52 protein-coding genes, 5 tRNA genes, 1 other RNA gene and 1 pseudogene (2 of these 59 running past the window's edge) are annotated in these 56262 nt (G+C 71.9%); 27 read left to right on the forward strand and 32 right to left on the reverse strand.

What is annotated here, in order from left to right:
- Positions 1–842, reverse strand: partial view of an MFS transporter gene (locus AQI88_RS19445; RefSeq protein WP_067000644.1) — the 5' portion only. 367 nt of this gene lie to the left of the window's left edge; 842 of the gene's 1209 nt are visible here — the first part of the coding sequence; its start codon is at positions 840–842; its stop codon lies off the left edge, out of view.
- 125 nt (positions 843–967) lie between these two features.
- Between AQI88_RS19445 and AQI88_RS19450 the strand changes: the two genes are divergently transcribed.
- On the forward strand, positions 968–1549 hold the full coding sequence (locus AQI88_RS19450; protein WP_067000647.1) for a TetR/AcrR family transcriptional regulator: 582 nt from the start codon (positions 968–970) through the stop codon (positions 1547–1549).
- On the opposite strand, the gene AQI88_RS19455 is transcribed toward AQI88_RS19450, so the two are convergent.
- Together AQI88_RS19455 and AQI88_RS19460 are read right to left on the reverse strand one after the other, a co-directional pair.
- A complete protein-coding gene (locus tag AQI88_RS19455; protein ID WP_079057665.1) occupies positions 1546–5958 on the reverse strand; it encodes a hybrid sensor histidine kinase/response regulator in 4413 nt (1470 codons plus the stop codon). The genes AQI88_RS19450 and AQI88_RS19455 overlap by 4 nt on opposite strands.
- A 259-nt stretch (positions 5959–6217) precedes the next feature.
- Positions 6218–6703, reverse strand: a complete 486-nt coding sequence (locus AQI88_RS19460) for an SSI family serine proteinase inhibitor (protein ID WP_067000653.1) — start codon at positions 6701–6703, stop codon at positions 6218–6220.
- Positions 6704–6897: 194 nt separating this feature from the next.
- Here AQI88_RS19460 and AQI88_RS19465 point away from each other — a divergent pair.
- The 3 genes from AQI88_RS19465 to AQI88_RS19475 all read left to right on the forward strand — a co-directional run bounded on the left by AQI88_RS19465 (position 6898) and on the right by AQI88_RS19475 (position 9071).
- A tRNA-Ser gene (locus AQI88_RS19465) sits at positions 6898–6988 on the forward strand.
- A 207-nt stretch (positions 6989–7195) separates the two neighbouring features.
- Positions 7196–7268 (forward strand) — tRNA-Arg (locus AQI88_RS19470).
- A gap of 273 nt (positions 7269–7541) precedes the next feature.
- A complete protein-coding gene (locus tag AQI88_RS19475) occupies positions 7542–9071 on the forward strand; it encodes a hypothetical protein (protein ID WP_067000656.1) in 1530 nt (509 codons plus the stop codon).
- A 146-nt stretch (positions 9072–9217) separates the two neighbouring features.
- On the opposite strand, the gene AQI88_RS19480 is transcribed toward AQI88_RS19475, so the two are convergent.
- From AQI88_RS19480 to AQI88_RS19495, 4 genes are all read right to left on the reverse strand, one after another.
- Complete coding sequence (locus AQI88_RS19480; RefSeq protein ID WP_208615832.1) at positions 9218–9601, reverse strand: hypothetical protein; 384 nt, start codon at positions 9599–9601, stop codon at positions 9218–9220.
- 683 nt (positions 9602–10284) lie between these two features.
- The gene (locus tag AQI88_RS19485) at positions 10285–10506 is read right to left on the reverse strand and encodes a DUF397 domain-containing protein (RefSeq protein WP_067000661.1); all 222 of its coding nucleotides are present in this window, start codon (positions 10504–10506) and stop codon (positions 10285–10287) included.
- A gap of 105 nt (positions 10507–10611) precedes the next feature.
- A complete protein-coding gene (locus AQI88_RS19490; RefSeq protein ID WP_067000664.1) occupies positions 10612–12198 on the reverse strand; it encodes an oxidoreductase in 1587 nt (528 codons plus the stop codon).
- Between the two features lie 190 nt (positions 12199–12388).
- On the reverse strand, positions 12389–12880 hold the full coding sequence (locus tag AQI88_RS19495) for a MarR family transcriptional regulator (RefSeq protein ID WP_067000668.1): 492 nt from the start codon (positions 12878–12880) through the stop codon (positions 12389–12391).
- A gap of 90 nt (positions 12881–12970) precedes the next feature.
- Here AQI88_RS19495 and AQI88_RS19500 point away from each other — a divergent pair, with 90 nt between their 5' ends.
- The 9 genes from AQI88_RS19500 (at position 12971) to AQI88_RS19540 (ending at position 23257) form a co-directional block, all read left to right on the forward strand.
- Positions 12971–13345 carry an HGxxPAAW family protein gene (locus tag AQI88_RS19500; protein WP_067000670.1) on the forward strand — a complete coding sequence of 125 codons (375 nt, stop codon included), beginning with the start codon at positions 12971–12973 and terminating at the stop codon, positions 13343–13345.
- A 50-nt stretch (positions 13346–13395) separates the two neighbouring features.
- Positions 13396–14280: a DUF2797 domain-containing protein gene (locus AQI88_RS19505; protein WP_067000673.1), complete on the forward strand. Its 885-nt coding sequence runs from the start codon at positions 13396–13398 to the stop codon at positions 14278–14280.
- A 195-nt stretch (positions 14281–14475) separates the two neighbouring features.
- Complete coding sequence (locus tag AQI88_RS19510) at positions 14476–14766, forward strand: antibiotic biosynthesis monooxygenase family protein (protein ID WP_341849520.1); 291 nt, start codon at positions 14476–14478, stop codon at positions 14764–14766.
- 100 nt (positions 14767–14866) lie between these two features.
- Positions 14867–15607: a response regulator transcription factor gene (locus AQI88_RS19515; RefSeq protein WP_244184222.1), complete on the forward strand. Its 741-nt coding sequence runs from the start codon at positions 14867–14869 to the stop codon at positions 15605–15607.
- A complete protein-coding gene (locus AQI88_RS19520; protein WP_079057666.1) occupies positions 15604–17223 on the forward strand; it encodes a sensor histidine kinase in 1620 nt (539 codons plus the stop codon). The genes AQI88_RS19515 and AQI88_RS19520 overlap by 4 nt, the downstream gene beginning before the upstream one ends.
- A gap of 13 nt (positions 17224–17236) precedes the next feature.
- Positions 17237–18715, forward strand: coding sequence for a bifunctional glycosyltransferase family 2/GtrA family protein (locus AQI88_RS19525; RefSeq protein ID WP_067000683.1), 1479 nt, complete (start codon positions 17237–17239; stop codon positions 18713–18715).
- Complete coding sequence (locus tag AQI88_RS19530) at positions 18712–20901, forward strand: glycosyltransferase family 39 protein (RefSeq protein ID WP_067000685.1); 2190 nt, start codon at positions 18712–18714, stop codon at positions 20899–20901. Before AQI88_RS19525 ends, AQI88_RS19530 begins: the two co-directional genes overlap by 4 nt.
- A 62-nt stretch (positions 20902–20963) precedes the next feature.
- Positions 20964–22352 (forward strand): MFS transporter, encoded by a 1389-nt coding sequence (locus tag AQI88_RS19535; protein ID WP_208615833.1) that lies wholly within the window; start codon positions 20964–20966, stop codon positions 22350–22352.
- 146 nt (positions 22353–22498) lie between these two features.
- Positions 22499–23257, forward strand: coding sequence for a TetR/AcrR family transcriptional regulator (locus tag AQI88_RS19540; protein WP_067000690.1), 759 nt, complete (start codon positions 22499–22501; stop codon positions 23255–23257).
- Here the strand turns inward: AQI88_RS19540 and AQI88_RS43260 are convergent.
- The 5 genes and pseudogenes from AQI88_RS43260 to AQI88_RS19560 all read right to left on the reverse strand — a co-directional run.
- A pseudogene (locus AQI88_RS43260) lies at positions 23258–23365 on the reverse strand (PPOX class F420-dependent oxidoreductase); the annotation flags it as partial. It abuts the gene before it with no gap.
- 93 nt (positions 23366–23458) lie between these two features.
- On the reverse strand, positions 23459–23929 hold the full coding sequence (locus AQI88_RS19545) for a PPOX class F420-dependent oxidoreductase (protein WP_067000693.1): 471 nt from the start codon (positions 23927–23929) through the stop codon (positions 23459–23461).
- 60 nt (positions 23930–23989) lie between these two features.
- On the reverse strand, positions 23990–24811 hold the full coding sequence (locus AQI88_RS19550; RefSeq protein ID WP_067000696.1) for a YceI family protein: 822 nt from the start codon (positions 24809–24811) through the stop codon (positions 23990–23992).
- 97 nt (positions 24812–24908) lie between these two features.
- The gene (locus tag AQI88_RS19555; RefSeq protein WP_067000934.1) at positions 24909–27398 is read right to left on the reverse strand and encodes an MFS transporter; all 2490 of its coding nucleotides are present in this window, start codon (positions 27396–27398) and stop codon (positions 24909–24911) included.
- 81 nt (positions 27399–27479) lie between these two features.
- A complete protein-coding gene (locus AQI88_RS19560) occupies positions 27480–27974 on the reverse strand; it encodes a MarR family winged helix-turn-helix transcriptional regulator (protein ID WP_067000699.1) in 495 nt (164 codons plus the stop codon).
- Between the two features lie 206 nt (positions 27975–28180).
- Here AQI88_RS19560 and AQI88_RS19565 point away from each other — a divergent pair, with 206 nt between their 5' ends.
- Entirely contained in the window at positions 28181–28378 is a 198-nt protein-coding gene (locus AQI88_RS19565) for a hypothetical protein (RefSeq protein WP_067000702.1), read from the forward strand.
- Between the two features lie 20 nt (positions 28379–28398).
- On the opposite strand, the gene AQI88_RS48830 is transcribed toward AQI88_RS19565, so the two are convergent.
- The 9 genes from AQI88_RS48830 to AQI88_RS19610 form a co-directional block, all read right to left on the reverse strand.
- Complete coding sequence (locus AQI88_RS48830; protein ID WP_317933872.1) at positions 28399–28644, reverse strand: hypothetical protein; 246 nt, start codon at positions 28642–28644, stop codon at positions 28399–28401.
- A 509-nt stretch (positions 28645–29153) separates the two neighbouring features.
- Positions 29154–30080: an RNA polymerase sigma factor SigF gene (locus AQI88_RS19575; RefSeq protein WP_067000721.1), complete on the reverse strand. Its 927-nt coding sequence runs from the start codon at positions 30078–30080 to the stop codon at positions 29154–29156.
- Between the two features lie 311 nt (positions 30081–30391).
- Positions 30392–31249, reverse strand: coding sequence for an RNA polymerase sigma factor SigF (locus tag AQI88_RS19580; protein ID WP_067000937.1), 858 nt, complete (start codon positions 31247–31249; stop codon positions 30392–30394).
- A gap of 173 nt (positions 31250–31422) precedes the next feature.
- A complete protein-coding gene (locus AQI88_RS19585; protein WP_067000725.1) occupies positions 31423–31716 on the reverse strand; it encodes a Dabb family protein in 294 nt (97 codons plus the stop codon).
- Between the two features lie 10 nt (positions 31717–31726).
- Positions 31727–31906, reverse strand: a complete 180-nt coding sequence (locus tag AQI88_RS19590) for a hypothetical protein (protein WP_067000728.1) — start codon at positions 31904–31906, stop codon at positions 31727–31729.
- 174 nt (positions 31907–32080) lie between these two features.
- Positions 32081–32165: transfer RNA gene (locus AQI88_RS19595), tRNA-Ser, on the reverse strand.
- 81 nt (positions 32166–32246) lie between these two features.
- Positions 32247–32678 (reverse strand): tRNA adenosine(34) deaminase TadA, encoded by a 432-nt coding sequence (gene tadA, locus AQI88_RS19600; RefSeq protein WP_067000731.1) that lies wholly within the window; start codon positions 32676–32678, stop codon positions 32247–32249.
- A gap of 83 nt (positions 32679–32761) precedes the next feature.
- Positions 32762–33295: a tRNA adenosine deaminase-associated protein gene (locus AQI88_RS19605; protein WP_067000734.1), complete on the reverse strand. Its 534-nt coding sequence runs from the start codon at positions 33293–33295 to the stop codon at positions 32762–32764.
- Between the two features lie 330 nt (positions 33296–33625).
- Complete coding sequence (locus AQI88_RS19610; protein ID WP_107118606.1) at positions 33626–33838, reverse strand: hypothetical protein; 213 nt, start codon at positions 33836–33838, stop codon at positions 33626–33628.
- 96 nt (positions 33839–33934) lie between these two features.
- Here AQI88_RS19610 and upp point away from each other — a divergent pair, with 96 nt between their 5' ends.
- Positions 33935–34570: a uracil phosphoribosyltransferase gene (gene upp, locus AQI88_RS19615; protein ID WP_067000943.1), complete on the forward strand. Its 636-nt coding sequence runs from the start codon at positions 33935–33937 to the stop codon at positions 34568–34570.
- Between the two features lie 108 nt (positions 34571–34678).
- Here the strand turns inward: upp and AQI88_RS19620 are convergent, their stop codons facing one another.
- The 6 genes from AQI88_RS19620 to AQI88_RS19645 all read right to left on the reverse strand — a co-directional run bounded on the left by AQI88_RS19620 (position 34679) and on the right by AQI88_RS19645 (position 38754).
- A complete protein-coding gene (locus tag AQI88_RS19620; RefSeq protein WP_244184223.1) occupies positions 34679–35314 on the reverse strand; it encodes a LytR C-terminal domain-containing protein in 636 nt (211 codons plus the stop codon).
- Between the two features lie 99 nt (positions 35315–35413).
- Positions 35414–35710, reverse strand: coding sequence for a type II toxin-antitoxin system VapB family antitoxin (locus AQI88_RS19625; protein ID WP_003999914.1), 297 nt, complete (start codon positions 35708–35710; stop codon positions 35414–35416).
- 531 nt (positions 35711–36241) lie between these two features.
- A complete protein-coding gene (locus tag AQI88_RS19630) occupies positions 36242–36574 on the reverse strand; it encodes a hypothetical protein (protein ID WP_067000739.1) in 333 nt (110 codons plus the stop codon).
- Between the two features lie 97 nt (positions 36575–36671).
- Entirely contained in the window at positions 36672–37340 is a 669-nt protein-coding gene (locus AQI88_RS19635) for an HdeD family acid-resistance protein (protein ID WP_067000742.1), read from the reverse strand.
- Positions 37341–37413: 73 nt separating this feature from the next.
- Positions 37414–38007: an HhH-GPD-type base excision DNA repair protein gene (locus AQI88_RS19640; protein WP_067000745.1), complete on the reverse strand. Its 594-nt coding sequence runs from the start codon at positions 38005–38007 to the stop codon at positions 37414–37416.
- 24 nt (positions 38008–38031) lie between these two features.
- Positions 38032–38754: a siderophore-interacting protein gene (locus AQI88_RS19645; protein WP_067000748.1), complete on the reverse strand. Its 723-nt coding sequence runs from the start codon at positions 38752–38754 to the stop codon at positions 38032–38034.
- A gap of 78 nt (positions 38755–38832) precedes the next feature.
- Here AQI88_RS19645 and AQI88_RS47790 point away from each other — a divergent pair, with 78 nt between their 5' ends.
- From AQI88_RS47790 to AQI88_RS19680, 6 genes are read left to right on the forward strand one after another with little or no spacing between them, the layout of a single operon-like run.
- Entirely contained in the window at positions 38833–41691 is a 2859-nt protein-coding gene (locus tag AQI88_RS47790; protein WP_244184225.1) for a penicillin acylase family protein, read from the forward strand.
- Complete coding sequence (locus AQI88_RS19660; protein WP_067000751.1) at positions 41684–42280, forward strand: GNAT family N-acetyltransferase; 597 nt, start codon at positions 41684–41686, stop codon at positions 42278–42280. Before AQI88_RS47790 ends, AQI88_RS19660 begins: the two co-directional genes overlap by 8 nt.
- Complete coding sequence (locus AQI88_RS19665) at positions 42267–42743, forward strand: cupin domain-containing protein (RefSeq protein WP_067000754.1); 477 nt, start codon at positions 42267–42269, stop codon at positions 42741–42743. Before AQI88_RS19660 ends, AQI88_RS19665 begins: the two co-directional genes overlap by 14 nt.
- Positions 42740–43501: an SDR family NAD(P)-dependent oxidoreductase gene (locus tag AQI88_RS19670; RefSeq protein ID WP_067000946.1), complete on the forward strand. Its 762-nt coding sequence runs from the start codon at positions 42740–42742 to the stop codon at positions 43499–43501. The genes AQI88_RS19665 and AQI88_RS19670 overlap by 4 nt, the downstream gene beginning before the upstream one ends.
- A 58-nt stretch (positions 43502–43559) precedes the next feature.
- Positions 43560–45347, forward strand: coding sequence for a copper resistance CopC family protein (locus tag AQI88_RS19675; RefSeq protein ID WP_079057668.1), 1788 nt, complete (start codon positions 43560–43562; stop codon positions 45345–45347).
- A gap of 5 nt (positions 45348–45352) precedes the next feature.
- The gene (locus AQI88_RS19680; protein WP_159050364.1) at positions 45353–45937 is read left to right on the forward strand and encodes a poly-gamma-glutamate hydrolase family protein; all 585 of its coding nucleotides are present in this window, start codon (positions 45353–45355) and stop codon (positions 45935–45937) included.
- Positions 45938–46316: 379 nt separating this feature from the next.
- Here the strand turns inward: AQI88_RS19680 and AQI88_RS19685 are convergent, their stop codons facing one another.
- Positions 46317–46538 carry a CarD family transcriptional regulator gene (locus AQI88_RS19685; protein WP_067000760.1) on the reverse strand — a complete coding sequence of 74 codons (222 nt, stop codon included), beginning with the start codon at positions 46536–46538 and terminating at the stop codon, positions 46317–46319.
- Between the two features lie 137 nt (positions 46539–46675).
- Positions 46676–46763, reverse strand: a tRNA-Ser gene (locus tag AQI88_RS19690).
- Positions 46764–46836: 73 nt separating this feature from the next.
- Between AQI88_RS19690 and ffs the strand changes: the two genes are divergently transcribed.
- From ffs to AQI88_RS19720, 6 genes are all read left to right on the forward strand, one after another.
- Positions 46837–46935: signal recognition particle sRNA small type (gene ffs / locus AQI88_RS19695), an RNA gene on the forward strand.
- Between the two features lie 82 nt (positions 46936–47017).
- Positions 47018–49330, forward strand: a complete 2313-nt coding sequence (locus AQI88_RS19700) for a DNA polymerase III subunit gamma and tau (protein ID WP_067000762.1) — start codon at positions 47018–47020, stop codon at positions 49328–49330.
- An 81-nt stretch (positions 49331–49411) separates the two neighbouring features.
- Positions 49412–50662: a phosphoribosylamine--glycine ligase gene (gene purD / locus AQI88_RS19705; protein WP_067000764.1), complete on the forward strand. Its 1251-nt coding sequence runs from the start codon at positions 49412–49414 to the stop codon at positions 50660–50662.
- A 300-nt stretch (positions 50663–50962) separates the two neighbouring features.
- Positions 50963–52786: a M48 family metalloprotease gene (locus AQI88_RS19710; protein ID WP_067000765.1), complete on the forward strand. Its 1824-nt coding sequence runs from the start codon at positions 50963–50965 to the stop codon at positions 52784–52786.
- Between the two features lie 214 nt (positions 52787–53000).
- Positions 53001–54497 carry a N,N-dimethylformamidase beta subunit family domain-containing protein gene (locus AQI88_RS19715; RefSeq protein ID WP_067000767.1) on the forward strand — a complete coding sequence of 499 codons (1497 nt, stop codon included), beginning with the start codon at positions 53001–53003 and terminating at the stop codon, positions 54495–54497.
- A gap of 70 nt (positions 54498–54567) precedes the next feature.
- Positions 54568–55467, forward strand: coding sequence for a phosphoribosylaminoimidazolesuccinocarboxamide synthase (locus AQI88_RS19720; RefSeq protein WP_067000769.1), 900 nt, complete (start codon positions 54568–54570; stop codon positions 55465–55467).
- Positions 55468–55508: 41 nt separating this feature from the next.
- Here the strand turns inward: AQI88_RS19720 and AQI88_RS19725 are convergent.
- The 3 genes from AQI88_RS19725 to AQI88_RS19735 all read right to left on the reverse strand — a co-directional run.
- Positions 55509–55584 (reverse strand) — tRNA-Gly (locus tag AQI88_RS19725).
- A 23-nt stretch (positions 55585–55607) separates the two neighbouring features.
- Positions 55608–56222 carry a response regulator transcription factor gene (locus tag AQI88_RS19730; protein WP_067000771.1) on the reverse strand — a complete coding sequence of 205 codons (615 nt, stop codon included), beginning with the start codon at positions 56220–56222 and terminating at the stop codon, positions 55608–55610.
- Positions 56219–56262, reverse strand: the final stretch of a protein-coding gene (locus AQI88_RS19735; RefSeq protein WP_067000773.1) for a sensor histidine kinase. The gene runs 1201 nt beyond the window's last position; the window shows 44 of its 1245 coding nt (coding positions 1202–1245); its start codon lies off the right edge, out of view — the gene reads right to left on this strand; its stop codon occupies positions 56219–56221. Before AQI88_RS19735 ends, AQI88_RS19730 begins: the two co-directional genes overlap by 4 nt.

Below are 56262 nucleotides of genomic sequence, written 5' to 3' on the forward strand. Positions count from 1 at the left end.
GGGGCCACCGCGCTGGCCGTGAGGCCGAAGAGCCCGAACAGACCGGCGGTCGCGGTGGACAGGCCGTACGCCGGGCCGGTCAGCAGCAGGGCCAGCGAGGTCCACAGGGCGCTCCAGGCGCCGAACATCCCGGCCTGCCTGACGCACGCCCGCCACAGGTCCGGCGAGCGGCGGACGAGTCCGGGCAGCGCGGCCAGGCCGGCGAACAGCGGACCGGTACGGCGGCGGTGCTCCCTGGGCAGGGCGCGGGCGGTGGCCAGGCCGAGGATGAGGGTCAGCACGCCGGACCCGGCGAACACCCACCGCCAGCCGAAGGCCTGCCCGGCGAGTCCGCCGACGACCCGGGCCGCGACGATGCCCATGAACAGACCGGCGATGACGGCCGCGACATGGCGGGCGCGCTGGTGGGCGGGGGCGCGCTCGGCGACCAGCGGGACCAGCAGCTGCGGGATGACGGTCGCCGCGGCGGCCACGAAGACGGCGGCGGCGAGGGCGGCGGTGCCGGGCGCGGCCGCGCCGAGCCCCAGGGCGGCCGCCGTGGCCAGGGAGAGCAGGGCGACCAGCGGGCGCTGGTTGACGCGGTCGCCGAGCGGGGCGAAGAAGAGCAGGCCGGCCGCGTAGCCGAACTGGGCGACCGAGGCGATCCAGGTCACGGCCGAGGGGGTGGTGCCGAAGTCGTGGGCGATCAGCGGGAGCAGCGGGGCCGCGAGGTAGATGTTGGCGGCCGTGACGGCGGTGCAGACGGCTATGAGCAGGAGGAAGAACCGGCCGGAGGCGGCGGCCGGCTCCCGGGCGGGGACCCGGACGTCCGGTGTCTGGTGGGTGGTGGTCGCTGACGGCATGAGCGGGAGCACTCCTTGGGGCCGACTCTTGCAACTAACTGGTTGGTTGGGTGTGCCAACAGACTGCACCGCCGCCGAATTCCCTGTCAACCAAATAGTTGGTTACAAGGCGGTACCCTGACCGCATGGCAGCAGTCAGGGACCCCGAGGCCACCAAGGCCCGCATCTTCGACGCGGCGGTCGCCGAGTTCGCCCGGCACGGCATCGCGGGCGCCCGCATCGACCGCATCGCGAGCGAGGCCAAGGCCAACAAGCAGCTGATCTACGCCTACTTCGGCAACAAGGCGGAGCTGTTCACACAGGTCCTGGGCCGGTGCATGGTCGACCTGGCCGCCGCCGTCCCCGTCGACCCGGACGACATCGACGGCTGGGTCGACCGCCTCCTCGACTACCACGCCGCCCACCCCGAACTGCTGCGCCTCCTGTACTGGGAGGGCATCGCCTACGGCAGCGCCGAGCTGCCCGACGAGGCGGCCCGCCAGGACCACTACGCCAGCAAGATCGCCGCGATCGCGGACGGTCAGGCCCGGGGCGTCATCACCGACGCGTTTCCGCCCGGCGACCTGCTGATCCTGCTGGTGGCGCTGACCAACTGGTCCACCGTCGTCCCGCAGATGCGGCGCATCCTCGCGGGTGACGAGGACACCGACCGCGACCGCCTGCGGGCCTCGATCAAGGAGGCGGCCCGCAGGCTGGTCGCCTGCTAGTTGGTCCCGATCCGGGCGAGCAGGTCCACGATCCGGCTCTGCACCTCGCCGCTGGTGGACCGCTCCGCGAGGAACAGCACCGTCTCGCCCGAGGCCAGCCGCGGCAGGTCGGCCTGATCGACGGCGGCGGTGTAGACGACGAGCGGGGTGCGCGTGAGCTGCCCGTTCGCCCGCAGCCAGTCGATGATCCCGGTGAACCCGGCCTGCCGCCGGTGCACCTGCATCAGGTCCATCACCACGAGGTTCGGCCGCAGCTGGCCCGCCAGCGTCACCGCGTCGTCGTCACTGGCGGCCCGCGCCACCTGCATCCCGCGCCGCTCCAGTGTCGCGGTCAGCGCCAGCGCGATCTCCGCGTGCTCCTCGATCAGCAGCACCCGCGGCGGATGCTGCTCGCTGTCGCGCGGCGCCAGCGCCTTCAGGAGTACGGCGGGATCGGCGCCGTACGCCGCCTCCCGCGTCGCCTGCCCGAGCCCCGCCGTGACCAGCACCGGCACCTCGGCCGCGACCGCCGCCTGGCGCAGCGACTGGAGCGCGGTACGGGTGATCGGCCCGGTCAGCGGGTCCACGAACAGCGCGGCGGGGAACGCCGCGATCTGCGCGTCGACCTCCTCGCGGGAGTGCACGATCACCGGCCGGTAGCCGCGGTCGCTCAGCGCCTGCTGGGTCGTCACGTCCGGCGCGGGCCACACCAGCAGCCGCCGCGGGTTGTCCAGCGGCTCCGGGGGCAGCTCGTCGTCCAGCGGCTGCGGCCGCGGGGTGTCCGCGACCTCGACGGCCCCGCCGGGACCGTCCAGCGGCTCGGGTCCCTCGGCCGCGTTCGCGTCCGGGGCGCCTATGGCGTACGAGCGTCCGGCGCCCTCGGTGACCGGGGCGAGCCGCGACTGCCCCGCGAGCGAGGGCTGCGCGGGCGGCTGTTCGGCCGGCGGATGCGGCAGGGCCGCCTGCTCCGGCTGCGACTGCGGCTCCGGGCGCGCGGCCGGGGTGCCCAGCTTGCGCCGGCGGCCGGAACCGCCCGGCGAGTGCGGGGGCGGGGTCGCCGTCGGCTGCTGCACCTGTGCGGCCTGCCGCGAGAACGGCACGCCCTGCCCGAGCGTCCGCACGCTTATGGCCCGCCCCTGAGTGGAGTTCGGGTCGGCCGCGGCCTCGGCGGGCAGGGGCTGAGCCGCCCTCGGCGGCTGGACACCGGGGTGCTCCGGGGGGAGCGGGGTGCCGTTGGCCGGAGTGGCCGGACCGGGCTGCGGTGCCTGCGGCGCAGGGGCCGCCTGAGGGCCGGGGACGCCGGCGCCGGAGGTGCCGTCGGCGTCGGGCCACTGCGGCGGGACCGTCGCCACGGGTGTCCCGGCGGCTGGGACAGGAACGGCCTGCCCTGCCGGCACCTGGCCGGGAGTCTCCTCGGCCGGAAGCGGCTGGGCGGGCTGGGTGGGCTGGGCGGGCTGCGCCGCCGTCGGGGTACCGGCCGCAGGAGTGGTCTGCGCCGCCGCGGTGGGCACGGGCTGTCCGGGAACCGCCTGCGCCGGAACAGGCCGGCCGGGCGGTACCGGTACGCCCTGACCGGCGGTGCCCTGCGCGGGCACGGCGGCGTTGGCCACGGCTGCCTGCTGACCGGGGACGGCCTGAGCCGCGACACCGGGCCGGCCTGCCGGACCCGCCGGTACGGCCACCTGGCCCGGGACCTGAGCCTGCGCGGCCACCGGTGCTGGTGCCAGTGCCGGTGAGGCCTGCGCAGCCTGCGGAACCTGGCCGGGCTGCCCAGGATGTCCGGGAGCGGCCGGTACCGGAGCCGTCTGCGCCCCCTGTGTGCCTTGCGCGCCCTGCGCCGTGTCCGCGGGCTGGGCCACGGCCCGTCGACGGCGACCGGTCGGTGCGTTCGTGGGGTGCGGATGGGGCGGGGTGTGGTCCTCGGCCTGGTCCAGCGGTACGGCGTCGTGCTGACCCTCGTCACCGGGAACCCGCTCGACAGGCACGGCGGCCTGACCGGGCACGGGCACGGGCACCTGACCAGGGCCTTGCGCACCCGGAGCCGTACCGCCCGGAGCCGTGGCGCCCGGCCCCATTTCCACGTCCACGTCCACACCCACGCCCGTCGCCGCTTCCGCGGAGTCGGGCGAACGGTCGGCCTCGGCCGGGGGCAGGGCGAAGACCGTGCGGGCCCCCGCCTCCTGCTGCGCGGCACGCTCCGCCGCGGCGGCCAGTGCACGCCGACGCCGTCCGGTCGGCTGCGCACCCTCGGCCGGAACGGGCTGTGCCGACCCGGTACCGGCCGGGGGCAGCGCGGGCGGCAGGGCGGCCTGCGGCTCGCCGGAGCCGTGCCGGGCGCGGCGTCCCGCGGGCGCGGGGACACCCTGCGGCGGCACGGTGCCGCCGAGCCCGTTGCCCGCGGCGGCGGTCCCCGCGGCGTGCTCGGCCGCGGTCACCACGGCACCCTCGGCTACATCGTCACCGTCACCGGCGTCGCCTTCGGCGGGCCGTCCGCGCCGCCGCCCGGACCCGCCGGACGCGTCCTCCGCGCTCTCGTCCGGGACCGGAGCCGCCTCGACGGCGGCCGCGGCACGCCTGCGGCGCCGGCCGGTCGGCGCGGGCGCCTCCGCCTCACCGTCACCGGACTCGCCGGGAACGTCACTCTCCAGGAAGGCGTCCGTGGAGGGCCGCCGGGCCCGCCGCCGCCCGCCGCCGGGGCCCTGCTCGGCAGGATCGGCGCCGTCGGCGGAGGCGTCCTCGGTGTCCGGCGCCCGGTCGGCGACCGCCCCGGCTCCGCCGCCGAGCGGCACTTCGAGCACGTACGCGCTGCCGCTCATGCCCGGCACGTCGTGCGTCTGCAGCACACCGCCGTGCGCCCGGACGATCCCGCGCACGATCGGCTCGTGGACCGGGTCTCCCCCGGCGTACGGCCCGCGCACCTCGATCCGCGCGACCTCACCGCGCTGCGCGGCCGCGACCACGACGGTGTTGTCCAGGTAACCGCCCGCGGAGACGGGCGCGTTGCCGGTGGCGTCCACGCCCGCCACGTCCGCCACGAGATGCGCGAGCGCGGTGGCGAGCCGCTGCGGGTCGACCTCGGCCTCGATGGGCGGCGCGTGCACGGCGAACTGCACGCGCCCAGGGCCGATCAGCTCGACCGCCCCGTCCACACCGGCGGCGACGACGGCGTCGAGCATCACCTTCGTCCGGGTGATGTCTTCGCCGCCGGAGTCGAGGAGCTGATAGCCGAGGACGTTGTCGATGAGCGTCGTGATCCGGGCATAGCCGGCCGACAGATGGTGCAGCACCTGGTTGGCCTCGGGCCACAGCTGACCGGCGTCGTCCGCGGCCAGGGCGGCCAGCTCGCGCCGCAGCTCGTCCAGGGGGCTGCGCAACGACCGGCCGAGCAGCGTGAGCAGCTGCTCGTGCCGCCCGGCGAGGGCCTCGTACCGGTCCTTCTCCCGCTCGGCGAGCGAGGCGTAGCGCTCCTCGCCGTCCGCCAGCTCCTCCTGGAGCTGCTCGCGCAGCTCGTCGAGTTCGCTGACGTGCTGCTGGCGCAGCGAGGTCAGGTCGGAGGCGTGCTCCTCGGAGAGCCGTTCCAGCTCGTCGGCGTGCGCCTGCTCCAGCGCGGCCTTCTCCTCGACGACGGTGTCGTAGGGCCGCCGGTCGCTGAAGGTCATGACGGCGCCGACGAGCTGGTCGCCGTCGCGCACGGGCGCGGTGGTGAGGTCGACGGAGACCTTCTCGTCCCCCTTGGACCACAGCACCTGCCCGCGCACCCGGTGCTTGCGCCCGGAGCGCAGGGTGTCGGCGAGCGGCGACTCCTCGTACGGGAAGGGGGAGCCGTCGGCGCGGGAGTGCAGCACGAGGGTGTGCAGCTCCTTGCCGCCCAGCTCACCGGCCCGGTACCCCAGTATCTGGGCGGCGGCGGGGTTGACGAGCACGATCCGCCCGTCGGTGTCGGTGCCTACGACACCTTCCGAGGCCGCTCGCAGGATCATCTCGGTCTGCCGCTGGGAACGGGCCAGCTCGGCCTCGGTGTCCACGGTCCCGGACAGGTCACGGACGACGAGCATCAGCAGCTCGTCGCCGGTGTAGCCGTAACCGTCGTACGCCTGCTGCCCGTTCTCCAGGTTCGCGCTCGTGACCTCGACCGGGAACTCCGTCCCGTCCGTCCGCCGCGCGATCATCCGCGTCGGCTTGGTCCGCCCCTGCGGATCCATGTGGTCGGGCCGCCGCATGGACCCCGGGATCAGCTTGGAGTCGAACTGCGGCAGCAGATCGAGCAGCCCGCGCCCGACGAGAGCCGTCCCCGGCGCCTCGAAGGCCTCCAGGGCGATGGTGTTGGCGTTGACGACGGTTCCGTTGGCGTTGACCAGGACCAACGCGTCGGGCAGCGCGTCGAGTATGGCTGCGAGGCGAGCAGCGCCTCGGGATGGCCTGCTGCTCACGAGACGCTTCCTCCCTGTTACCGCACCTTGCCGACCGCTCGGGCCATCTTGCCAACCTGCCCGCAGCGTGTCACGCGAGGGAGTCTAAGGGCTCGGGTCGCGCTCGCGACGCCGGATGAGAGGGAGGTCGCACGAGGAAGTGACGGCGAACATGTGACCGCATCCGTCTGCTGCGCGTCGGCGGCGTTCCGGCTCCGCGAGACCTCCGCCGGACCTTCGCGGGACCTGTACGAAGCCTGTACGAGGCCTGTGACGAGCTCTACGCCGGCGAATCGACACTCGGCAGGGCGGGCACCATCCGGTCCCACCGCCCGATCTCGCATCCGTTGCTGCGGTCGTACGAGGCGTCGACCGGCCGCCCGGCCCAGATGCCGGTGACATGGGCGGTGGCCGGACCGCCGTAGAGCATGGTGCAGGTGCTGTCGGGGGCCACCGGGGCGAAGGTGTCCCGCCCCCACCGCGTGTTCGCGTCGAGCACCCGGCAGGCGCCCGACACGTCCGGGTGATGCCCGGCGCCGGGGTGACAGGACACCTCGTACGTCCCGTCCAGCCCGGAGCCGGCGTGCTGCACGACGAAGGTGAGGTGATCACCGGCCCGGTCCTCGGGCCGTACGGGCGGAGGCGCGGCGGGCGCGGCGGGCGCGGCAGCGGCCGGTACGGCGGCAAGGCCGACCAGGGACGAGACCGAGACGGAGACGGCGGCGAGGGACGAGACCAGGGCGCCGCCCCGCAGGACGACGGACATGACAGAGACCATGCCCTGCCCAACGCCCACGGCCCCCGGACGTTGCGCCACACCGGCATCCGCCGCCTCGCCGGGCGAAGGCCTTTGCCCTGCGGGCCTCGCGCCTAGTACCGTGGGAGCCGATTGGTGACAGCACGCTCGACTGTGTCATCATCTGCACGCACCGTTCGCGCGCTCGCGTGAGTGGTTGTGCTGGAGGCGTCGCCTAGTCCGGTCTATGGCGCCGCACTGCTAATGCGGTTTGGGCCTTAAAGCCCATCGAGGGTTCAAATCCCTCCGCCTCCGCACTTGATCCCGAAGCCCCGGTCCCCAGGACCGGGGCTTCGGTGTTCTTCCCCTTCGTCCCCTCCGGGCCCGATCCACGTTTCCGCAGGTCACAAGGGGTATGCGAATCGGATTTCACATGACGGCGGCAGTCATGTAATGTTCTTCCTGTCGCCGCGAGCGGGCCGGAAGGGCCGGGAGCGGAGAAGAGCAAGAACAAAAGAACAAGCACTCGTAGCTTAACGGATAGAGCATCTGACTACGGATCAGAAGGTTGCAGGTTCGAATCCTGCCGAGTGCACACAGGCCAAAGGCCCCGGAGAGATCCGGGGCCTTTGGCGTTTCATAGGCTCGGTGCGATCCATCGCGCCAGAGAACACCGGCCGCTTTCTGGTCCCCGGTCTGCTGGGCGCGGCGCATGCGGAGCAGGACGCGACAGCTCCATCCTGAGAAACGTCAGCCCCCCCATGCTCGACAGCCTCCAGCGGCGGTCGCCGGTGAGGGGCAGGTGATGGCGATGTGTCCCCCGTGCGCTACCGTGACTCGTTTTTGTCGCGCACCTATGGGGGGTTTGATGCGGCGAACCACAGCGGCCGCGAGTGTCGTCACCGTACTCGTGCCGCTTCTCCTGGCCGGCGCTTCAACGGCGTCGGCCGCAGCCAAAGGATCACTCACCGTCAGGACGCTGGACCGGAGCGGCAAGCCGGTCTACGCCCAGGTGGCGGTCTACAACACGAAGACCTTCGACTTCCGCTACATCGACAGCAACAAGACGACGTCGCTGCCCAACGGCAGCTACGAGCTCGCCACATCCTTCGCCGATGCCGGTGATAGCGGCTCCACCGTCGGCGGCCACAGTGTGACGGTCTCCGGGGCCACGAAGACCACGTTCGACGCCCGGAAGGGCCGCCCGGTCAACGTCTCGCTCAGCCCGAAACCGGGCAGCGGATACGACCACACGGTCAGCGCGTACGTCTGCGCCGCTGACAACAGCCCCGCGACCATGGGTATTTCGGCGGATGCGGGTGACCTGTATGTCATCCCGACGAGCAGCAAGGCGTACGAGCTTTCCTACGGCACCACGTACCGGCCGCAGTCGGCGGACGGCGGGGACTTCTGGCTGGCGTCCGCCACGCACAGGGGCGGTGTGCCGTCCGGGGTGTCCGCGACACTCAAGAGGTCCGGGCTGACCACCCTCAAGGTGTCTGCCCGTTCCGGCCCCGACAGCGGACAGGCGCAGTTCTCGTTCAGCTATCAGTCGACGGGCGGCGACGGCTGCTCGATGTCCACGAACTCGCTCGGGTTCCCACGTGACCTGCCCAACTCCTTCGCCGTCCACCTCCCGCCCGGGCAGTGGAACGTGGGCCAGCAGAGCCGCGACTTCATCTACGACGGGTTCCACACCTACGCCGCCGGCAAGACGACCTCGCTGGCCCTCGGCCACGCGGTCTGGGGGCCCGGCGGGCGGCTGCCCAACACCTGGTACCACCAGCTGTACTTCGGGTCCATCAACCTGTTCGCCGACCCGACCCTTCCGGCGGGCGGGATCCTGGCCGCCGGCAGCGTGAAGCTGACCCACGCGGGCAAGACGCTCTACTCGCACAACTACAGCCGCTCGGAGGACATCGGCGCACATCCGAGGATCCCCGGGGCGGGCTGGTACACGCTCACGGAAACCGGCCGACGCAGTCTGCCGTCCGGTTCACTGTCGACCTCCTCCAGCCTCTCCCTGCACTTCTACGCGGACCCCAGCAAGAACGAGCAGATCCGGGACTACATCACCCGGTTCTGGCCTGAGGCGCTGAACTCCAGGAACCAGGCGGCCCCCGGGTCGACCACGACCGTCGTCCTGGGTATGCAGCGCAACGGCACGGACGACAGCACGGTGCGCCAGCTGTCGGACAGTGTGAAGTCCGTCCGTGCCTGGTACACCACCGACAACGGCACCACCTGGCACGCCGCCACCGCGAAGCTGTCCGGCGGCAAGTGGACCATCGCTGTCCACAACCCGTCCTCCGGTCGTGTGGGCCTGCGCTCGACGGTCACCGACACTCACGGCGACAGCTCGACGACCACGGTGTACAACGCGTACGCCGTCAGCTGAGGGCCGTCGGCCCTGCCGCTGCCGCACTGGCGGCCCGCCTGGGGGATTTTCCCGGACGGGCCGCCGACCGGCGATTGCGATACAGCAGCGGAGTACAGCAACCCCGGCAACCAGAAGGTTGCCGGGCGGCCCCGGTACTGCCGGGATCAGGTTTTCCTGGCCTTCCGCCGGCGCACGGCGGTGCAGCCGGCGACGGCGAGGACTGTCGCGCCGCTGCCGACGACTGCGGCAACGGTGCCGGTGCGGCTGGAGGAACCGGCCGCCTGCTCGCAGTACCGGTCGTGGTCGTCCTTGACCGTGATGGTCAGGTGACCCCGGTTGCCGATCGCTGCGGACTTCTCGTGCTGCCCGGCGATGTCGACCGGGTAGCTTCCCGGCCCGATGTCGCAGCTGATGGTGCCGTAGCCCTCCCCGTAGCTGTTCTTCCGCATCTCCACGGTCACGTCCTTGGTGAACGCCGGAGACTTCACGGTGAAGCTGCCGTTGCCGTCCACGGCCAGGGAGGTCAGGTCGACGTCGGATGTGACCACGACGGGCGCACCCTGCTGAAGGGGGCCGTCTGCGGTGCTGTCGCTGTCGTTTTCGCGGATGCTGATGCTCAGGCCCGGACCGTCCGCCGCCGAGGCTGTGTGAGAGCCCGTGAGGCCGATGAGGGTAGCGGTGAGAGCGGTCGCTGCAGTGCGCAGGTACATCGCGCGTACCTCGCCTTCCTGAGAGGGGGGCAGTCGGCCTTGGGCGGCACGAGCGCTCGCCCTGCGTGTAGGCGCCCGCGGTCATGACAGAGGCGTGGGTCCACAGCTGGTGAGAGGAGAGCATCCGGACTTCCGTTCCCACATTGGAGGGGCTCGCGTCGCGGTGGAGCGAGAGCTCGCCGTCCGACCAGCGGACCATGAGGTCGTCGGTCCACTTGTTGTCGCTGTAGCGTCCGGCGCGAGCCGACCAGGTGGTGGCTGCCGTGCCGACAGCGCCGATTGCCTCATTCCGCCTGGTGAGGAGTGAGCATCGGGGTCCACCGCACCGTCTCGGGTGCCGATGTCGGCCGAGGCCTCGTCTCTTCCGGCCAGCAGCCGTTCGAGCGGGTCCCGCTCCATGCCGTCCACAGCGTCCGACCCCACCCCGTAACAGTTCAAAGGCCCTGTGCAGTGATGCACAGGGCCTTTCGTTTTTGGGCACGGGCCGGGACAAGGGTTGTGCCGACGTTCGTGCCAGGTGCTCAGTCCTCCGGTTCACCCGCCACGATGCCCCTGCGGAACGCGGACCACTCGGCTGAGGTGAAGCGCAGTGCCTCACGGTGGGGGTTCTTGGAGTCGCGCAGTGCGACCGCGCCGCCAGGAAGATGTGCCACCTCGACGCAGTCCCCGTTGGCGAGGCTGTAGGACGATTTCTCCCACCTCACGTGCGCGAGGTCCAGCGCGTACAGATCAGCCTTCTCCATGATGGCCTCCTCGTCTGAGCCGGTTACGCCGCATCACTACCCGGCCCGGACGGCGTCTACCGGCCAATACCTCCGATGACGATCTCGTGGCGGTCGATCGATCCCTCACTGGCGGCTGATCGCCCGTGAGATGCCGGCGGTGACGGTCGTGGCGAGGATCCACCCGGCAGCGATCAGCCCGTAGGCGAGCCATTGTCCGACGCCGCGTGGCGCGAAAGCCTCCTCCTGGCCGAAGGTGATGACGGGGATCAGCAGGTCGAGTGTGTAGAAGACGGCGTTGAACGGTGGTGCCTTTCCCGCTTCGAGCGGTGCGGGGGGATGAGCTGCGAAGGCGACCGCACCGCAGGCGAGGAGAGCCATGAGCCAGAGGCCGGCGCGCAGCGGCCGGTAGCCGTAGCCGACGGTCGCGTCCTGGACGTAACCCCAGGCGCGGATATGCGCAGGGAGCGTGACGCGTCGGTGGCGTTGTCTGGCCAGCAGAACGGTGCGTGCTTCGTCTTCGTGGCCAAGCCGTCGGTAGGCCGTTGCGAGCTGTTCGTACGGCTGCGGGAGGTAGCCGTCGGTGCCGCGCCGGAGCCAGTCGAGCCGTTCGGCGGCCGGTAGGGGGGAGGCCAGAGCGTCGTACGTGGTCTCGGCCAGTCGGAGCTCGGCCGGCCAGGTGTCCGGGGTGTCGTACAGGGTGCCCAGCTGGGCGTTGCGTGCATCGACGGCGCCGTCGATCGGACGCCGGGTGCGCAGATCGGTCTCCCGGGCCTGGACCAGCCGCAGCGACAGGGCGGTGGCGTCGGGATGCGTGAGCGAGGCGTCGCGGAAGCTGAGCTGCGTACCGATGTGACTGCCGTCGAGCTTGATGCCGCCCTCGACCGCGAGGCCCCGGCCGAGGTCGAAATTGCGGGCGACGCGGACATCGACCGCTTCCAGCGCGACGTCGCCGGCGTTGTTCAGCACGGCGCCGCAGAAGCCGATCGCCGCTGAGACCGTGGCACCGGACAGGATGATCCGTCCCTCGGCCCTGAAGCCCGGGTGGAACGTGAAGTCCTCGCTGATCTGGACGTGGTAGGCGTCCAGCGCGTGGCCGCCCGGGTTGCTCAGGAAAGCACCCTCCAGGTCGAACTCGCCGTCGATGGAGCCACCCGATATGCGGAATCCTCCCCGGACAGCCAGGTTGGTGCACAGCGTGTCACCGCCGATGGTCACATGGACTGCGGATATCGCCTCGGCCTCCGGTGCCGTGATCACGGTGTCGCGGAGGTCCAGGTCGCCGTGGATCTGGGCACGGTTCAGTACGAGGGGTCCGGTCAGGTGGCAGCGGGACAGCACCAGCCGGCCGTCGATCTGGGCCGTGTCGGCGGCGAGACCTGGCAGGAAGCTTCCGGGCAGGGCCAACTCGCGGGCTTTGGCGCCCTGTAGGAGCGGTACTTCGTCGAAGTGGCAGTCGGCCAGGACGACCGGCACGGCAATTTCGGCGAATCTCAGATCGAGGCTGCCTGTGATGCGGGCGCCGGTCAGACGCAGTGCCGGGCGGTCGCCCGGGGTGGGATCGGCGCGGGCGCCCAGCAACAGCGCCCCGATGACGTCGGCCCGTATCGCGGATTCTGCCGATGACGTGCCGTCGCGGACATCGACGACAGTGCCCTGCCGGAAGGAGTCCCACAGCTGACGTTCAGCAGCATCGAGTTCATCGACATGCATGATCCACGATCATCCCGGCGGGGATCTCCCGAGGACAAGAGCGCATGGGACGTTGATCGTCAGGTCAGGTCAGGTCTGTCAGGTCAGGTCAGGTCTGGGTGCGTGTGGGACCACCTCGAGGGCGACCGGTCGGCGTTTCACGACGCGGCCCGCGGGGTCATGGGGTAGCCCCCGCCGCGGAGGGGCGGGCTCAGCACTCCTCCCCCGGATCGTTCCTGTTCAGCTTCTCCAGGTACTCGTGGGCCAGGGACGTGGCCCGGGTGAACCAGTCGGTGATGACCGCCAGTTCCTCGGGGGTGTAGTCGGCGAACAGGGCCGTGAGGCGTTTGTAGTGGCCCGCGTACACCGCCTCGACCTGGGTCACGGCGGCCGGTACGGCGGCCACGCGGACGCGGCGGCGGTCGGTGGGGTCGGGGCGGCGGGTGACGTAGCCGGCGCGTTCGAGGCGGTTGAGGATGCCGGTCACCGCGCCCGTGGTCACGTGGGCGCGGGCCGCGAGGTCGCCGGCCGTGAGCAGGTTCTCGCCCGCCTCCAGGACGAAGGCGAAACAGGTGAGGTCGGTGACGTTCAGTCCCAGCCGCCGGGCCAGCTCCTGCTGTCCGATCAGGTGGGCGGCGATGAGGTGGTCCATCGCCGACAGCGCCTGTGCCGGGGTGGCGGGCGGTCGGGGCGTGCCGTCCATCTTTCTAAAATCCCTTAGCTCGTGAGATATTCGGATGGTAAATTTCTTAGTCCGTGAGGGAACCCGGTCTCGTCCCTGGAGGCGGTTTACATGAGTCTGTACGACGAGGGTCACACGATCGCCGGCTGGACCGGCACAGGGATCGCGACCGTCGGCACCGGTGTGGTGGGTGTGGGGGTGTGCACGGTCTCCGCGCCGGCCGTTGTGGGCGGGCTGGTGATCGGGGGCGTGAGCGTCCTGGTCACCTGGGTTCTTCATCTGTCCGGGTGGGGCAAGCCGCCGGGGGTGCGACCGCGGGGGCAGTGGGGGATGCGGGTCCGGGACGCCCAGGCCCGGGAGGGGCATGCGGGGTGCGTCAGCTGCCGGCTGGCGGGACGGGGACGGTCTGCGGTGAGCCCGGCATCGGTGCCCGTGGTGCCGGGTGAGGATCGCGCCGAGTCGATGTCCCTGTCATCCGTCGACTGACCCGCCGCCCGCAGGGGTCTTGTCAGTGGCGCCTTCTACTCTGACGAGTGATGGCACACAGGTGGACATGCTCGGGACTGCGCTGGGCGCCGGACGGCCCCGTGCTGGTGTGGGACGGCGGGCGGCGCAGTGCGCTGCCGTGGGGGAAGCGGGTCGCGTTCGCCGTCGCGGAGGACTCGGCGCGTCGGTGCGTCGGCGCGCGGGGGCACGCCTGTCCACTGCGGGCCGTCGTGCCGGGGCGCAGTACGGGGGCCCGGTGCGAGGAGTGTGCGCGGCTGGACCGGGCGCACTCCGTGGCCGCCGACACCCTCGCCGATGATCCGCGGCCGTACCGCGTCTATCTGGCCTGGTTCGGACCCGGCATGGTCAAGGTCGGCATCACTGCCGTCGAGCGGGGGCCGGCGCGGCTGCTGGAGCAGGGGGCTGTCTGTTTCAGCTGGCTGGGCACCGGTCCGCTGATGGCCGCCCGCCGTACCGAGGAGCTGCTGCGGGCGGCCCTGCGGGTCCCGGACCGGATTCCGTACGCGGAGAAGCGGGCCGTGCGGGCGGCGCTGCCGGAGACGGAGGCCGAGCGGGCCGCCGAAGTGCGGGAGTTGCACGCGCGGGCCGTCGTACTCGACGGGTGGCCCGAGTCGTTGTTCCGGGAGCCGTGTCAACCCGTCGACCATGTTGGGGTTTTCGGGCTCTCTGGCGTATCGGCAGCAGTCGGTGACGTCGTCGAGCTCGTCCCCGGCGGGATCGTGAGCGGTGAGCTCGTCGCGGCCGCCGGGCCCGATCTGCATCTGGCGGTCGCCGGGCGCGGGGTCTTCGTCCTCGACACCCGGCTGATGGCCGGATGGGAGCTGGCCCCGCTGGACCCGGCCGTCGGCGCGTTCACCGTCCCGGTGCGGGAGTTCAGGAGGGAGCGGGGGAGCGAGCAGGACGGGCTGTTCTGACCCAGCCGCTCCGAAGCCCCCGAAGGTCAAGACTTGGATCCCTTGCGGATCCCTTTGGGCAAGGTCCATGGACCCGCACCCCCGCCCGCGGTCATCGTGGTCGACATGAGCGAACAGTCTGTTGCACCTGTCAGTCCCGTTCCCGTTCCCGTTCCCACTCCCACCCCTGCCTTCGAACCGCCTTACTACGCCGTCGTGTTCGCCTCCAACCGCACCGACCGCGACACCGACGGATACACCCACACCGCCCACCGCCTCTCCGACCTCGTGCGGGGCATCCCCGGATTCCTCGGCGAGGACTCCGCCCACACCCCCGGCGGACTCGCCATCTCCGTCGCCTACTTCCGGGATCTCGCCGGGATCGAGGCGTGGCGCCGGGACCCCGAGCACCTCGCGGCCAAGCAGCGCGGGCGCGAGCGGTGGTACGAGCAGTACGTGATCCACATCGCCCGGGTCGAGCACAGTCACGGGTTCACGCGTACGTGAGCGCTTCCCAGGCGTTCCCTGAGAAGCACCTGTGTGTTTCTCAGGAAAATCACAGACACGTGAAAGCGTGTTCTCAGAGGCCCCCGACAAGGTGTCCACCATGACCACGACCTCGCCCCAGGGGCGCACCGAACTGCTGAGGCCGGACGGGAGCCCCGTCCGAGTGCTTGTGGTGGACGACGAACTGTCGATCACCGAACTGCTGAGCATGGCTCTTCGTTACGAGGGCTGGCAGATCAGGAGTGCGGGGGACGGGCAGGGCGCCATGCAGACCGCCCGCGAGTTCCGGCCCGACGCCGTCGTCCTGGACATGATGCTGCCCGACATGGACGGGCTGACCGTCCTCGGCCGGCTGCGCCGCGAACTGCCGGACGTGCCTGTCCTCTTCCTCACCGCCAAGGACGCCGTCGAGGACCGTATCGCCGGGCTCACCGCCGGTGGCGACGACTACGTCACCAAGCCGTTCAGCCTGGAGGAGGTCGTGGCGCGGCTGCGGGGGCTCATCCGGCGCTCCGGGGCCGCCGACCGGCGCTCCGACTCCGTGCTCGTCGTCGGGGATCTGACCCTGGACGAGGACAGCCACGAGGTCTCGCGGGCGGGGGAGTCCATCCACCTCACCGCGACCGAGTTCGAGCTGCTGCGCTTCCTGATGCGCAATCCGCGGCGCGTGCTCAGCAAGGCGCAGATCCTGGACCGGGTGTGGTCGTACGACTTCGGCGGGCAGGCCAATGTGGTCGAGCTCTACATCTCGTACCTGCGGCGGAAGATCGACGCCGGGCGGGAGCCCATGATCCACACCCGGCGTGGGGCGGGTTACCTGATCAAGCCCGCCGTGTCATGAGCGGGCGACGACGGCCGCGTCCGCAGACGCGACGAGCGGGGCAGCCGCGCACCCTGCGGACCCGGCTCGTCGTCGCGTCCATGGTGCTGATCGCGGTGGTGTGCGCCGTGATCGGCACTGTGACCACGCTTGCGCTCCGGAGCCACCTGTACGGGCAGCTCGACAGTCAGCTGGACGAGGTCGGCAAGCGCGCCTCCGGCATGTTCGGCCCGCCCGGCCAGGGCAAGGACGGCAACGGAATACCCGGTGGCGGGCGGGACGGCAGGGCGACCGATCTCACCCAGTTCGTCACCCGGGGCCCGCAGCCGCAGTACAACACGGTCGTGGCCAAGGTCGAGAACGGCGAGACCACCGAGGGCAAGGTCGGCCACAAGTCCAAGGACACCTTGGACATGAGCGCCCAGCCGCTCGGCAAGGCCCAGCTCGCGGCACTCGGCACCGTCGCCAAGGACCGCACGCAGCACACCGTCGACGTTCCCGGCCTGGGCAGTTACCGCGCGGAGTACGTCTTTGGACCCAACGGCAGCTACTACGTCGCCATCCCGACCAAGGAAGCCGACGGCAACATCAACGCCCTGATCCTCATCGAGGTCAGCGTCACCGTCGCCGGGCTGGTCGCCGCCGGTATCGCCGGGTACGTGCTCGTCGGGCTGGCCACCCGCCCCCTGCGCAAGGTCGCCGCCACCGCCACCCGGGTCTCCGAACTCCCCCTGCACACCGGCGAGGTGAACCTCAGCGAGCGCGTGCCGGAGTCCGAGTGCGACCCGCACACCGAGGTCGGCCAGGTGGGCTCCGCGCTCAACCGCATGCTCGACCATGTGCACGGCGCCCTGCACGCCCGGCAGCAGAGCGAGATGCGGGTACGGCAGTTCGTCGCCGACGCCAGCCATGAGCTGAGGACGCCCCTCGCTTCCATCCGCGGGTACGCAGAGCTGACGCGGCGCGGCAGGGAGCAGGTCGGGCCCGACACCCGGCATGCCCTCGGGCGTATCGAGTCCGAGGCGGGGCGGATGACCTTCCTGGTCGAGGATCTCCTCCTCCTCGCCCGTCTCGACGCCGGGCGGCCGCTGCAGTTCGAGCAGACCGACCTGATCCCGCTCGTCGTGGACACCATCAGCGACGCCCGTGCGGCCGGCATGGACCACAACTGGCGGCTCGACCTGCCCGATGAACCGGCCCAGGTGTCGGCGGACGCGGCACGGTTGCAGCAGGTGCTGGTCAACCTGCTCGGCAACGCCCGCAACCACACCCCACCCGGTACGACCGTCACCGCGCGGGTGCAGCGGCGCGGGCCCTGGATGTGCATCGACGTCGAGGACAACGGCCAGGGGATTCCGGCGGACCTGCTGCCGCATGTCTTCGAGCGGTTCGCGCGCGGGGACTCCGCGCGCTCGCGCGCCACCGGGTCGACCGGGCTCGGGCTCGCCATCGTGCAGGCCGTCGCGGCCGCGCACGGCGGTGCCGTGACCGTGGACAGCGTTCCGGGCCGCACGGCGTTCACCGTGCATCTGCCCGCGCTCGGCCCGGCCGTGCCGCAGCCCGCGGACGAAACCAACGGGCAGTCGCACTCACAGGCACAGCACAGTGCCACCACATGGGTGCAACAGGGCGCTTGACGAGAGTCGGTTCATGCGAACCGACTCTTCTCCCGGCACCCTGCCGGCGCGGGAGCACCTCCCGGCCGGAGACGCCGGTACGCCTGTCCTGGACGTAGTGATCCCCGTCTACAACGAGGAGAAGGACCTCGAGCCGTGCGTGCTCAGACTGCACGAGCACCTCACGCGCACCTTCCCGTACGCCTTCCGCATCACGATCGCGGACAACGCGTCGACGGACACCACCGCGCAGGTGGCGGCGGGGCTCGAGGAGGAGATCCCCGAGGTCGCCAACTTCCGTCTGGAGCAGAAGGGCCGCGGCCGGGCCCTGCGGACGGTGTGGTCCGCGTCCGACGCGCCGATCCTCGCCTACATGGACGTCGATCTGTCCACCGACCTCAACGCCCTGCTGCCGCTGGTGGCGCCGCTGATCTCGGGCCACTCGGACCTGGCGATCGGCTCCCGGCTCGCCCGCAGCTCCCGGGTCGTGCGCGGCCCCAAGCGGGAGTTCATCAGCCGGGCCTACAACCTGATCCTGCGCGGCTCGCTGCAGGCCCGCTTCTCGGACGCGCAGTGCGGCTTCAAGGCCATCCGACGGGATGTCGCGCAGGTGCTGCTGCCCCTGGTGGAGGACACCGGCTGGTTCTTCGACACCGAGATGCTGGTGCTCGCCGAACGGGCGGGGCTCAGGATCCACGAGGTGCCGGTCGACTGGGTCGACGACCCGGACTCGACCGTGCACATCGTGAAGACCGCGACCGACGACCTCAAGGGCGTGTGGCGCATCGGCAAGGCCCTGACCACCGGTTCGCTGCCGCTGGACCGGCTCACCCGGCCCTTCGGCGACGACCCGCGCGACCGCGAGATCCAGGACGTGCCCAAGGGGCTGGCCCGGCAGCTCGTCGGGTTCTGCGTGGTCGGCGGCCTCTCCACCCTCTTCTACCTCCTCCTCTACAGCGTCTTCCGGCAGTTCTCCGGCTCGCAGGCCGCCAACGCGCTCGCCCTGCTCGTCTCGGCGGTCGCCAACACGGCCGCCAACCGCCGGCTCACCTTCGGGGTGCGCGGCCGGGGCGGTGCCGTACGGCACCAGGCGCAGGGCCTGGTCGTGTTCGGCATCGGACTCGCCCTGACCAGCGGCTCCCTGGCCGCCCTGAACGCGGCCACCGGCAACCCGGCGCACTCCACCGAGCTGGCGGTGCTCATCGCCGCCAACCTCGCGGCGACCGTCCTGCGCTTCCTGCTCTTCCGCGCCTGGGTGTTCTCGGACCGCCGGGAGTCCGGCCAGGAATCGACGGTGGTCGCGGCCCACGCCCCGGCGCACCACCCGTCCTCGCCCACCTACCGCACGACGGCTCCGTACGCACCGCTCCCGCAGCGCCCGGTGCCGTACCAGCAGCCGTACCAGACCACTCAGGTCCGCGCCGGTGAAGCCGCGGACGGCAGCTGGAGGGACGCCACCATGCGACTGCAGCCGGTGCGCCCTCATGACACCGATCCGGGGGACCCCCGATGACCACCCACTACGACCAGCCGGCCCAGCAGGACAGCCCCGCCGCCTGGGGTCCGCCGCCCACGGCTGCTCCGCGGGCCCCCGAGTCCGGTGAGCCCGGGCAGCCCCTCGTGGGCAGAGTGTGGCGCGGCCGTCCCGAGGACCCGCGCTGGGTGCGCCCGGCCTTCCTCGGCCTGCTGGCCGCCACCCTCCTCACCTACCTGTACAACCTGAGCGCCTCCGGCTACGCCAACTCCTTCTACTCGGCGGCCGTCCAGGCGGGCAGCACGTCCTGGAAGGCGTTCTTCTTCGGCTCGCTGGACGGCGGCAACGCCATCACCGTCGACAAGCCCTCGGCCTTCATGTGGCCGATGGAACTGTCGGTCAGGATCTTCGGCCTGAACTCGTGGGCGATCCTCACCCCCGAAGTCCTGATGGGCGTCGGCACCGTGGCGGTCGTGTACGCGGGGGTACGGCGCCGGTTCAGTCCCGCGGCCGGTCTGATCGCGGGTGCGGTGCTCGCGTTCACCCCCGTCGCGGCACTGATGTTCCGGTTCAACAACCCGGACGCGCTGCTGGCCCTGCTGATGGCGCTGGCCTGCTACTTCGTCGTGCGTGCCGTGGAGGACGGGCGGACGAGGTGGCTGGTGTGGGCGGGCGCCGCGATCGGCTTCGCGTTTCTCGCCAAGACGCTGCAGGCGTTCCTGATCCTGCCGCCGCTGGCCATCGTCTACGCCGTCTGCGGTCCGGTGCGGCTGCGGAAGCGGCTGGTGCAGCTGGGCCTGGCCACCGTCGCGCTCGTCGTGGCCGGCGGCTGGTGGGTCGCGATCGTCGAGCTGTGGCCGGCCTCCTCCCGCCCCTACATCGGCGGCTCGCAGAACAACAGCTTCCTGGAGCTGACCTTCGGCTACAACGGCCTCGGCCGGATCAACGGCGACGAGACCGGCAGCGTCGGCGGCGGTGGCGGTGCGGGCGGCTCCGGCCGCTGGGGCGCCACCGGCTGGGACCGGATGTTCAACTCCGAGATCGGCAGCCAGATCTCCTGGCTGCTCCCGGCCGCGCTGATCCTGCTGGTCGCGGGCCTGTGGGCGACCCGCAAGGCAGGGCGTACGTCCGCGACGCGCGCCTCGTTCCTGGTGTGGGGCGGCTCGCTGCTGATCACCATGGTGGTGTTCAGCTACATGGCGGGCATCTTCCACCAGTACTACACGGTGGCCCTCGCCCCCTACATCGCGGCCGTCACCGGCATGGGCGCCGGACTGCTGTGGGAGAAGCGCAAGGAGACCTGGGCGTCGCTCACGCTCGGCGCCGCCGTGGTGGCCGCGGCCGTCTGGGGCTACGTGCTCCTCAACCGCACCTCCAGCTATCTGCCCTGGCTGAAGTGGCTGGTCCTGATCGGCGGTCTCGCGGCCGCGTTCGGCCTGGTCTTCGCGGGCCGCATCTCGCGTCAGCTCGCTCTCGGTGCGGCTGCGGTGGGCCTGCTGGCCGCGCTGGCCGGTCCGACGGCGTACACCCTCAGCACGGTGGACTCCGCACACACCGGCTCCATCCCGACGGCCGGCCCGGCGGGCGCGAGCATGATGGGCTTCGGCGGCGGCCGTCCGGGCGGCGGCAACGGCGGCGGCATGCGCGGCGGCTTCGGCGGCGGAATGCCGGGCCAGGGCCAGCAGAACCAGCAGGGTCAGGGCTTCCCGGGTGGGGGCATGCCCGGCCAGAACGGCAACGGCCAGGGGCAGGGGCAGGGGCAGGGGCAGGGGCAGAACCGGCAGAACGGCAACGGCTTCCCCGGTGGCGGTCAGATGGGTGAAGGCGGCCGTATGGGCGGCGGCGGTGGCGCCGGCGGCCTGCTGAACGGCGCGAACGTCAGCTCCGCGGCCAAGAAGCTGCTGGAGACGGACGCGGGCCAGTACACCTGGGTCGCCGCGTCCGTCGGTTCCCAGAACGCCGCGAGCTACCAGCTGGCCACCGGTGACCCCGTGATGGCGATCGGCGGCTTCAACGGCACCGACCCGTCCCCGACGCCGGCCCAGTTCAAGAAGTACGTGGCGGACGGAAAGATCCACTACTTCATCGCGAGCGGCGGCATGGGCGGTGGCATGGGAGGCAGCAGCAGCGGTACGTCGTCCCAGATCACCTCGTGGGTCGAGAGCAACTTCAAGAAGGTGACGGTCGGTTCGGCCACGTTCTACGACCTGACGCAAAGCAGCTGACTCAAAGTAGCTGACGAAAAACCTGCTGTACACCGTATAGCGACGGCTATACGGTGTACAGCATGCCCACTACCCAAGGCCATCCCCAGCGCTGGCTGATCCTCGGCGTCATCTGTCTCGCCCAGCTCACCGTGCTGCTCGACAACACCGTCCTGAACGTCGCCATCCCCTCGCTCACCCGCGAGCTGCACGCGACCACCTCCGACATCCAGTGGATGATCAACGCCTACTCCCTGGTGCAGTCCGGCCTGCTGCTCACCGTGGGCAGCGCCGCCGACCGCTACGGCCGCAAGAAGATGCTGATCGCGGGACTCGCTCTGTTCGGCACCGGTTCCCTGGTGGCCGGACTCGCCCACTCCACCGGCCAGTTGATCGCCGCCCGGGCCGGCATGGGCATCGGCGGCGCCATACTGATGACCACCACGCTCGCCGTGGTGATGCAGATCTTCACCCCCGAGGAGCAGCCGAAGGCGATCGGCATCTGGAGCGCGGTCAGCGCGCTCGGCTTCGCGGTCGGCCCGCTCATCGGCGGCTTCATGCTGAACCACTTCTGGTGGGGCGCGATCTTCCTGATCAACATCCCGGTCGCGGTGCTGGGCGTGGTCGCGGTGGCGGCCCTCGTACCCGAGTCGAAGAGCCCTCGCGGCGGCCGCCCGGACCTGCTCGGTGCGCTGCTGTCGACCATCGGCATGGCCTCGCTCGTCTTCGCGATCATCTCCGGTCCGGGCCATGGCTGGACCTCTCCGCGGGTGCTCGTCACGGCGGCTTTTGCGATCATGGTGCTCGCGTCGTTCGTGTACTGGGAGAGCCGGAGCGACGAGCCGATGCTCGACCTCCACTTCTTCCGGGACCGCAGGTTCACCGGCGCGGTCGCCGGGGTGGTGCTCCTCACCTTCGGCATGGGCGGGGCGTTGTTCCTGCTGACCCAGCACCTGCAGTTCGTGCTCGGGTACGGGCCGCTGGAGGCCGGGCTGCGGATCGCTCCGCTGGCGCTGACGGTCGTGGTGCTCAACTTCTCCGGAGTGGCGGCGAAGTGGTCGACCCGGATGGGGACGCCGGTCTCGATCGCGTTCGGGATGGTGCTGATGTCGTTGGGGCTGGTGTCGATCGCCGAGTTCGCCTCCGGCGGTTACGCGGGGACTCTGGTCGGGCTGTTGCTGATCGGGGCGGGCACCGCTGTCTCCAACCCGGCCATGGCGCAAGCGATCATGACTGCGATCCCTCCGGAGAAGGCGGGCGTGGGGGCCGGGATCAACGGCACCCTTGCCGAGTTCGGGAACGGACTCGGGGTTGCCGTTCTGGGTGCTGTGCTGAGCTCTTCCGTCGCCTCCGGGGAGTCGTTGTCCGCCGGGCTGGGGACCGGGCAGTTGGTGGGGGCCGTTTCTGTGCTGGTGGGGGGACTGCTGGCAGCTGCGCTGTTGCGACGGGCGGAGCGGACGGTCGCCTCATAGCCCGGGGGGACGGGTATTCGGGCGGCTGCGGGTCGGTTGTGGCTGGTCGCGCCCACGCGGCGGAGCCGCACAGCAACACGGCCCCGCGCCCTTTCGACGCCTAGCATCTTTGGACAGTGGCCGTGGATTTCGAGAAAGGTGCGTCGATGGCGAAGGCGGATGTGCGGTCGGCGCGGGACAGTGTGTGGCTGGAGACGAAGGCGCGGCGGGGTGGCCGTAGTGGGCAGCCGTCGGGGCTGGACCGGGAGCGGATCACCGCGGTGAGCGTGCGGCTGCTGGATGCCGAGGGGCTGGCGAAGTTCTCCATGCGGCGGCTGGCCGGCGAGCTGAACGTCACCGCGATGTCCCTGTACTGGTACGTCGACACCAAGGACGACCTGCTCGAACTCGCCCTGGACGCGGTCTACGGCGAGCTGCGGCTGCCCGACCCGGAGTCCGACGGCGAGGACTGGCGCGACGAGCTGCGCAGCCTGGCCACCGAGTACCGGCTGCTCCTGGTCGGCCACCCCTGGCTGTCGCCGCTCGCCGGGCGGTTCCTCAACATCGGACCCAACGCGCTCGCCTTCTCGCGGTGCGTGCAGCAGGTCGTCCGCCGCTCAGGGCTGCCCGCCCACTGCATCACGGGCGCCATCTCCGCCGTCTTCCAGTTCGTCTACGGCTACGGCACCCTCCAGGGCCATTTCGCCGAGCGGGTCGCAGCCGTCGGCATGACCCCGGACGAGTTCTTCCGCACCGTCATGAGCGCGGTGGCCGAGGCCCCGCAGACCGCCGACGTCGTCGAGGAGACCAAGGACATCATCGCGGCCCGCGGCGGCGACACGGTCCAGGAGATGATCGACCGGGACTTCGGCTTCGCCCTGGACCTGCTGGTGGCCGGGATCGAGGCGATGGTCGAGCGCGGCTGACTACTCCCCGGCCACCAGCCGCGCCGGAAAGCCGCCGGTGGCCACCGGCCCCCGGCGCTCCGGTGTCACCCGGATGATCGACTTGCCCTGCTTGAGCATCGCTTCCCGGGCCCCTTTTGTCTGTGTCTCTCGCACTGCTTCGCAGGCTTCGAGGCGCTGCGCCGGACTCCGTCCGTCGGCTCTCCTGAGCGTGGGTGTTGATCAGTCCTGCGGGGCCAGCCTTGCCGGGAAGCCGCCGGTGGCCACCGGCCCCCAGCGCTCCGGTGTCACCCGGATGATCGACTTGCCCTGCTTGAGCATCGCTTCCCGGTACTCGTCCCAGTCGGGGTGCTCACCGGCGATGTTGCGGTAGTACTCCACCAGGGGTTCGACGGAGTCGGGGCTGTCGATCACCTCGGCGGTGCCGTCGATCTGGACCCAGGGGCCGTTCCACTCGTCGCTCAGGACGATCAGGCTGACCCGCGGGTCCCGCTTGGCGTTGCGGGTCTTGGCGCGCTCGGGGTAGGTGGAGACCACGATCCGGCCCGAGTCGTCCACCCCGCAGGTCAGCGGGGAGCCCTGGGGGCTGCCGTCGGCCCGGCGGGTGAGCAGGATGGCGCGGTGGCGGGGGCGCACGAAGTCCAGCAGGTCGGCCGGCGATACACGGGTGTTCGTCGCGATGTTCGGTGCCATGGGCGCAGCCTAGAGCGAGTACGGCCCGGTCAGCCTGACCCTGTTGGGCACAGGCTGGTGTCAGGCGGCGGGCAGTGCGTCGCCCTGGACCGCCTGGATGTCCAGCTCGACCCTGAGGGTGGTGCCGATGGCGGCGATGCCCGCCTGGAGGACCTGGTTGTAGTTCATCGCGAAGTCCTCGCGGTGCAGTTCGGTGGTGGCGCGGAACGCGGCGCGAGTGCCGCCCCACGGGTCGGCGCCGGTGCCGAGGTAGGCCAGGTCCAGGTCGACCGGCCGGGCGACCCCGTGCATCGCCAGCTCGCCGTGGACCGTCCAGCGGTCCGGGCCGGCCTGGGTCAGGCCGGTCGAGCGGAAGGTGATCTCCGGGTGCCGCTCGACGTCCAGGAAGTCCGCGGAGCGCAGGTGCGTGTCGCGCATCCCGTTGCCGGTGTCGACCGAGGCGGCCCGGATCACCGCCTCCACGCGGGACTTGGTGACATCGTCCGGGGCGATCTCGATGCTGCCGCCGAACTCCGCGAACCGGCCGTGCACGCTGGAGATCCCCAGGTGCTGGGCGACGGCGGCGACGGAGGAGTGCACCGGGTCGATGGTCCAGGGGCCGGGCGGCGGCAGTTCGGAGCCGCCCTGCCGGGCCAGCGTCACCGTGCCGACCTCGGCCCGCCCGCTCGCGGTGACGATCGCGCTGGAGGCGGCGGGCGCGTACCCGACGGCTGTCACGATCACCGTGTACGCCCCCGGCGCCAGCTCGGTGGCGTCCCGTACGGCCCCTTCGGCGTCCGCCTCGGCGCGCAGCACCTGGCTGCCGGTCGTGTCGGTCACCGTGACGACCGCGTGCGACACGGCCCATCCGTCCCGGGTACGGATCTTCGCGGTCAGTCCCATCCCGTTTTCTCCTTGCAAAAGCTCAAAAAATGGTCGTAAAGAATCCGGCCCGTGGTACGCGCACGAAGCCGGCGCGCACCACGGGCCGTGGGTCGGACTACTCGCCGGGGTGGGCGAGTTCGATGTCGTGGCCGTCGGCTCCGGGGCCGGAGACGGTCAACGCGGTGGCCACCGGCGGGTAGCCCGTCGCGATGACCGTGTAGTCGCCGCCGTCCAGGTCGGTGAAGGCGTACGCCCCGTCCGAACCGGTGGTGGCCGTGCCGACCACGTTGCCCGCCGCGTCCACGAGGGTCACGCGGGCGTCGGCCAGCGGGCCGTGCGGGGCCCGTACGACACCCTGGAGCTGGGCTCCGGCGTCGAGGTCGACCTCGATCCGGGTGACGCCGGTGGCGCCGATCTCGACCGGCAGGGCGCGCGGGCGGTACCCGGCCGCGTTCACCGCGACGGTCACCACACCCGGTACCAGCTCGGTGAAGGCGAACTCGCCCTGCTCACCGGTGGCGGCGGTGGCCAGCAGGTCCCCGCGCACATCGGTGACGATCACCATCGCGTCCTTGACCGGCAGCGCGCTCCCGATCGCCCGGACCACACCGGTCAGCCCGCTGGTGCCGCTGAGCAGGATGTCGTACGACAGCGGCTCCTGGCCCACCACGATCGTGGCGGCCTGCGGCTGGTAGCCGTCGGCGGAGGCGATCAGCACGTACGAACCCGTGCCCGGGGCGTCCAGCGCGTAGGAACCGTCGGCCTGCGCGACCGAGCGGCCCAGCTGGCGGCCGGCCAGGGAGATCAGGGTGACCGCGGCCTGCGGGACCGGGGCGCTCTCGGCGCCGCGGACGAAGCCGTGCACCGGGGTGCCGCCGCCGTTGCCCGTGCCGGGCTCGGTGACCGTGGCGAGTGCCGTCAGCTGCTGGACGGCGGTGGCGGTGGCCGGTGCCGCGGGGGAGGCGTCCGCCGAGACGACGGGCTGGGCCCAGCTGGGCACCTTCTCCTGGGCGGGTTCCTGCACGGACTTCTCCACGGTGTGCTCCACGGGGGCGGCGGCCGGGGCGGCTGCGGGGGTCTCGCCGTCGGCTGCCTGGGCGAGCGCGCCCAGGGTCTTCAGCGGGACCTCCTTGATGAACAGCGTGATCAGGAAGGCGACGGCGGCGAGGCAGCCGGCGATGAAGAAGACATCGCCGATGCCGTGGCCGTAGGCGCTCTCCAGGAGCGTGCGCAGCGGCGCCGGGAGCTTGTCCATGTCCGGGATGGTGTCGGTGGAGCCCGAGCCGGACAGGGCCGCGGCGTACTTGGGGTTCAGGGCGGAGATGCCGTCCTGGACGTAGTGGGTGATCCGGTGGGACATCACCGCGCCCAGCGCGGAGACGCCGACCGCACCGCCGAGGGAACGGAAGAAGGTGACCGTGGAGCTGGCCGAGCCGAGGTCGGAGGGCGCCACCTGGTTCTGCGTGGCGAGGACCAGGTTCTGCATCATCATGCCGATGCCGAGACCCAGCAGAGCCATGAAGATGGCCATCTTCCAGTAGTCGGTGTCGTACCGGATGCCGCCGAGCAGCAGCAGCCCGGCCGTCACCAGCACACCACCGCTGACCAGCCATGCCTTCCAGCGGCCGGTGCGGGTGATGAACTGACCCGAGACGGTCGAGGAGACGAACAGACCGCCGATCATCGGGATGGTCATGACGCCGGACATCGTCGGGGACTTGTCGCGGGCCAGCTGGAAGTACTGGCTGAAGAACACGGTGCCGGTGAACATCGCGACACCGACGAACAGCGAGGCGAGGGAGGCCAGGGTGATGGTGCGGTTGCGGAACAGGCGCAGCGGGATGATCGGCTCGCTGGCCTTCGCCTCGACGAGGACGAACAGCGCGCCGAGGACGATCGAGCCCGCGACCATCGTGTAGGTCTGCCAGGACAGCCAGTCGTACTTGTCACCGGCGAAGGTGACCCAGATCAGCAGCAGCGAGACGGCGGCGGAGATGAGGAAGGCACCGCCCCAGTCGACCTTCACGTCCCGCTTCACGACCGGCAGGTGCAGGGTCTTCTGCAGCACGATCAGCGCGATGATCGCGAAGGGGACACCGACGTAGAAGCACCAGCGCCAGCCCAGCCAGGACGTGTCGGTGATGACACCGCCGAGCAGCGGGCCGCCGACGGTGGCGACGGCGAACGTGGCGCCCAGGTAGCCGGAGTAGCGGCCGCGCTCCCGCGGGGAGATCATCGCGGCCATGACGATCTGCGCCAGGGCGGACAGACCGCCGACGCCGATGCCCTGGACGACACGGCAGGCGATCAGCATGCCGGCGTTCTGCGACAGACCGGCGGCCATCGAGCCGAGGACGTAGATGACCAGGGCTATCTGGACGAGCGCCTTCTTGCTGTACAGGTCGGCGAGCTTGCCCCACAGGGGAGTGGCCGCGGTCATCGACAGCAGGGCGGCGGTGACCACCCAGGTGTAGGCGGACTGGCCGCCGCCGAGGTCGCCGATGATGTGCGGCAGGGCGTTGGAGACGATCGTGGACGACAGGATCGCCACGAACATGCCGAGCAGAAGCCCGGACAGGGCCTCCATGATCTGCCGGTGCGTCATCGGGGCGTGGCCGGTGCCTCCCCCGTGCTTGGCGTGAGCCCGCACACCGGCTGGTGTGGTCGTTGCCATGGGCTTCCTTTTCTACGTGTTTGCGGGTGTACGGGTGGTCTCTTCGAGTACGGGTGCGGGCAGCCGCGGCGGGGCGGACCGGCAGTCGCCGAAGGACGCGCGCAGGCGCGTCATCAGCCGGATGAGCTGGCCGACCTCGTCGTCGGTCCAGTCGCTCAGCCGGTCGGCGAGCAGACGGGTGGTCCGCCGGGACAGCTCGTCGAGCTGTTCCAGGCCCGCGGGCGTCAGGCGCAGGATGCGCGAGCGCTTGTCCGCGGGGTCCGGTGACCGCTCGATCCAGCCGCGTGCGGCGACGTGCGCGACATGCCGGCTGGTGACCGACATGTCCACGGCGAGCAGCTCGGCGAGCTTGCTCATGCGCATGTCGCCGTGGCGGCCGAGCAGGGTCAGCACGGCAGCCGACCCGGCCGGGCAGTCGGTCGGCAGGATCCGTCCCAGGTCCCGCTTCACGGCTCCGACGGCACTGAGCTGACGCGCCAGCTCTTCGAACTGCGCCTGCTCGGCCATCACACCTCCCGTATTAGTTGCTTGGGGCAACCATAAGATAGGTTGGTTGCTACAGGCAAACAAATCTGTGACCGGGCGGCGCAAAAACTTGGCAAAGACAAGTATTGCAAACGTAAACGCCCAGGTGGGCACGGGTGACGTGCCCCCGTCTGTCCCGGTGGCCCCGCACTTGGGCCGGTCACCTGGATTCGCTAGTGTCTCGGGCCATGGCTAACACCCAGGGCCCCCAGGGCAATCACGACCCCGCAGGCAGCACCCAGATGTTCCGCGCGTTCGTCGACGAGGCTCCCCAGCGAGGCCGCCAGCAGGCGGCCGCCTCCTCCGGCCCGCGCATCGGCCTGATCGTCGGCATCGTCGTCGCCGTGGCGGTCGTCGTCGGCGTGGCTGCGCTGGCGCTCAGGTAGGACGTGCCCCCCTACGGGGGTCACTGGCTCCACCGGACGGACACGTCCCGCGTCTCGATGTGCATGCCCAGCGGTACGCGCCAGGCGTCGACGCACACCGTCCAGGTGGGGTTCTCGTGCGCGCCCGGAGCGATCGGTGCCGGAAGGCCGGCGGTCGAATCGACCGTCCCCCAGTCGATGCCGAGGGCGCCGATGATGTGCGTCCCGAACGTCACCGTGCCCGAACGCACTGCCGTGCCGCCGGAGTTGTCGAGGGCGACGGTCACCTTCTCGCACCAGCGCTGGTCCGTGGGCTCCCGGGTGGGGTCGCTCCAGGTGAGGTCGGCGGGCGTGGAGGCCTTCGTGTGAGAGGGAGTTGGCGTGGGTGACGGCTGCTGCGGCGCGGTCGTGCCCTGACCCGGGGTGCTCGGTGAGGTGACGTGGGCCGGATGCGTTGCGTCCGCAGTGCTCCGGGCGGGTGTCGGGGCTGACGGAGAAGCGCTGGCCGGCTCAGGGGAGTTGCTGCCCCTGCTGCTGCTCGGTCCGTCCAGCGGCACCATGCGTACCGCCCCCGTCGGCGTTCCCGCCGTACGTCCCGGTCCCGGTACCCCTCCCACCGCCACATAGCCGTCCCGGCCGGCGCCCCCGCACGCCCCCAGTGCCGCCCCCAGACACACGACGGCCGCCGACGCTGCCGTAACGGCGCCTCGGCGGCCATGCGTCCATGTCGTCGTACGAAGCATCCGGGTACGAAGCATCGGGTCATGGTGGCTGACGCTTCGTCAGATAGGAAGCCTCAGTCCGAGATGAGCCCGTCGCGCAGTTGCGCCAGGGTCCGGGTCAGCAGTCGGGAGACGTGCATCTGGGAGATGCCGACCTCCTCGCCGATCTGCGACTGGGTCATGTTGGCGAAGAAGCGCAGCATGATGATCCGGCGCTCCCGGGGCGGGAGTTTGGCCAGTAGCGGCTTGAGGGACTCGCGGTACTCCACGCCCTCCAGCGCCGTGTCCTCGTAGCCGAGGCGGTCGGCCAGGGAGCCCTCGCCGCCGTCGTCCTCGGGGGCCGGGGAGTCGAGGGAGGAGGCGGTGTAGGCGTTGCCGACCGCGAGGCCGTCGACCACGTCCTCCTCGGAGACGCCGAGCACCGCGGCCAGTTCCGTCACCGTCGGGGAGCGGTCCAGCTTCTGGGACAGCTCGTCGCTGGCCTTGGTGAGGGCCAGGCGCAGCTCCTGGAGCCGGCGCGGGACGCGCACCGACCACGAGGTGTCGCGGAAGAAGCGCTTGATCTCGCCCACGACCGTCGGCATCGCGAACGTCGGGAACTCCACGCCCCGTTCGCAGTCGAAGCGGTCGATCGCCTTGATCAGGCCGATGGTGCCGACCTGGACGATGTCCTCCATCGGCTCGTTGCGGGAGCGGAAGCGGGCCGCCGCGTAGCGCACGAGGGGGAGGTTCAGCTCGATCAGGGTGTCCCGGACGTAGGCACGCTCGGGGCTGTCCTCGTCGAGTGCGGCGAGCCGCAGGAACAGGGAGCGGGACAGGGTGCGGGTGTCGATGTCCGTCGAGGCCGGCAGGGCCGGGACGGCTTCGGTGGCCTCGACGGGCGGGGCCTGCACGGCTTCGAGGGGCCTGACGTCATCGAGCACGTCGATTGCGTCGAGCTCCTTGGGCGCTGCCTCGCTCGTGGGCGTGAGCACCTTCGAGCTGCCCTGGTCTGCGGACATGCCACCCCCTTTGGGTCGCGGGACGGTCACAGCGGCGCTGCCATTGAGCAACGCAGCCTTCACCTGAATACCGGAGCCGGAGCCCTGGCAAACGCGCTTCCCGCAGAATGTCACATGTCGGCAACACGCTGTAGTGACATGTCGACATGTCAGATGCGAATCGGCCCTGGAAAAAAGGGGTCTGACGGCCTTTCGGCGCACAACTGTCGGGAAGAGCGCTGGTGAGCGATTCGCTCGCGCCGGTTACGAATCGATCCTGCTTGCGATCCGGTGCGATCTGGTGTGTTCCGGACCGTGCTTCTGTGCGCTGGTTATGCCTCGATCCGATTCGCGGACCGCAGCCGTTGGAAGCTACGCGCGAGTAGCCGCGATACGTGCATCTGGGACACGCCGAGTTCCGCGCTGATCTGAGACTGGGTGAGATTGCTGTAGTAGCGCAGGAGAAGGATTCTCTGTTCCCGCTCGGGGAGTTGGACGAGGAGATGGCGGACCAGATCGCGGTGTTCCACGCCGTCCAGCGCCGGGTCCTCGTAGCCGATCCGGTCCAGCAGGCCCGGCAGTCCGTCGCCCTCCTGCGCGGCCTCCAGCGAGGTGGCGTGGTACGACCGCCCCGCCTCGATGCAGGAGAGCACCTCGTCCTCGCTGATCCGCAGCCGGTCGGCGATCTCGGCGGTCGACGGCGAGCGTCCGAAGGCCGTGGTGAGGTCCTCGGTCGCGCTGTTGACCTGCACCCACAGCTCGTGCAGCCGGCGCGGTACGTGGACCGTGCGGACGTTGTCCCGGAAGTACCGCTTGATCTCGCCGACCACGGTCGGCATCGCGAAGGTGGGGAACTGCACGCCCCGGTCCGGATCGAAACGGTCGATGGCGTTGATCAGGCCGATGGTGCCGACCTGGACGACGTCCTCCATCGGCTCGTTGCGGGAGCGGAAGCGGGCGGCCGCGTAGCGCACGAGCGGGAGATTGGCCTCGATGAGCGCCCCGCGTACCCGGTGGTGCTCCGGCGTGCCCGGCTTGAGCTCCTTGAGCTCGGCGAAGAGCACCTGGGTCAGGGCACGGGTGTCGGCGCCGCGGCGCTTCTCGGGGGCCGGAGGGGCGGCGGCCGCAGGAGCGGGGGCGGGGGCGGGCGCCTCCTCCTGGGGTGGCGCAGTACTGGCCGACACGGTCAACGCCACCTCTTCATCGATCAATCATCCGTCAAAAGCGGTCATAGCATCACAAGACATGTGCACTGTGTGCAAGCACCTGATAACCTCGTGTTGCGGTTAAACATCGGCAAGTTGGGTCATAAAACGCAGGAAAGCCCCCCGCCGTTTCGGCGGGGGGCTCGTGTCGCGAGGGCTCAGAATTCGTAGTCGGCGATCACCCACGTGGCGAACTCCCGCCACAGTGCGACGCCCGCCTGGTGAGCCGGGTGCTCCAGGTAGCGCTTCAGCGCGTCCGTGTCCTCGACCGCCGAGTTGATCGCGAAGTCGTAGGCGATCGGCCGGTCGCTGATGTTCCAGGCGCACTCCCAGAAGCGCAGCTCCTCGATCTGGCCGCCGAGCGCCTTGAAGGCCTCCACGCCGGCCACGACCCGCGGATCGTCGCGCTCGACGCCCTCGTTGAGTTTGAAGAGGACCAGGTGGCGGATCATGGGATGTACCTCAGCTCTTTGCTCCGTTGGCGATCCACGTCATGAAGTCGCCTATGGCCTTGGCCGCGTCCGATATGCCCTCGAAGCCTATCTGGACATAGTCGGCGGCCTTGGCCGGGTCTGTGATGATCACGTACAGCGCGAAGACCACGAGCACGTACACGGCGATCTTCTTCGCGTTCACCGCCACCGCGGCCTCCCTGTGCCTGTGCCCCGTGGGCCCCTGTTGCCGGCGGCGAGTGTAACCTTCACGCCCTTCGCCGGGGTCAACGGCCCGCCCGCCGAGGTCTCTTGCCGTCCGGCCGCCCCGGGAAGCGGGGCGGATGCACAAAGGGCCCCGTCTTGCGACGGGACCCTTCTCAAGCGGTAGCGGAGGGATTTGAACCCTCGGTGACTTGCGCCACACTCGCTTTCGAGGCGAGCTCCTTCGGCCGCTCGGACACGCTACCGAGGGAGACCTTACAGCAAGGTGGGGCATGGTTTGAAATCGGTATTCAGTGAGCCCGCCGGTGATCCCGTCAGCGATCCCGTCAGCGAGCCCGGAAAAACTCCGTGAGGAGCCGCGCGCAGTCCTCGGCCAGGACGCCCTCGACGACCTCGGGCCGGTGGTTGAGCCGACGGTCGCGTACGACGTCCCACAGGGAGCCGGCCGCGCCCGCCTTCTCGTCCCGGGCGCCGTAGACCACCCGGTCCACCCGGGACTGGACCAGCGCGCCCGCGCACATCGTGCAGGGCTCGAGCGTGACGACCAGCGTGCAGCCGGTGAGCCGCCACTGCCCGAGCAGCGCGGCGGCCCGCCGGATCGCCAGCACCTCCGCGTGGGCCGTGGGGTCGCCGGTGGCCTCGCGCTCGTTGTGCCCGGCCGCGAGCACCGTCGTGCCGTCCGGGGACAGCAGGACGGCGCCGACGGGGACGTCCCCGCCCCGGACGGCCAGGGCGGCCTCGTCCAGGGCGAGCCGCATCGCGGGCCGCCAGCGGTCGCGTACCGGGTCCGGGGTGCGCCGCGTGTCCTCGGGCGGGGCCGGGGGACGGTGGTGTGGCGCGGTCAGCGGACGGTCTCCAGCACCTCCGAGGCGCCCAGGGCCTCGGCGATCGCGTTCAGCGCGTCATCGGCGTCCAGGGCGCGCAGCTCCTTCTCGCTGATGCCCAGGTCGTCGAGGATCTGGCTGTCGCCCACCGGGCTGTGCGGCACCGCGTCGGCGGAGGGGCCGTCCTCGTCGTCCTCGTCCCCGGACTCACCGTCCTCGGTGCCGTCGAGGTCCAAGGAGTCCAGGTCGGAGCCGTCGTCCGTGCCGGGCTCCCGGCCGAGCAGCTCGTCGGTGAGCAGCAGCTCGCCGTACGCGCTGCGGGCGGCGGCGGCCGCGTCCGAGACGTAGATGCGAGGGTCGTCCTCGCCGTCCACGCGGACGACGCCGAACCAGGAGTCCTCCTGCTCGATCAGGACCAGCACCGTGTCCTCGTCGGGGGAGGATTCCCGGGCCAGGTCGGCAAGATCCGACAGCGTCTCCACATCGTCGAGCTCTGTGTCGCTCGCTTCCCACCCGTCTTCGGTGCGCGCGAGCAGTGCGGCGAAGTACACCGTGACTCTCCCACTGGTCATAGGCGTGCCGGTTGGGGGTCCCCCCGGCGGAGGTTCTGGGCGGGAGAGCTGTGCTCCGAGCCCCGCCCACTCGGAATCGTGGCAGAAACAAGGCGTTCAGGGGACGTCTTCGGCCCGCTGTGTCTGCCTGTTTTGATCGTGGATCCGTAAACGACCCACCAGCGCGCTTGCTGCCGCCACCTGCGGATCGTACGCGGCTTTTCCAGGCGCTCACGCACCCCCACCGCCAAAGCACCGGCGCGGGCGTCGATCTTCCTTACCGGGTTCTTTCCGGCGAGCCTCGTGAACCCGACCGTACGACGGTCCCCCCTACCAGCGGAACGTTCGCATCCGCATGGCGTGGCGCAGCCGGGCCGCCTTGGCACGCCGGGGCTGGACACGGGCGCGCAGCTCGCGGGCTTCGGCGAGGTCGCGCAGGAACTGGGCGCGGCGGCGCCTGCGCTCGGCATCCGTCTCGGGCTGCTCCGGTTCGGGCGGCTCGGGTTCGGCGGCGTCGGTTTCGTGGTCAGGCAGCTCAGGCACAGTCACACCACCCCCGGTCCGTCCCTCCCACTTTCCCTCGGATGGGCGGTTTGATGCCAGAGCGAGGTGCGGTCCGGCGCGGCTACTGTTATGACCATGCGTCTCCACGTCGTCGACCACCCTTTGGTCGCCCACAAGCTCACCACGCTGCGCGACCAGCGCACCGACTCCGCGACCTTCCGGCGGCTCGCCGACGAACTGGTCACCCTGCTCGCCTACGAGGCCACGCGGGACGTACGCACCGAGGCCGTCGACGTCCGGACCCCGGTCGCGCAGACCACCGGCGTCAAGCTGGCCCGCCCCCGCCCGCTGGTCGTCCCGATCCTGCGGGCCGGTCTCGGCATGCTGGACGGCATGGTCCGGCTGCTGCCGACCGCCGAGGTGGGCTTCCTGGGCATGATCCGCAACGAGGAGACGCTCCAGGCCTCCACCTACGCCTCGCGCATGCCGGAGGACCTCTCGGGGCGCCAGGTGTACGTCCTGGACCCGATGCTGGCCACGGGCGGCACGCTGGTCGCGGCCATCCAGGAGCTGATCAAGCGCGGCGCCGACGACGTGACCGCCGTGGTCCTGCTCGCCGCCCCCGAGGGCGTCGCGGTCATGGAACGTGAGCTGGCGGGCACCCCGGTGACGGTCGTGACGGCGGCGGTCGACGACCACCTCAACGAGCACGGCTACATCATTCCGGGGCTCGGTGACGCAGGGGACCGGCTGTACGGCGCGGCCGAGTAGCGCTCCGCGCGGTGGGCCGTGGCTGACTGCGGGTCCGTCGTGGCTGGTCACGCCCACGCGGCGGAGCCGCACGTGAACAGAGCCCCGCGCCCCTTCAGGGCGCTGCCTTCAGCAGCTCTTCTTCGGGGACGCCGTCGGCTGCGGTGCGGTCAAGGCCGTCAGGGCCTTGGTCGCGTCCGGGCGGCTGGACAGTGCCTTGAAGCCGTCACCGAGGATCAGGTCGAGGTCGGCACCCTTGCGGCCGGCCTGGGTGCGGCGCTCGGCGCCGGCCACCTGGGTGGCGAGTACCGGCAGCGAGGAGTTCAGTGCGGAGTCGGGGCCGAGGAGTATCCCGGTGCCCTTGACCTTCTTGTCGAAGTCCTTGCCGGCATTGCCCACGGCACCGATCTTGAAGCCGCGTTTCTTCAGCTCGTCCGCGGTGCCCTTGGCGAGCCCGGTGCGTGCGGTGGCGTTGTAGACGTTCACGGTGATCTTGCCGGGCTTGGGCAGCGCCGTGACGTGTGCGGCGGGGTCCGCCTTGGTGGGGCAGTCCGCCTTGGGGCCGGCCGCCGAGGATTTCCTGGTGCCGCCCGTGAAGACGTCGATGAGCTGCAGGGTGCCCCAGCCGACCAGGCCGAGCGCGGCGACGGACGCCACCACGGCGAACACGAGCCTGCCGCGCCGCCGGGGAGGGCGCATCCGAGGGTATTTGCCCCCCGTGATCCGGTACTGGCCGCCCATGCCGGGGGGAGTCAGCATGCTCATGGGCGCAGCGTAGTGCGCGCGAGCGGCGATGCCTATTAGATGATCAGTCGATGCCGCTCAGCGGAACCCGAAAGGGTCAACGGCCCTGTCGCGCCCGGGTCAGTCGAGTTCGAGCACGCGCGCGTGCAGCACCTGGCGCTGCTGGAGGGCGGCGCGGACCGCACGGTGGAGGCCGTCCTCCAGGTACAGGTCGCCCTGCCACTTCACGACGTGCGCGAAGAGGTCGCCGTAGAACGTCGAGTCCTCGGCCAGCAGGGTCTCCAGGTCGAGCTGCCCCTTGGTCGTCACGAGCTGATCGAGGCGGACCGGGCGCGGCGCGACGTCCGCCCACTGCCGGGTGCTTTCCCGGCCGTGGTCGGGGTACGGCCGGCCGTTTCCGATGCGCTTGAAGATCACACGGAAAGCCTACCGGTCAAGACGTTCCGGGCGCAGCCAAGGCGACGCAGTACGACGCTGGAAAAGTCGCAGCCAAACGGGCATACAGGTGAATATCGGGATCAGGGGCCGGGGGTCCTCGCTCTACGGGTGTTATGCACAGGCTGTGGATCGCGAGTCGGCGTACGGGAGCTGAGCGCCGAGCGGCCGACGCTCCCCGGGCTCCCCAAGCCCCGAAGGCTCCCCAAGCAACCGAAGAGTCCCTGCCCGTTCGGCCGGCACCCGGATCGGTCGCGAGATTCACCCGGTTGCTGTTCGGCACGGCCCGGCGGAGGCGGTAGGCCGCCCCCGCCGGTGTGTCAGCGGCAGTCTCCCCCAGTCCTCTAGTCCTCCTTCGCCGGCTGCTGCGGTTGCGGTTTCTTCTGTTCCGCCTGGGGCAGTGCGTTGCGCCTGGCCTCCGCGCGCAGCAGGGCGCGCAGGACCGCGTACGGGTCGGTGGGCATGGCTGTGTTCCTTGCGTCGAGCTGACAGGCCTGCGGAAGCGGGCGGCCGTCAGCAGCGCAGGATCACGGTGCGCAGCAGGGGCAGGGCGTACGGCGGCCGCGGCACGGCCGGGCACGAACGCACCACCGAAGGTGCGGACGCCGGGTCGGGCACGGGCGCGGGGCGCTCGGGCACGTCGGCCCGGTGGACGGCGCCGGCGGGCGGCCGTGCGAGCGTGTCGAGGGCGTCGTGTTCGACGGTCTCGACGGTCTCTGCGGACACGGTCGGGGCGGGCGCCGTTTGGGCCTGCGCATGGGTGCCGGGCACCAGCAGGGCGAGCAGCAGCACGAGCAGCCGTAGCCAGGCGTGGGGGCGCCGCGGGCGGCGGCGTGCGGTGCTCACGCCGGTCACCTGCCCGCGGGAGGCAGGGTGCGCATCGCCCGGCCGCCGAGATCCGCCCGCTCGGCGTACCCGCGGGGCGTGGTGTTGACGGCGGCGGTCACAGAGTGCGCGGAACCTGACGGGCGTGCCCACGGATGCGGATCGCGGTGACGATCTCGACGATGCCGACGGCCACCAGCCAGCAGCCGCCGACGAGGGTCAGCACGGCGACCGACTCGAACGGCGAGTCGATCAGCACGATCCCGGCGACGAAGGTGACGATCCCGAGGAAGATCTGCCAGCCGCGGGCGGGCATCCGGCTGTCGGAGGCGGCGGCCAGGGTCTGGGTGATCCCGCGGATCAGCCAGCCGATGCCGATCCACAGGGCGAGCAGCAGGAGCGACTGCATGGGCCCGCGGAAGCAGAACAGGCCGAGCAGGATCGACAGGGCGCCGCTGATGAAGGCGAGCACGCGCAGCGAGGTCGTCTTGTGGGTGCCGAAGGCGGCGACCAGCTGGAAGACGCCGCTGACGAGGAGGTACAGGCCGAACAGGACACCCGCGGCGAGCAGCGAGGCGCCCGGCCAGATCAGCACCAGGACACCGAGGATCAGCGAGACGATGCCGGTGCCCAGGACGACCTGCCAGGCGGCCCGGGACAGGGCGTGCAGGGGGCCTTCGAACGGCGGCTCGGGCTCATGGTGTCCGTGCGGCCCCTGTGCCGCGTGGACGCTGCGGTCGTCGTACTCCCGGCCCCAGGTGGGGCCACCGCCGGGTGCCTCGGTCATGCTCCATGCTTGGCCCGCCCGCGCAGGCCCCGCCACCCGGGTGGGCCACCCGGCTGAGTCACCCGTCCGGGCCTTACTTCCCCGCGGCCTTGGCGGCCTTGGCGGCCGCCTTCATCTCCTGCTTGTGGGCGCGCACCCTGGCCAGCGACTCGGGCCCGGTGATGTCGGCGACGGACCGGTGGGACCGCGCCTCGCCGTACGCCCCGGCGGCCTCCCGCCAGCCCTCCGGCGCCACGCCCAGCTGCTTGCCGAGCAGGGCGAGGAAGATCTGCGCCTTCTGCTTGCCGAACCCCGGCAGGTCCTGAAGGCGCCCCAGCAGTTCGGTTCCGCTGCCGACGCCCCGCCACACGGCCTCCGCATCCCCGTCGTAGTGCTCGACGAGGTACTGGCACAGCTGCTGGATCCGCTTGGCCATCGAGCCCGGGTAGCGGTGCACGGCGGGCTTGTCGGAGAGCAGCGCGGCGAAGGCCTCCGGGTCCATGGCCGCGATCTCGTGCGCGTCCAGGTCCTCGGCGCCCATCCGCCGGGCGATGGTCGCCGGCCCCTTGAACGCCCACTCCATCGGAATCTGCTGGTCCAGCAGCATCCCGGTGAGCGCGGCGAGCGGACTGCGCCCGAGCAGCGCGTCGGCCTCGGGATCCTGGGCGAGGTGCAGGGTGACGTCCATGGGTCGATGATCCCGCCTGCGGCGTCAGGATGCGCGCCAGTACCCCAGCGCATGCACCCGGTCCTTCGCCACACCCAGGTCCTTGCGCACGTACGAGGCGAGGGTGCGGGTCGTGGCCGTGTCGCAGGCGATCCAGACGTACGGGTCGGGGGTGCCCTCGAGCACGGCGGGCAGTTCGGCGCGGACGCGCTCGGCGAGGTGGGCGCCCGCGTCGCGGCGGGGCACCTCGCGGATCTCGTGGTGGGACGGATCGGCCTGGCAGGGGAGGCCGTCCAGGGCGCCCTCGAACCAGATCGTCGCCGGGGCCGAACCCAGGGCGCCGAGGAGGGAGTTGATCGCGGGCAGCGAAGCCGGGTCACCGACGGCGACGAGATGCGAGGGTGTGGGGTCCGGGTGCTGGAATCCCGTGCCCTGTACGGTCGCCTCGATCCTGTCCCCGGGCCTCGCGGTCCGCGCCCAATCGGCGGCGCACCCTTCGTGAAGCGCGAACTCCAGGCCGAAGGTGCCGGTCACCGGGTCCGGGTCGACCAGGGTGTAGGCCCGCTGGTGCGGACGGCCGGCGTCGGAGAACCACAGCCGTATCCACATCGTGGGGTGGACGCCGGTCGCGGCGAGCAGCCCGCCGTCGCTCAGCCGCAGCCGCCGGTAGTGCGGGGTGACGTCCTCGGCCCCGGTGACCGTGCACACGAAGTCCTTGGCGCGCAGCAGCCGTAGGACCGCCCCCTCCCAGCCCCGCCCCTGCCCCATGGCGCCTCCACCCCTCGCGTACGATTCCTGCACCGCAGACTTAGGCAAGGCTAACCTAAAACAAAGGGGTGTCCCAGGGTGACCACCGAGACCTACCGCGATGCCTGGGGCATCCCCCACCTGCGCGCCTCCAGCGCCCGCGAACTCGCCCGCGCCCAAGGCCGCGTCACGGCCTTGGACCGCGCCTGGCAACTGGAGGTCGAACGGCACCGCTCCCAGGGCACCTCGGCCGCCTTCCTCGGCGCCGCCGCTCTCCCCTGGGACGTCTTCGCCCGCCGCGCCCGCCTCGACGACACCGCCAGACGCTGCTTCGCCACGCTGGAGAAACAGGATCCGGAGACGGCGGACTGGGTCCGGGCGTACGTGGCCGGCGTCAACGAGGGCCTGCCGGAGGGCGCCGCCCGCGCCCCCGAGTTCACGCGAACCGGCCTGGTCCCCACCCCCTGGCAGCCCTGGACCCCCCTCGGCATCTGGCTCGGCACGCACATCCTGTTCGCCGGCTTCCCCGCCAAGCTCTGGCGCGAGGAGGCGATACGGCACCTGGGCCGCGAGGCGGTCGCTCTCTTCGCCACGGACGGCCCCGGCACCGCGGGCAGCAACGGCTGGCTGATCTCCGGCGCACGCACCGACACCGGCCACCCCCTCCTCGCCGGCGACCCCCACCGCTTCATCGAGGACCCCGGCGTCTACCAGCAGATCCGCCTCGCCTGCCCCGAGTTCGACGTCATCGGCCTGGCCGTCCCCGGCGTCCCCGGCATCGCCCACTTCGGCCACACCGGCACAGTCGCCTGGTCCATCACCAACGCCATGGCCGACTACCAGGACCTCTACCGCGAACACCTCCGCCGCACCGGCGCCGGCGTGGAGGCCCTCGGCCCCGACGGCACCTGGCACCGCACCCTGCGCCACACGGAAACGGTGGAGATCGCAGGCGAACCCCCCATCGAAATCGAGCTGATCGAGACCGCCCGGGGGCCGGTGATCGCTGGGGGGCCGGAAGGGCTTGAGGCGGGGGTTGTCGGTGGCGGGTCCGGGGGCTTTGAGGCGGGGGTTGTCGCCCATGGGTCGGACGGGCTGGAGGTGAGGGTTACCGCCGGTGGGTCGGAGAGGCTTGTGGCGGGGGTCGTCGCCGATGGCTCGGGCGGGCTGGAGCTCAACGACGGCGCCGCCGCCCTGCTGCTCACCGACGAGGAGGGCCTGAAGGCCGCCGGCAGCGAACCGCTCGCCCGGGTGAGGGTTGCTGGTGGCGGGTCCGGGGGCTTTGAGGCGGGGGGTGGCGATGGGCGCTCGGAGGAGTTGGAGCGTGGGGTTGTCGCCGGTGGGTCGGAGAGGCTTGTGGCGGGGGTCGTCGCCGATGGCTCGGGCGGGCTGGAGCTCAACGACGGCGCCGCCGCCCTGCTGCTCACCGACGAGGAGGGCCTGAAGGCCACCGGCAGCGAACCGCTCGCCCGGGTGAGGGTTGCTGGTGGCGGGTCGGAGAGGCTGGAAGCGGGAGTTGCCGGCGGGAGGCTGGAGAGGCCGGGGGCGGGGGCTGCCGGCGAGGGGCTGGAACGGCCGAGGGCGGGGGCTTCCGATGTGGGGCCGGAGAAGCCGGAGGCGGGCATTGCCGACGTGACGCCGCAGGCGGGGGCTCTCATAGGGGCCGGACCGGCTCACGACCCGCAGGTCGCCGATGGTGAGGGCGCCCCTCAGGGGCCACCCGCAGTCGACGACGAGAGCCGCACGGGTGGGAGCGAAATCGGCGCCGAAGGCGAAGCCGAGGCGGGCCGCATCCCCACCGCCCTCGCCCTCCGCTACCCACCCCGCGTCACAGAAGACCTCGGCTTCAGCACCCTCCTCCCCCTCCTGAGAGCCCGCCGAGTCGAGGACATCGACCGCGCCTTCGACACCTGGTCGGAGCCGGTGAACGTCGTACAGGCCGCCGACACCGAGGGCGGCACCCTGCACCGCGTCGCAGGCCGGGTGCCGCGGCGGCCGCAGGCCAACCGCCTCCGCCTCGTCCCCGCCTGGCACCCCGGCCACGCCTGGCACGGCTGGCACGACACCCCGTACGCCGGCCTGACCGACGGCATCGCCGTGATGGCCAACCAGCGCGGCCCGGCAGCCCCCCTCGGCGTCGAGTTCGCCCCACCCCACCGCGCCGACCGCATCCACGCCCTCCTCCAGGAGCGCCGCACCTGGTCCGCCGACGGCCTCCCCGCGATCCACACCGACACCTTCCTCGCCTCCGCCGGCCCCCTCCTCGACCACCTCGCCGCCCTCGACGACCTCACCCCCGAGGCGGCCCGCCTGCGCGAGAGCCTGCTGTCCTGGAACCGCCACATGGACGCCGACAGCACCGAGGCCGCCGCCTACGCGGCGGTGCGCACGGCGGTCGTACGCCACCTCGCCGCGCACCCGGCGTTCGCCGCCCTCACCGAACCCCCCGCCTACCCCGAGGTCCTGCTCCCCTGGCTGGCCCTCACGCCCCGCATCGGCTACGCCCTCGAACACCTCCTGCGCGCCGAGGAGCTGTACGGCATCGACCGCGCCGCCGCCGTCCGCGCCGCCGTGGAGGAGGTCGCCGCCGCACCGCCGGCCGGCACCTGGGCCGACACCCACCGCCTCGCTCCCTGGAAGGCGCTGCCGGGGGAGCCGTACGACGAACCGGGCCTGGCCGGCGACCACGACTGCGTGCTGTGCACCTCGGCCGTCCCCGGCCTCACCGACCTCGCGGCCCGCGGCCCGGCCGCCCGCTACGTCTGGGACCTGGCCCGCCGCGAGGACAGCCGCTGGGTGGTCCCCTTCGGCGCCCACGGCGTTCCCGGCACCCCGCACCACCGCGACCAACTCCCCTTGTGGCTCAAGGGAGAACTGGCCCCGGTCGTCACCGACTGGACCCTGCTCACGCTCGAACACACCGAACACACCGAACTCACCGAGGAAACCCGTGACTGACACCTACGAGCAGCACATCGACGGTTTCGGCACCGTCCGCATCCGCCCCCTCGACCCGGAGGCCGACGCGGAGGCGGTCCACGCCTGGGTGAGCGACGAACGCGCCGCCTTCTGGGGCATGACCGGCCTCACCCGGGCCCAAGTGGCCGACACCTACGCCCACATGGCCACCCTCGGCACCCACCACGCCCACCTCGTCACCAAGGACGGCGAACCGGCCGCCCTGCTCCAGACCTACGAGCCCGAGGCCGACCGGGTCGGCGAGTGCTACGAGGTCCGCCCCGGCGACATCGGCGTCCACCTCCTCCTCGCCCCCGCCACGGCGGCCGGCCCGCGCCCCGGCTGGACCTCGGCCCTGCTGACCGCGATGAGCTCGTACGTCCTGCTGGTCCTGGACCGCCGACGGGTCGTGGTCGACCCGGACGTACGCAACGCCAAGGCGATCGCCCGCTTCGCACGCCAGGGATTTCGGCAAGGCCCCGAGGTGGTCCTCCCCGAGGTCGACCTCCCGGACGTGTACCTGCCCGAGAAGCGCGCCCAACTGGCCTTCCTGACACGGGAGGTAGCCTTCCCGGGTGACCACGCCTGACGAGCTGATCGCCCGTTACGACCTGGAGCCGATCCCCCACGAGGGCGGCCTCTTCCGGCGCACCTGGGCAGGACCCGAGCGCCCGGACGGCCGCCCCGAGGGCTCCGCCATAGTGGCCCTGCTCACCGCGGACGACTTCCTCGCCCTGCACTGCCTGCCCACCGACGAGGTCTGGCACTTCTACCTGGGCGACCCGCTCGACCTGCTGCTCCTCGCCCCCGACGGCACCACCCGCACGGCCGTCCTGGGCCCCGCGCTGCGCGCCGGACAGCACGTCCAGCTCACCGTGCCCGCCGGCACCTGGATGGGCGCCCGGGTGGCACCCGGCGGCGCATGGACCTTCTTCGGCTGCACGATGGCCCCCGGATTCACCTACGAGGGGTACGAGCACGGCGACGAGGAGGACCTCACGGCGCGTTACCCGGCCGAGGCCGCCCGGATCGCGCAACTGTGCCGCCCATGAGCCTGCTCGACGGACAGACCGCCCTGGTGACCGGCGCGGGCGGCGGCATCGGCCGCGCCATCGCCCTGCGCTTCGCCGAGGAGGGCGCCGCGGTGGCCCTCCACTGCCGTACGAGCGTGCGGGCGGCCGGCGATGTCGCCGCGCACATCCGGGCCCTGGGCGGCGAGGCGGTCGTACTGCAGGCGGACCTGACGGACGACGAGGCGTGCCACCGGCTGGTCCGCGAGACGACCGACTGGTCCGGCGGCCGCCTCACGGCCCTCGTCAACAACGCGGCCGTCCAGCCCGTCCAGCCCCTGCCCGGCATGACGGCGGCCGAGTGGCGCACGGTCGTCGACACCGACCTCACCAGCGTCTTCGCCTGCACCCAGGCCGCGGCCCGGCACCTGGGCGAGCACGGCGGCGGCACCATCACCCACATCGCCTCCATCGAGGCCGGGCACCCCGCCCCCGGCCACGCCCACTACAGCGCCGCCAAGGCCGCCGTCGTCATGCACGCGCGCGCGGCCGCCCTGGAGTACGGCCCCCGCGGCATCCGCGTCAACTCGGTCTCGCCCGGCCTCATCGACCGGGAGGGCCTTGAGGAGGCCTGGCCGGAGGGCGTACGCCGCTGGCTCGACGCCGTCCCCGCCGGCCGCCTGGGCCGTGCGCGGGACGTGGCCGACGCCTGCGTGTTCCTCGCCTCGCCCCTCGCCTCCTGGATCACCGGCCACGACCTGGTGGTGGACGGCGGGGTGTCGGCCCGGCCGACGTGGTGAGTGCGGCGGCCGATCCCTCCGTACCTATACGAAGGGCCGGGCTGGACGGAGGGGTGAGGTGCGCGACGAACACCGGTGGCTGCGACGGCTGACCGTCCTCGGCGCGGGCCTCCTCCTGCTCCTGCTCGGCACGGCGGCCCCCGCCTCGGCCCACGCGGCCCTGCGCGAGACCGACCCCGCCGACGGAGCCGTCCTCAAATCCGCCCCCCGGCACGTCACGCTGACCTTCACCGAATCGGTGGGCCTGCTGACCGACTCGCTCCGCGTCTACGACCCCGAGAACCACCGCGTGCGCACCGGCGAGCCCGGCCACGCCTCCGGCCGCTCCGACACGGCCCGCGTCCCCCTGCCCTCCCGCCTGGGCACCGGCACGTACACGGTGGCCTGGCGGGTGGTGTCCGCGGACAGCCACCCGGTGTCCGGCGCGCTGACGTTCTCGGTGGGCAAACGGACGGCGACGACCACGAGCGTGCTCCCGGACCGCACGGAGAACCGGGCGACGACGAGCCTGTACAACATCGCGCGCTACCTCGCCTACCTGGCGGTGGCGCTGCTCCTGGGCACGGCGGCGTTCGTGGCGTACTGCCGCCCGCCGATCCCTGCCCACCTGCGCACACCGCTGCTGGCCGCCTGGGTGACCCTGTTCGCCTCGACGCTCGCGCTCTTCCTCCTGAGGGCCCCCTACGAGGAGGGCACGTCCCCGACCCGGGCGCTCTCGCTCTCCGCCCTCACCCGCACGGCCACGACCCGCCCCGGCGAACTCCTCCTCACCCGCCTGGCCCTGCTGCTCCTGGTGGGCGCCTGCGCGCTGTCGCTGAGGAGAGGGCGGCGACGGATCCCCCGCCGGGCCGCCCTGACGACCGCCGCGCTCCTGTCCGCCGCCCTCTCCCTGACCTGGGCGGCCTCGGAACACGCCTCGGCGGGCCTCCAGGTCCCCCTGGCGATCGCCTCCGCCGCGCTCCATCTGCTGGCCATGGCGGCCTGGCTGGGCGGCCTGACGGCCCTGCTGCTGACGCTGCGCCGCACCACACCGGACCCGGCGGCCCTTCCGGCCCAGGCCGTCACCCGCTTCTCCCGCCTGGCCTTCGTGTCGGTGACGGTCCTGGTGGCGACCGGCGTCTACCAGTCCTGGCGGGGCCTGGGCTCCTGGCAGGCGCTCACCGACACGACGTACGGCCGCATCCTGCTGGCGAAGCTGGCGGCCGTCACCCTCCTCCTCGCGGCTGCATCCCGCTCCCGCCGCTGGACGGCCCGCCTGGCGAGCCTGCCCCCGGTACCGCAGCGGGACCGCGTCCCAGAGCCGGCCGGCGGCCCGCCGCTCCCGTCGGCCCCCGAGCCCCCCGCCCCACCCCACCCGCTCCCGGCCCGGCTGCGCCGCTCGGTGCTGGCCGAGGTGGCGGTGGGTGTTCTGGTCCTCGTCCTGACGACCCTCCTGACGAGCACGCTGCCGGGCCGGGCGGCGGCCGAGGCGGCGCAGTCCGCGACGCCCGCGACCGGCATTCAGACGGCCACGGTCACCACGGTCCCCTTCGACGTCGGCACCCCCGGCGGCCACGGCAAGGTCCAGATCACCCTCGATCCCGGCCGGGTCGGCACGAACTCCGTCCAGGCGGTGGTCTACGGCCCCGACGGCGGCCTGTCCTCGGTCCCCGAACTGCGCATCACCCTCACCCTCCCGGCCCAGCGGATCGGCCCCCTGGACACCAAGGTCACCGACCGGGGCGGCTACTGGGCCGCCGACGCCTTCAACCTGCCGATCCCGGGCATGTGGACCATGAAGGTGACGGTACGGGTGTCGGAGGTGGACCAGGTGACGGTGGCGAATTCCGTGCGGGTGGGGCGATAGCGGTGGTGACCGAGAGCGTGGTGATCGAGGGCGTGGAGTTCGCCGCGTCGTTGACGATCGGGTCGGCCATCGGGCTGCTGGCCCTGCACGGCACCAGGGAGGGCGGCACGGCGGAGCTGGTCCACGAGGTGGCGGCCGGCACGGGAGCGACCGCACTGGTCTTCATCCAGCCGGCCGGCGACCGGGTCCACATCCCCTCGCACCGGATGTGCGTGCCCATCTGCGATCCCCTACGGCAATTCCTCTCCCACGTGTCCCTGACGATCTCCCTCCACGGCCACCTGAGGCACGAGCACCCCCGCTCGATCTTCCTGGGCGGCACCAACCGCACCGCGGCCGCCACCCTGGCCCACAGCCTCACCCTGCTCGCCCCGGCCTTCGAGACCATCGACGACCTGGCCCACATCCCGAGGGGCCTGCGCGGCCTCCACCCGGACAACGCGGTGAACCTGAGCCCCTTCAGGGGCGTCCAGATCGAACTCCCCGTGAGCGCCCGGACCGGAGGCCCCCGCACAAGCCCGGAAGTCCTGGACGCCCCACAGCCAACGGTGACCACAGCACTCATCGACGGGGTCCGCCGCCTGACGTAGCCCGGGTCCGCTCGCCTGCCCGGCCGTCGGGGAGGGCCGTGAGCGACGCAGGGGTGCAAAGCCCGAGGGCCGGGCCGCATATGCGGCCCGGCCCTCAGCCGGCTGTCGAAGCCACCGTCACTCGTAGGAGCTAGGCCGCCTTGGATCGAGTTGCACGCATGCCCGGGGCGGGCTCGTATGCGTCCTCGGGCAGGAAGGTCTCGTCTTCCCCGAAGTCCGGGGCCTGGAAGGGGTTTGTCGTCGGAGGCGGCGATGCTGCGGCGGAGCAGCGGGGTTGCCCTTCCAGAGCGGAGAACAGCGACGTCGGATCGATGAGAGGTCCCTCTTTCGTTACAGGTCCCGGAAGGGGCCTGGCGTGCCGTGACCGGGCACAGCGGTCCTACAGCTTGGTCATCTTGGCGTACGGGCTCAGGATCCGCATTTGCGCCGAGCCGAAATCGACGAGCGCCGCGATTCCGTCCTCGATGCCGATCACGCGGCCGAGGCCGTACATGTCGTGCGTGACCTTGTCGCCCACGGCGAAGTGCTTGGGAGCAGGTGTGACCGGGGCCTTGAAGGGGCTGGTAGGCAAATGACGCTTCGGTGCAGCAGGCTTTGTCATCGACCTCAGTATGCGCCTACGGGGATCCCGTTCGCTGTGGCCGTCGGCACAGATCGACTTCGGGGGCCGAGGCCGCCGACGTCGAAGGGCCCCACCGCAAGCGGTGGGGCCCTTCGACATCGTGCCCGGTGAGGCACTGGCGGAGGATACGAGATTCGAACTCGTGAGGGGTTGCCCCCAACACGCTTTCCAAGCGTGCGCCCTAGGCCTCTAGGCGAATCCTCCGCTGGGAACATTACATGACCGAGGGGAGTGCTCGCGAACTCGTTCCCGCAGGCCCGCATCGGGTACTCTTTTCTCCAGCCCCTCACGTGGCGCTATCTGACTGAACTCCCCCAGGGCCGGAAGGCAGCAAGGGTAGGTCGGCTCTGGCGGGTGCGTGGGGGGCGCTTGCGTGTGCGGGCGGGGTCCCGCTGCCGGGGCCGCCCGGCAGTCTTGGGCGGGGTTGGTTGTCAGTGGGCGCCTATAACCTCGTATGCGTGTCGTCTCTCGCGCTGTACCGCCGCTATCGCCCGGAGACCTTTGCCGAGGTCATCGGGCAGGAGCATGTCACCGACCCGCTGCAGCAGGCGCTGCGGAACAACCGGGTCAATCACGCGTACCTGTTCAGCGGGCCGCGTGGGTGCGGGAAGACCACCAGCGCGCGCATCCTGGCGCGCTGTCTGAACTGCGAGCAAGGTCCCACGCCCACGCCGTGCGGGGAGTGCCAGTCCTGCCAGGACCTGGCCAGGAACGGCCCGGGGTCCATCGACGTCATCGAGATCGACGCCGCGTCCCACGGTGGTGTGGACGACGCCCGTGAGCTGCGTGAGAAGGCCTTCTTCGGACCCGCCGGCAGCAGGTACAAGATCTACATCATCGACGAGGCCCACATGGTCACGTCGGCCGGCTTCAACGCCCTGCTGAAGGTGGTCGAGGAGCCCCCGGAGCATCTCAAGTTCATCTTCGCCACCACCGAGCCCGAGAAGGTCATCGGGACCATCCGGTCGCGTACGCATCACTATCCGTTCCGGCTCGTCCCGCCGGGCACGCTGCGGGACTACCTCGCCGACGTGTGCCGGCGCGAGGACATCCCCGTCGAGGAGGGTGTGCTCCCGCTCGTCGTGCGGGCCGGCGCCGGTTCCGTGCGTGACTCCATGTCCGTCATGGACCAGCTCCTCGCCGGTGCGCGTGCGGACGGTGTGACGTATGCCATGGCCACCTCGCTGCTCGGCTACACCGACGGGTCCCTGCTCGACTCCGTCGTCGAGGCCTTCGCCACCGGCGACGGAGCGGCGGCCTTCGAGGTCGTCGACCGGATCATCGAGGGCGGCAACGATCCGCGGCGCTTCGTGGCCGATCTGCTGGAGCGGCTGCGGGATCTGGTCATCCTCGCCGCCGTACCGGACGCGGTGGAGAAGGGGCTCATCGACGCCCCGGTCGACGTGCTGGAGCGCATGCAGGCCCAGGCCGGCACCTTCGGCGCCGCCGAGCTGAGCCGCGCCGCCGACCTCGTCAACGAGGGCCTCACCGAGATGCGCGGCGCCACCTCGCCCCGCCTCCAGCTCGAACTCATCTGCGCACGCGTGCTGCTCCCCGCCGCCTACGGAGACGAGCGCGCCGTGATGGCCCGCCTCGACCGCCTCGAGCGCGGCGTCAGCTTCGCGGGCGGGGGTGGCGCGCCCGCCATGGGGTACGTCCCCGGACCCGAGGCCCACGCCGGCCTGGCCCAGGGCGCCTCTCCGGTGCCGCCCGGCGGCGGACCCGCCGCCGCCCGCGCGGCCGTACGGGCGGGGGGTGGCCCCGGCAGCCAGGGCAGCCCGGCCGCCGCGGCGCCCACGACTCCCGCACCCGCACCCGCACCGGCACCGGCAGCTCCCGCACCTGCACCTGAGCCGGCTCCGGCAGCACCCGCACCCGCGCCGGCTCCGGCAGCTCCCGCGCCCGCGGCCCAGGCGCCCGCCGCACAGCAGGGCAGCACCCCGGCCGCCCCCGCTCCTTCGGCCCCCGCCCCCGGCGCCTGGCCCACCGCCGCCCCCGCCGGCGGCGGTCGGCGGCCCGGTGGCTGGCCCACGGCCGCTCCGGCGGGCGCCCAGCAGAGCCCCGCTCCGGCACAGCCCCAGCCCCAGCACCAGGCGCCTCCCGCCCCAGCCGCGCCCTCGGCACCTGCTCCGGCTCCGGCCCCGGCTCAGGCCGCCCCCAGCGGCGGGCTCGACCCCCGCGTGCTCTGGCCGAACATCCTGGAGGCCGTCAAGAACCGCCGCCGCTTCACCTGGATCCTGCTCAGCCAGAACGCCCAGGTGGCCGGCTTCGACGGCACCACCCTCCAGCTCGGTTTCGTCAACGCCGGCGCCCGCGACAACTTCGCGAGCAGCGGCAGCGAGGACGTGCTGCGGCAGGCACTGTCCGAGCAGTTCAGCGTGCAGTGGAAGATCGAGGCGGTCGTCGACCCCTCGGGCGGTTCCGCGCCCCCGCCGTCCGGCGGCTCGCCCGGCTTCGGCGGAGGCGGCGGTGCGGGCTACGGCGGTACGCCCGCAGGCGGTGGCTACGGCGCCCCCGCGGCCCCGCGCCCGGCAGCACCCCAGCCGGTCTCCCCCGCGCCCGGCGCAGCCCGGGGCGGCGCCCCGGCCGCCCCGGCGTCGGCGGGTCCCGCCCCGCAGCCCGCGTCGGCGCCCGAGCCGCCCCCGGTCGCCCCCGAGGACGACATCCCCGAGGACGACGACCCCGACCTCGACGAGTCGGCCCTGTCCGGCCACGAACTGATCGTCCGGGAGCTGGGGGCGACGGTGGTGGAGGAGTTCTCCAACGAGTGACCCTGCCCCCGGCCCCTTTGTAGGAACCCACAGGATCCCCGGCCCCGAAGCTTCGGCAACCTTGCCATTAGGCTGACCCCCGTGAAGGTCCTCGTCATCGGCAGCGGCGCCCGCGAACACGCCCTGTGCCACTCCTTGTCCCTCGACCCCGACGTCACCGCGCTGTACTGCGCCCCCGGCAACGCCGGCATCGCCGAGGTCGCCGAGCTGCACCAGGTCGACGCGCTCGACGGCGAGGCCGTGGCCGCGCTGGCCGGCGACCTCGGCGCCGACCTCGTCGTCGTCGGCCCGGAGGCCCCGCTGGTCGCCGGCGTGGCCGACGCCGTGCGCGAGGCGGGCATCCCCGTGTTCGGCCCCTCCGGGGAAGCCGCGCAGCTGGAGGGGTCCAAGGCCTTCGCCAAGGACGTCATGGCGGCGGCCGGGGTGCCGACCGCCCGGTCGTACGTCTGCACCACGGAAGCGGAGGTGGCCGAGGCCCTCGACGCGTTCGGTGCTCCCTACGTCGTCAAGGACGACGGGCTGGCCGCCGGCAAGGGCGTCGTCGTCACGCAGGACGCCGAGGCCGCCACGGCCCACGCGGCCGGATGCGAGCGTGTCGTCATCGAGGAGTTCCTCGACGGGCCCGAGGTGTCCCTGTTCGCCATCACCGACGGGCGGACCGTCGTACCGCTCCAGCCCGCCCAGGACTTCAAGCGCGCCCTGGACGGCGACGAGGGCCCGAACACGGGCGGCATGGGCGCGTACTCGCCCCTGCCGTGGGCCGATCCGAAGCTGGTCGAAGAGGTGCTGCAGACGGTGCTGCAGCCGACCGTGGACGAAATGCGCCGCCGTGGCACGCCGTTCTCCGGTCTGCTCTACGCCGGGCTCGCGATCACCTCGCGCGGCGTCCGTGTCATCGAGTTCAACGCTCGTTTCGGCGACCCCGAGACCCAGGTCGTGCTGGCCCGTCTGAAGACCCCGCTGGCCGGTGTGCTGCTGGCCGCCGCGAACGGCACCCTGGACGACCTGGAGCCCCTGCGCTGGAGCGAGGACGCGGCCGTCACCGTGGTCGTCGCCTCCCACAACTACCCCGGCACCCCGCGCACCGGCGACCCGATCGGCGGCCTGGACGAGGTGGCCGCCGAGGACGCCCCGCACGCCTACGTCCTGCACGCCGGGACGAAGCGGGACGGTGACGCGGTGGTCAGCGCGGGCGGACGTGTGCTGTCCGTCACGGCGACCGGCCAGGACCTGGCCGAGGCCCGCGAGCGGGCGTACCGGGCGGTGGCCCGCATCCGCCTCGACGGCTCGCAGCACCGCACGGACATCGCGGCGAAGGCAGCCGGAGCGTAACGGCGAAGGCGTGGAACCGGTGAAACCGCCGGTCGCACGCACCCCGCAGCCACTCGGGCCCCGGATGAGAATCCGGGGCCTGATCTTTGCTGTCTGTCGCCCACCTCTGACCAAAGGCATTCCATCGAGTGAGCAATCGCCCATCCGGCTGACGGGGGCCGAGGCCCCAACTAGGGTGCGGCGCAAGCGTTCCGGCACTTGGCCCACCGGCATTGCGATGTCAGTGGCGGGTGCCACAGTGGGGGAGTGAGCAACGCCAGGACAGCGCGGGATTCGGCAGGGAGGGGGTGAGGTCGGCTCGTGAGCGGAATCGGAGTGGAGGCGGGCGCGCAGGCGGCGCGCTCCAGGGCCCTGGCCGTGCTGCGCATCCGGGGCCGGGCGCTGGCGGTGGCCGTGCTGCCCGCAGCCGCCGAGGTGATCCTGCTGGCCGGCGGTTCCACGGGCCATCTCGTCGGCCCGGGCTGGGACGCGGCCCGCTGGGTCGTGGGCGTGCCGGCCGCGCTCGTGCTGCTGGCCGCCGCCTGCATCGCCCTGGTCGTGGCTCGCGCCCGCCCCGCCGTGAGCCCGACGGTCCCGATCCCGGAGACGTCCGCCCCGGATCTGTACCGGCTGGTGCGCGACCTCGCCGACCGCCTCGACGTCCCGGCGCCCTCGGCCATAGCGCTCACCCCGGACTGCGACAGCTGGCTGGAGGACCGTACCCATCCGGCCCACGGCCCGCCCCCGCGGCCGGCGCACGACGAGATAGCGGGCCCCGGATCCGGCTTCGGCGCGCAGCGCCGTGCCCCCACCGCCCCCGTCCTCGTCATCGGCTCCCCGTTCCTGTGGTGGATGCGCGTCGGCGAGCTGCGCGCGGTCCTCGCCCCGGTCGTCGCCGGTACGGGCCCCTCCGCGCACCCGGACATAGCCGCCGCCCGCCGCTATGTGCGCGGTCTGGACGCGGCGGTGGCCGTCGCCTCGACCTCCGGCCGCCGTCGCCTGACCCGCGGGCTGTGCGCGGTCCTCGGCAGCGTCGCCCGGCTGCTGCTGCGCGCCTGCCGCGAGCACGCGACCTTGATGGAGCGCGGGGTCGCGGCAGCGGCGGCCGAGCGCGCCCAGGCCGTGGACTACGGACTGCGGATCGTCGCCCAGGAGCAGGTCGGTCTCGCCTACGCGGGCTGGGACCGCCTGCTGACCAAGGTGGCGCTGCCCGCCTGGCGCATGGGCCGCTGGCCCTCCCGGCTGGACGCGGGCGTCGTGGCCGCGCTCACCGAGCTGTCCCGGCGCGACCGGCTGGCCGAGGGCTTCGCCTCCCGCCTCGGCGAGCGCCCCGCCTGCGACCTGCTGGAGGAGCCCGGCGCGATGGACGAGGCCGCCTCCCTGCTCGCCGCCCGTCTCTTCCACGGCGTCCCGGCCGAGTCCGGCCCGGACTGGGCCCCGGTGGACTGGCAGGCGTATCCGGAGGAGGTCGTCGACCGGACCTGGCGCGCCGACGCGGCCCGGCTGCACCGTGTGCTGGACTCCCTCGGCGTCCGCCCCACGCTCGCCCCTGCCGCTTCCGGCCCCGGCGGCCCCACCCTGGCCCGCGTCCTGGACCACCTGACCGAGCCGGGCCCGCAGGCCTCGGCCCACCCCGGCGTTCCCCGCCCGGCCGCCCCGGACGAGGAGAGCACCGCCGCCACGGGGTACAGCGCCGACAGCACGGCGTACGAGCACGAGGACGAGGACACCGACTCCGGCACCGAGCGCAGCGCCGCCCTCGCCGCGGGCCTGAGCGCGGAACTGGCCCGCGAGGAGGCCTCCGCACCGCGCGGTGCGACCGCCGCCGGCCAGGCCCTCGACAGCGACAGCGCCCTGTGGGACGGCGGCGCCCTGCCGCTGTTCCCGCTCCAGCCCCCGCGCACGGCCCGGGAACTGCTTGCCGAGCACGTCACGGCGATGGTGTGCTGCGCCGCCGTGGACACGGCCGGTGCGGCCCCCGCCCTGGACTGGCTGGACGGTCCCTCGCTGCTCCTCGGTGGCGAGAGAGCTGCCGACCTCGCACCCAAGGTGCTCAGTCTGATCGAGGAGGGAGACCCGGGCCCGCTGCGCGCCTGGCTGGCCGAATCCGGCATACGCCCGGAGAAGCCGGTGCGGCTCGTCTGACCCCGCAGCCCACCCGGCGCCGTGGCCGCCCCGGGCGGCCTAGCGGAGCCCGGTCTTCCAGTTCAGGTCAATTCGCAACGAATAGTGACCGAGCCCGTGCGTTATGTGATGTGCTGGGACCGACCGCGCACATGGCAAAGGCATGCGACATACGACAGCGCGACCGAGCACGACCGACACAGGACACACGGGGGCATGAGGGAGGGGAGCGACCATGGCCTTGGATCGCATCCGCCGCTGGGAGTCCGGAGCACTCGCGCACGCCGTCACGGATCCCTTCGGCCTGGGCCCGGTGCCCTGGCTGCGCGGCAGTGAGACCTACTTCGACGACACGGGACACGTCGTGCCCTGGTACGTCGACCCGAGCCCGCAGCAGCCGGCCGGTGAGAAGCTGCGCGTCCCCGCGCCGCGCTCGGCGGTCACCGGTCCCCGCTCGGCCGATGACGTGCACCGCCAGATCAAGGGCTTCACGTCCACCGGCGCGGTCACGCCCGGGGAGGCGATCGACTTCCACATCACTGTCGATCCGCCGCAGCAGTTCAGCGTGGACATCTACCGGATCGGCCACTACGGCGGCGACGGCGCCGCCAAGATCACCACCAGCCCCCGGCTCTCCGGCATCGTCCAGCCCCCGCCGCTGGCCGCCGACCGCACGGTCTCCTGCCACCACTGGTGGCTGTCCTGGCGGCTCCAGGTGCCCTCCCACTGGAGCCTCGGCGCCTATGTGGCCGTCCTCACCACCGCCGACGGCTACCGCTCCCACGTGCCCTTCACGGTCCGCGACGACCACCCCGCCGACCTGCTCCTGCTGCTGCCCGACATCACCTGGCAGGCGTACAACCTCTACCCGGAGGACGGCCGCACCGGCGCCAGCCTCTACCACGCCTGGGACGAGAAGGGCCGGCTGCTCGGCGAGGCCGACGCGGCCACCACGGTCTCCTTCGACCGCCCGTACGCGGGCGCCGGCCTGCCCCTGCACGTCGGCCACGCCTACGACTTCATCCGCTGGGCCGAGCGCTACGGCTACGACCTCGCCTACGCCGACGCCCGCGATCTGCACGCCGGCCGCATCGACCCGACCCGCTACCGGGGCCTGGTCTTCCCGGGCCACGACGAGTACTGGTCCGTGCCGATGCGCCGTGCGGTCGAGGACGCCCGTGACCGGGGCACCTCGCTGGTCTTCCTCTCCGCCAACACCATGTACTGGCAGGTGGACCTTGGACCCTCCCCGTCCGGCGTCCCCGACCGGCTGCTGACCTGCCGCAAGCGCAAAGGCCCCGGAAAGCCGGTGCTGTGGCGCGAGATCGACCGGCCCGAGCAGCAGCTGGTCGGCATCCAGTACGCGGGCCGGGTGCCCGAACCGCATCCGCTGATCGTCCGCAACGCGGGCCACTGGCTGTGGGAGGCGACCGGCGCGCACGAGGGCGACGAGATCGAGGGCCTGGTCGCCGGCGAGGCCGACCGCTACTTCCCGCGCACGGCGCTGCCCGAGCACGAGGAGCGCATCCTGCTCGCGCACTCCCCCTACACCGACAACGACGGCATCCAGCGCCACCAGGAGACGTCCCTGTACCGCGCCCCCTCCGGCGCCTGGGTGTTCGCCGCCGGCACCTTCGCCTGGTCCCCGTCCCTGGACCGCCCCGGCCATGTGGACCCCCGCATCCAGCGGGCCACGGCGAATCTGCTGGACCGCATCTGCAAACGGGACTGACCCCTGGCCGAAACCGATCGCCCCCATAAGGGAGAATCGAGGCACTTGGACAGAACCACGGGGAGGAACCGTGTCCGGATTCGTAGAAAAGCCCGAGCCGATCCAGGTTCCGGGTCTGGTGCACCTGCACACCGGCAAGGTGCGCGAGCTGTACCAGAACGAGGCGGGCGACCTCGTGATGGTCGCCAGCGACCGCATGTCCGCCTACGACTGGGTGCTGCCCACGGAGATCCCCGACAAGGGCCGCATCCTCACCCAGCTCTCCCTGTGGTGGTTCGACCAGCTGCGTGACCTGGCCCCCCACCACGTGCTCAGCACCGAGCTCCCCGTGGGCGCCCCCGCCGACTGGGCGGGCCGCACGTTGGTCTGCAAGTCCCTGAAGATGCTCCCGGTGGAGTGCGTGGCTCGCGGCTACCTCACCGGCTCGGGCCTGGTCGAGTACAACGCGTCCCGCACGGTCTGCGGCCTCGCCCTCCCCGAAGGCCTGGTCGACGGCTCGGAACTGCCCGGCCCGATCTTCACCCCGGCCACCAAGGCCGAGGTCGGCGAGCACGACGAGAACGTCTCCTACGAGGAGGTCGCCCGCCAGGTCGGCGCCGAGACCGCGTCCCAGCTGCGCCAGCTCACGCTCGCCGTGTACTCCCGCGCCCGGGACATCGCCCGCGACCGGGGGATCATCCTGGCCGACACCAAGTTCGAGTTCGGCTTCGACGGCGACACGCTCGTCCTCGCCGACGAGGTCCTCACCCCGGACTCCTCCCGCTTCTGGCCGGCCGACCAGTGGCAGCCGGGCCGCACGCAGCCGTCGTACGACAAGCAGTTCGTCCGCAACTGGCTGACCTCGTCCGAGTCGGGCTGGGACCGCACGAGCGAGCAGCCCCCGCCGCCGCTGCCGCAGCAGGTCGTCGAGGCGACCCGGGCGAAGTACGCGGAGGCGTACGAGCGGCTGACGGGCACCAGCTGGTCGTAGACACGCGAAAGGCCCCCGGCGAGGACCGGGGGCCTTTCTTCTGGAGCGGACGACGAGGCTCGAACTCGCGACCTCAACCTTGGCAAGGTTGCGCTCTACCAACTGAGCTACGTCCGCACTGCGCTGCTGCGCGAGGCCAACTATACCCAACCTCGCTCCCGTGCGAGACGTACTGCCGCATGACGATTCTCCGCACCGAGCTTTGTGACGGCCGAGGAGAGGTAGTTCCGCACGGTCCCCGGCGACAGCGCGGCCCGCTCGGCGATCTCCGCGACCGGGGCCCCGTCGGCGGCCAGCTCCAGCACCTCGGCCTCCCGTGCGGTCAGCGGGGAGTCCCCGGCGGAGATCGCATCGGCGGCCAACTCCGGGTCGACGTACCGGTTTCCCCCGTGCACGGTCCGGATGATCTCGGCGAGCCGCTGTGCGCTGACCGTCTTCGGGACGAACCCGCGCACACCGGCCGCGAGCGCCCGCTTCAGGTGCCCGGGCCGTCCGTGACCGGTGACGATCAGTACCCGGCAGCCGGGCAGTTCGGTGCGCAGGGATGTGGCGACCTTCACACCGTCGGCGCCCGGCATCTGGAGATCGAGCACGGCCACATCGGGTTCGTGCGCCCGCGCCATCGCCAGCGCCTCGGGCCCGCTCGCGGCCTGAGCGACGACCAGCAGGTCGTCCTCCAGGGAGAGCAGGGCGGCCAGCGCGCCCCGGATCAGATGCTCGTCGTCGGCGAGCAACAGCCGTACCGGGTTGCTCATGAGGTGACTTCGCCCACTTTCTGCCTCAAGGGCACCTCAG

The organism is Streptomyces cellostaticus (assembly GCF_001513965.1).
Lineage (GTDB): Bacteria > Actinomycetota > Actinomycetes > Streptomycetales > Streptomycetaceae > Streptomyces > Streptomyces cellostaticus.

Excerpts from the sequence above, each read along its gene's own strand:
- AQI88_RS19450 (WP_067000647.1), top strand. The coding sequence starts at position 968 with ATGGCAGCAGTCAGGGACCCCGAGGCCACCAAGGCCCGCATCTTCGAC.
- AQI88_RS19460 (WP_067000653.1), bottom strand. The coding sequence starts at position 6,703 with ATGTCCGTCGTCCTGCGGGGCGGCGCCCTGGTCTCGTCCCTCGCCGCC.
- AQI88_RS19475 (WP_067000656.1), top strand. The coding sequence starts at position 7,542 with ATGCGGCGAACCACAGCGGCCGCGAGTGTCGTCACCGTACTCGTGCCG.
- AQI88_RS19485 (WP_067000661.1), bottom strand. The coding sequence starts at position 10,506 with ATGGAGAAGGCTGATCTGTACGCGCTGGACCTCGCGCACGTGAGGTGG.
- AQI88_RS19490 (WP_067000664.1), bottom strand. The coding sequence starts at position 12,198 with ATGCATGTCGATGAACTCGATGCTGCTGAACGTCAGCTGTGGGACTCC.
- AQI88_RS19495 (WP_067000668.1), bottom strand. The coding sequence starts at position 12,880 with ATGGACGGCACGCCCCGACCGCCCGCCACCCCGGCACAGGCGCTGTCG.
- AQI88_RS19500 (WP_067000670.1), top strand. The coding sequence starts at position 12,971 with ATGAGTCTGTACGACGAGGGTCACACGATCGCCGGCTGGACCGGCACA.
- AQI88_RS19505 (WP_067000673.1), top strand. The coding sequence starts at position 13,396 with ATGGCACACAGGTGGACATGCTCGGGACTGCGCTGGGCGCCGGACGGC.
- AQI88_RS19515 (WP_244184222.1), top strand. The coding sequence starts at position 14,867 with ATGACCACGACCTCGCCCCAGGGGCGCACCGAACTGCTGAGGCCGGAC.
- AQI88_RS19520 (WP_079057666.1), top strand. The coding sequence starts at position 15,604 with ATGAGCGGGCGACGACGGCCGCGTCCGCAGACGCGACGAGCGGGGCAG.
- AQI88_RS19525 (WP_067000683.1), top strand. The coding sequence starts at position 17,237 with ATGCGAACCGACTCTTCTCCCGGCACCCTGCCGGCGCGGGAGCACCTC.
- AQI88_RS19530 (WP_067000685.1), top strand. The coding sequence starts at position 18,712 with ATGACCACCCACTACGACCAGCCGGCCCAGCAGGACAGCCCCGCCGCC.
- AQI88_RS19535 (WP_208615833.1), top strand. The coding sequence starts at position 20,964 with ATGCCCACTACCCAAGGCCATCCCCAGCGCTGGCTGATCCTCGGCGTC.
- AQI88_RS19540 (WP_067000690.1), top strand. The coding sequence starts at position 22,499 with ATGGCGAAGGCGGATGTGCGGTCGGCGCGGGACAGTGTGTGGCTGGAG.
- AQI88_RS19545 (WP_067000693.1), bottom strand. The coding sequence starts at position 23,929 with ATGGCACCGAACATCGCGACGAACACCCGTGTATCGCCGGCCGACCTG.
- AQI88_RS19550 (WP_067000696.1), bottom strand. The coding sequence starts at position 24,811 with ATGGGACTGACCGCGAAGATCCGTACCCGGGACGGATGGGCCGTGTCG.
- AQI88_RS19555 (WP_067000934.1), bottom strand. The coding sequence starts at position 27,398 with ATGACGCACCGGCAGATCATGGAGGCCCTGTCCGGGCTTCTGCTCGGC.
- AQI88_RS19560 (WP_067000699.1), bottom strand. The coding sequence starts at position 27,974 with ATGGCCGAGCAGGCGCAGTTCGAAGAGCTGGCGCGTCAGCTCAGTGCC.
- AQI88_RS19565 (WP_067000702.1), top strand. The coding sequence starts at position 28,181 with ATGGCTAACACCCAGGGCCCCCAGGGCAATCACGACCCCGCAGGCAGC.
- AQI88_RS19575 (WP_067000721.1), bottom strand. The coding sequence starts at position 30,080 with ATGTCCGCAGACCAGGGCAGCTCGAAGGTGCTCACGCCCACGAGCGAG.
- AQI88_RS19585 (WP_067000725.1), bottom strand. The coding sequence starts at position 31,716 with ATGATCCGCCACCTGGTCCTCTTCAAACTCAACGAGGGCGTCGAGCGC.
- tadA (WP_067000731.1), bottom strand. The coding sequence starts at position 32,678 with ATGCGGCTCGCCCTGGACGAGGCCGCCCTGGCCGTCCGGGGCGGGGAC.
- upp (WP_067000943.1), top strand. The coding sequence starts at position 33,935 with ATGCGTCTCCACGTCGTCGACCACCCTTTGGTCGCCCACAAGCTCACC.
- AQI88_RS19620 (WP_244184223.1), bottom strand. The coding sequence starts at position 35,314 with ATGAGCATGCTGACTCCCCCCGGCATGGGCGGCCAGTACCGGATCACG.
- AQI88_RS19635 (WP_067000742.1), bottom strand. The coding sequence starts at position 37,340 with ATGACCGAGGCACCCGGCGGTGGCCCCACCTGGGGCCGGGAGTACGAC.
- AQI88_RS19640 (WP_067000745.1), bottom strand. The coding sequence starts at position 38,007 with ATGGACGTCACCCTGCACCTCGCCCAGGATCCCGAGGCCGACGCGCTG.
- AQI88_RS19645 (WP_067000748.1), bottom strand. The coding sequence starts at position 38,754 with ATGGGGCAGGGGCGGGGCTGGGAGGGGGCGGTCCTACGGCTGCTGCGC.
- AQI88_RS19670 (WP_067000946.1), top strand. The coding sequence starts at position 42,740 with ATGAGCCTGCTCGACGGACAGACCGCCCTGGTGACCGGCGCGGGCGGC.
- AQI88_RS19685 (WP_067000760.1), bottom strand. The coding sequence starts at position 46,538 with ATGACAAAGCCTGCTGCACCGAAGCGTCATTTGCCTACCAGCCCCTTC.
- AQI88_RS19715 (WP_067000767.1), top strand. The coding sequence starts at position 53,001 with ATGGCCTTGGATCGCATCCGCCGCTGGGAGTCCGGAGCACTCGCGCAC.
- AQI88_RS19730 (WP_067000771.1), bottom strand. The coding sequence starts at position 56,222 with ATGAGCAACCCGGTACGGCTGTTGCTCGCCGACGACGAGCATCTGATC.